The sequence below is a fragment of the Brevundimonas sp. 357 genome (genome assembly GCF_003938605.1).
In the GTDB taxonomy this organism is placed as follows: Bacteria; Pseudomonadota; Alphaproteobacteria; order Caulobacterales; family Caulobacteraceae; genus Brevundimonas.
Genome location: NZ_RHWX01000015.1, coordinates 1 through 56,666, shown reverse-complemented (window position 1 = coordinate 56,666; position 56,666 = coordinate 1). Strand labels below are relative to the sequence as shown.

49 protein-coding genes and 1 tRNA gene (1 of these 50 running past the window's edge) are annotated in these 56,666 nt (G+C 67.2%); 23 read left to right on the top strand and 27 right to left on the bottom strand.

The genetic code is table 11. From position 1 onward, the window contains the following. A protein-coding gene (locus EGK63_RS13445; protein WP_087139155.1) for an HPr family phosphocarrier protein crosses the window boundary here: on the top strand, nt 1-209 show its 3' portion. Its footprint begins 79 nt before the window's first position; only the last 209 of its 288 coding nucleotides appear in the window; its start codon lies off the left edge, out of view; its stop codon occupies nt 207-209. Here EGK63_RS13445 and mnhG read toward each other — a convergent pair. The 6 genes from mnhG to EGK63_RS13415 are packed head-to-tail and all read right to left on the bottom strand — an operon-like array spanning nt 169 to nt 6,271. Beyond that, complete coding sequence (mnhG, locus tag EGK63_RS13440; RefSeq protein WP_125901914.1) at nt 169-603, bottom strand: monovalent cation/H(+) antiporter subunit G; 435 nt, start codon at nt 601-603, stop codon at nt 169-171. The two genes, EGK63_RS13445 and mnhG, sit on opposite strands and share 41 nt — an antisense overlap. Then, nucleotides 600-881, bottom strand: a complete 282-nt coding sequence (locus EGK63_RS13435; RefSeq protein WP_125901913.1) for a K+/H+ antiporter subunit F — start codon at nt 879-881, stop codon at nt 600-602. The genes mnhG and EGK63_RS13435 overlap by 4 nt, the downstream gene beginning before the upstream one ends. Further along, nucleotides 878-1,375 (bottom strand): Na+/H+ antiporter subunit E, encoded by a 498-nt coding sequence (locus EGK63_RS13430; RefSeq protein ID WP_125901912.1) that lies wholly within the window; start codon nt 1,373-1,375, stop codon nt 878-880. Before EGK63_RS13430 ends, EGK63_RS13435 begins: the two co-directional genes overlap by 4 nt. Then, nucleotides 1,372-2,967, bottom strand: a complete 1,596-nt coding sequence (locus EGK63_RS13425; RefSeq protein ID WP_125901911.1) for a monovalent cation/H+ antiporter subunit D — start codon at nt 2,965-2,967, stop codon at nt 1,372-1,374. The genes EGK63_RS13430 and EGK63_RS13425 overlap by 4 nt, the downstream gene beginning before the upstream one ends. Beyond that, a complete protein-coding gene (locus tag EGK63_RS13420) occupies nt 2,964-3,308 on the bottom strand; it encodes a Na+/H+ antiporter subunit C (protein ID WP_087139160.1) in 345 nt (114 codons plus the stop codon). Before EGK63_RS13420 ends, EGK63_RS13425 begins: the two co-directional genes overlap by 4 nt. After that, complete coding sequence (locus tag EGK63_RS13415) at nt 3,305-6,271, bottom strand: monovalent cation/H+ antiporter subunit A (RefSeq protein WP_125901910.1); 2,967 nt, start codon at nt 6,269-6,271, stop codon at nt 3,305-3,307. The genes EGK63_RS13420 and EGK63_RS13415 overlap by 4 nt, the downstream gene beginning before the upstream one ends. A gap of 215 nt (nt 6,272-6,486) precedes the next feature. Here EGK63_RS13415 and EGK63_RS13410 point away from each other — a divergent pair, with 215 nt between their 5' ends. Continuing rightward, nucleotides 6,487-8,778 carry a TonB-dependent hemoglobin/transferrin/lactoferrin family receptor gene (locus EGK63_RS13410; protein ID WP_125901909.1) on the top strand — a complete coding sequence of 764 codons (2,292 nt, stop codon included), beginning with the start codon at nt 6,487-6,489 and terminating at the stop codon, nt 8,776-8,778. Between the two features lie 8 nt (nt 8,779-8,786). Beyond that, entirely contained in the window at nt 8,787-9,815 is a 1,029-nt protein-coding gene (locus EGK63_RS13405; protein WP_243637694.1) for a DUF6607 family protein, read from the top strand. Nucleotides 9,816-9,864: 49 nt separating this feature from the next. Here the strand turns inward: EGK63_RS13405 and hemA are convergent, their stop codons facing one another. Continuing rightward, a complete protein-coding gene (gene hemA / locus EGK63_RS13400) occupies nt 9,865-11,112 on the bottom strand; it encodes a 5-aminolevulinate synthase (RefSeq protein ID WP_125901908.1) in 1,248 nt (415 codons plus the stop codon). A 115-nt stretch (nt 11,113-11,227) separates the two neighbouring features. Between hemA and EGK63_RS13395 the strand changes: the two genes are divergently transcribed. The 4 genes from EGK63_RS13395 to EGK63_RS13380 all read left to right on the top strand — a co-directional run bounded on the left by EGK63_RS13395 (nt 11,228) and on the right by EGK63_RS13380 (nt 15,928). Next, on the top strand, nt 11,228-12,718 hold the full coding sequence (locus EGK63_RS13395; RefSeq protein ID WP_125901907.1) for a PLP-dependent aminotransferase family protein: 1,491 nt from the start codon (nt 11,228-11,230) through the stop codon (nt 12,716-12,718). Nucleotides 12,719-12,834: 116 nt separating this feature from the next. Next, the gene (gene alr, locus EGK63_RS13390) at nt 12,835-13,971 is read left to right on the top strand and encodes an alanine racemase (RefSeq protein ID WP_243637693.1); all 1,137 of its coding nucleotides are present in this window, start codon (nt 12,835-12,837) and stop codon (nt 13,969-13,971) included. Next, a complete protein-coding gene (locus tag EGK63_RS13385; RefSeq protein ID WP_125901905.1) occupies nt 13,968-14,729 on the top strand; it encodes a YggS family pyridoxal phosphate-dependent enzyme in 762 nt (253 codons plus the stop codon). Before alr ends, EGK63_RS13385 begins: the two co-directional genes overlap by 4 nt. A gap of 41 nt (nt 14,730-14,770) precedes the next feature. Continuing rightward, nucleotides 14,771-15,928 (top strand): DegT/DnrJ/EryC1/StrS aminotransferase family protein, encoded by a 1,158-nt coding sequence (locus EGK63_RS13380; RefSeq protein WP_125901904.1) that lies wholly within the window; start codon nt 14,771-14,773, stop codon nt 15,926-15,928. Nucleotides 15,929-15,934: 6 nt separating this feature from the next. Here EGK63_RS13380 and pdxY read toward each other — a convergent pair whose 3' ends face one another. From pdxY to EGK63_RS13365, 3 genes are all read right to left on the bottom strand, one after another. Then, complete coding sequence (pdxY, locus tag EGK63_RS13375) at nt 15,935-16,735, bottom strand: pyridoxal kinase (RefSeq protein ID WP_125901903.1); 801 nt, start codon at nt 16,733-16,735, stop codon at nt 15,935-15,937. A gap of 17 nt (nt 16,736-16,752) precedes the next feature. Beyond that, nucleotides 16,753-18,021: a serine hydroxymethyltransferase gene (gene glyA, locus EGK63_RS13370; RefSeq protein WP_125901902.1), complete on the bottom strand. Its 1,269-nt coding sequence runs from the start codon at nt 18,019-18,021 to the stop codon at nt 16,753-16,755. Between the two features lie 114 nt (nt 18,022-18,135). Further along, nucleotides 18,136-18,372 carry a thioredoxin gene (locus tag EGK63_RS13365; RefSeq protein ID WP_125901901.1) on the bottom strand — a complete coding sequence of 79 codons (237 nt, stop codon included), beginning with the start codon at nt 18,370-18,372 and terminating at the stop codon, nt 18,136-18,138. 117 nt (nt 18,373-18,489) lie between these two features. Between EGK63_RS13365 and EGK63_RS13360 the strand changes: the two genes are divergently transcribed. The 3 genes from EGK63_RS13360 (at nt 18,490) to EGK63_RS13350 (ending at nt 20,587) form a co-directional block, all read left to right on the top strand. Continuing rightward, nucleotides 18,490-19,929, top strand: a complete 1,440-nt coding sequence (locus EGK63_RS13360) for a PLP-dependent aminotransferase family protein (protein ID WP_125901900.1) — start codon at nt 18,490-18,492, stop codon at nt 19,927-19,929. Nucleotides 19,930-19,992: 63 nt separating this feature from the next. After that, nucleotides 19,993-20,066, top strand: a tRNA-Cys gene (locus tag EGK63_RS13355). Nucleotides 20,067-20,098: 32 nt separating this feature from the next. Then, nucleotides 20,099-20,587 carry a redoxin domain-containing protein gene (locus tag EGK63_RS13350; protein WP_125901899.1) on the top strand — a complete coding sequence of 163 codons (489 nt, stop codon included), beginning with the start codon at nt 20,099-20,101 and terminating at the stop codon, nt 20,585-20,587. Here EGK63_RS13350 and EGK63_RS13345 read toward each other — a convergent pair. Beyond that, complete coding sequence (locus tag EGK63_RS13345; protein ID WP_125901898.1) at nt 20,563-21,012, bottom strand: Rrf2 family transcriptional regulator; 450 nt, start codon at nt 21,010-21,012, stop codon at nt 20,563-20,565. The genes EGK63_RS13350 and EGK63_RS13345 overlap by 25 nt on opposite strands. Before the next feature lie 124 nt (nt 21,013-21,136). Between EGK63_RS13345 and EGK63_RS13340 the strand changes: the two genes are divergently transcribed. After that, complete coding sequence (locus EGK63_RS13340) at nt 21,137-21,457, top strand: DUF1971 domain-containing protein (protein WP_125901897.1); 321 nt, start codon at nt 21,137-21,139, stop codon at nt 21,455-21,457. A gap of 54 nt (nt 21,458-21,511) precedes the next feature. Then, entirely contained in the window at nt 21,512-22,714 is a 1,203-nt protein-coding gene (gene hmpA / locus EGK63_RS13335) for an NO-inducible flavohemoprotein (protein ID WP_125901896.1), read from the top strand. Between the two features lie 66 nt (nt 22,715-22,780). Here hmpA and EGK63_RS13330 read toward each other — a convergent pair whose 3' ends face one another. The 9 genes from EGK63_RS13330 to EGK63_RS13290 form a co-directional block, all read right to left on the bottom strand. Beyond that, nucleotides 22,781-24,460, bottom strand: a complete 1,680-nt coding sequence (locus EGK63_RS13330) for an alkaline phosphatase (protein WP_125901895.1) — start codon at nt 24,458-24,460, stop codon at nt 22,781-22,783. A gap of 11 nt (nt 24,461-24,471) precedes the next feature. Further along, nucleotides 24,472-27,030, bottom strand: coding sequence for a TonB-dependent receptor (locus EGK63_RS13325; RefSeq protein ID WP_125901894.1), 2,559 nt, complete (start codon nt 27,028-27,030; stop codon nt 24,472-24,474). 114 nt (nt 27,031-27,144) lie between these two features. Further along, entirely contained in the window at nt 27,145-27,753 is a 609-nt protein-coding gene (locus EGK63_RS13320) for a cation transporter (protein ID WP_125901893.1), read from the bottom strand. After that, nucleotides 27,750-30,971 (bottom strand): efflux RND transporter permease subunit, encoded by a 3,222-nt coding sequence (locus tag EGK63_RS13315; protein ID WP_125901892.1) that lies wholly within the window; start codon nt 30,969-30,971, stop codon nt 27,750-27,752. Before EGK63_RS13315 ends, EGK63_RS13320 begins: the two co-directional genes overlap by 4 nt. 12 nt (nt 30,972-30,983) lie before the next feature. Continuing rightward, nucleotides 30,984-32,156, bottom strand: coding sequence for an efflux RND transporter periplasmic adaptor subunit (locus EGK63_RS13310; RefSeq protein WP_125901891.1), 1,173 nt, complete (start codon nt 32,154-32,156; stop codon nt 30,984-30,986). Then, the gene (locus tag EGK63_RS13305; protein ID WP_125901890.1) at nt 32,156-33,409 is read right to left on the bottom strand and encodes a TolC family protein; all 1,254 of its coding nucleotides are present in this window, start codon (nt 33,407-33,409) and stop codon (nt 32,156-32,158) included. The genes EGK63_RS13310 and EGK63_RS13305 overlap by 1 nt, the downstream gene beginning before the upstream one ends. A 57-nt stretch (nt 33,410-33,466) precedes the next feature. Then, complete coding sequence (locus tag EGK63_RS13300) at nt 33,467-33,808, bottom strand: hypothetical protein (protein ID WP_125901889.1); 342 nt, start codon at nt 33,806-33,808, stop codon at nt 33,467-33,469. A gap of 546 nt (nt 33,809-34,354) precedes the next feature. After that, nucleotides 34,355-35,710 carry an ATP-binding protein gene (locus tag EGK63_RS13295; RefSeq protein ID WP_125901888.1) on the bottom strand — a complete coding sequence of 452 codons (1,356 nt, stop codon included), beginning with the start codon at nt 35,708-35,710 and terminating at the stop codon, nt 34,355-34,357. Next, nucleotides 35,707-36,414 (bottom strand): response regulator, encoded by a 708-nt coding sequence (locus EGK63_RS13290; protein ID WP_125901887.1) that lies wholly within the window; start codon nt 36,412-36,414, stop codon nt 35,707-35,709. The genes EGK63_RS13295 and EGK63_RS13290 overlap by 4 nt, the downstream gene beginning before the upstream one ends. A 138-nt stretch (nt 36,415-36,552) precedes the next feature. Between EGK63_RS13290 and EGK63_RS16545 the strand changes: the two genes are divergently transcribed. The 6 genes from EGK63_RS16545 (at nt 36,553) to EGK63_RS13265 (ending at nt 42,492) form a co-directional block, all read left to right on the top strand. Continuing rightward, on the top strand, nt 36,553-36,693 hold the full coding sequence (locus tag EGK63_RS16545; protein WP_165906614.1) for a hypothetical protein: 141 nt from the start codon (nt 36,553-36,555) through the stop codon (nt 36,691-36,693). Nucleotides 36,694-36,760: 67 nt separating this feature from the next. Further along, nucleotides 36,761-37,144 carry a hypothetical protein gene (locus EGK63_RS13285; RefSeq protein WP_125901886.1) on the top strand — a complete coding sequence of 128 codons (384 nt, stop codon included), beginning with the start codon at nt 36,761-36,763 and terminating at the stop codon, nt 37,142-37,144. A gap of 2 nt (nt 37,145-37,146) precedes the next feature. Further along, nucleotides 37,147-38,130, top strand: a complete 984-nt coding sequence (locus EGK63_RS13280) for a hypothetical protein (RefSeq protein WP_125901885.1) — start codon at nt 37,147-37,149, stop codon at nt 38,128-38,130. Further along, complete coding sequence (locus EGK63_RS13275) at nt 38,109-39,425, top strand: efflux RND transporter periplasmic adaptor subunit (RefSeq protein WP_125901884.1); 1,317 nt, start codon at nt 38,109-38,111, stop codon at nt 39,423-39,425. The genes EGK63_RS13280 and EGK63_RS13275 overlap by 22 nt, the downstream gene beginning before the upstream one ends. Further along, the gene (locus EGK63_RS13270) at nt 39,422-40,108 is read left to right on the top strand and encodes an ABC transporter ATP-binding protein (protein WP_207896388.1); all 687 of its coding nucleotides are present in this window, start codon (nt 39,422-39,424) and stop codon (nt 40,106-40,108) included. The genes EGK63_RS13275 and EGK63_RS13270 overlap by 4 nt, the downstream gene beginning before the upstream one ends. 2 nt (nt 40,109-40,110) lie before the next feature. Beyond that, on the top strand, nt 40,111-42,492 hold the full coding sequence (locus tag EGK63_RS13265; RefSeq protein ID WP_125901883.1) for an ABC transporter permease: 2,382 nt from the start codon (nt 40,111-40,113) through the stop codon (nt 42,490-42,492). Between the two features lie 108 nt (nt 42,493-42,600). Here EGK63_RS13265 and EGK63_RS13260 read toward each other — a convergent pair whose 3' ends face one another. Further along, complete coding sequence (locus EGK63_RS13260; protein ID WP_125901882.1) at nt 42,601-43,383, bottom strand: MerR family transcriptional regulator; 783 nt, start codon at nt 43,381-43,383, stop codon at nt 42,601-42,603. 168 nt (nt 43,384-43,551) lie between these two features. Here EGK63_RS13260 and EGK63_RS13255 point away from each other — a divergent pair, with 168 nt between their 5' ends. Further along, nucleotides 43,552-43,824 carry a glutaredoxin family protein gene (locus EGK63_RS13255; protein ID WP_125901881.1) on the top strand — a complete coding sequence of 91 codons (273 nt, stop codon included), beginning with the start codon at nt 43,552-43,554 and terminating at the stop codon, nt 43,822-43,824. 5 nt (nt 43,825-43,829) lie between these two features. Next, entirely contained in the window at nt 43,830-44,837 is a 1,008-nt protein-coding gene (locus EGK63_RS13250; RefSeq protein WP_207896387.1) for a 2Fe-2S iron-sulfur cluster-binding protein, read from the top strand. A gap of 94 nt (nt 44,838-44,931) precedes the next feature. On the opposite strand, the gene EGK63_RS13245 is transcribed toward EGK63_RS13250, so the two are convergent. Continuing rightward, entirely contained in the window at nt 44,932-45,126 is a 195-nt protein-coding gene (locus EGK63_RS13245; protein ID WP_125901879.1) for a heavy-metal-associated domain-containing protein, read from the bottom strand. A gap of 159 nt (nt 45,127-45,285) precedes the next feature. On the opposite strand from EGK63_RS13245, the gene EGK63_RS13240 reads away from it, so the two are divergent. From EGK63_RS13240 to EGK63_RS13230, 3 genes are all read left to right on the top strand, one after another. Beyond that, the gene (locus EGK63_RS13240) at nt 45,286-47,775 is read left to right on the top strand and encodes a heavy metal translocating P-type ATPase (protein WP_125901878.1); all 2,490 of its coding nucleotides are present in this window, start codon (nt 45,286-45,288) and stop codon (nt 47,773-47,775) included. Nucleotides 47,776-47,830: 55 nt separating this feature from the next. After that, nucleotides 47,831-48,274: a Cu(I)-responsive transcriptional regulator gene (gene cueR / locus EGK63_RS13235; protein WP_125901877.1), complete on the top strand. Its 444-nt coding sequence runs from the start codon at nt 47,831-47,833 to the stop codon at nt 48,272-48,274. Between the two features lie 67 nt (nt 48,275-48,341). Further along, nucleotides 48,342-48,641, top strand: a complete 300-nt coding sequence (locus tag EGK63_RS13230) for a DUF305 domain-containing protein (RefSeq protein WP_125901876.1) — start codon at nt 48,342-48,344, stop codon at nt 48,639-48,641. A gap of 63 nt (nt 48,642-48,704) precedes the next feature. Here EGK63_RS13230 and EGK63_RS13225 read toward each other — a convergent pair whose 3' ends face one another. From EGK63_RS13225 to EGK63_RS13205, 5 genes are all read right to left on the bottom strand, one after another. Further along, a complete protein-coding gene (locus EGK63_RS13225) occupies nt 48,705-50,195 on the bottom strand; it encodes an efflux transporter outer membrane subunit (protein WP_125901875.1) in 1,491 nt (496 codons plus the stop codon). 81 nt (nt 50,196-50,276) lie between these two features. Continuing rightward, a complete protein-coding gene (locus EGK63_RS13220) occupies nt 50,277-53,450 on the bottom strand; it encodes an efflux RND transporter permease subunit (protein ID WP_125901874.1) in 3,174 nt (1,057 codons plus the stop codon). After that, a complete protein-coding gene (locus EGK63_RS13215) occupies nt 53,447-54,628 on the bottom strand; it encodes an efflux RND transporter periplasmic adaptor subunit (protein WP_125901873.1) in 1,182 nt (393 codons plus the stop codon). Before EGK63_RS13215 ends, EGK63_RS13220 begins: the two co-directional genes overlap by 4 nt. A gap of 238 nt (nt 54,629-54,866) precedes the next feature. Further along, on the bottom strand, nt 54,867-55,280 hold the full coding sequence (locus tag EGK63_RS13210) for a DoxX family protein (RefSeq protein WP_125901872.1): 414 nt from the start codon (nt 55,278-55,280) through the stop codon (nt 54,867-54,869). Next, entirely contained in the window at nt 55,277-56,461 is a 1,185-nt protein-coding gene (locus EGK63_RS13205) for an MFS transporter (protein WP_207896386.1), read from the bottom strand. The genes EGK63_RS13210 and EGK63_RS13205 overlap by 4 nt, the downstream gene beginning before the upstream one ends. Nucleotides 56,462-56,666: the final 205 nt, after the last annotated feature.

The window sequence follows — 56,666 nt, the reverse complement described above, 5'->3', positions numbered from 1 at the left end:
AGTTCGTCAAGCTGGCCTCCGAGTTCGAATCCGAGATCCAGGTGACGCGCGACGGCGTGACCGTGGACGCCCGCTCGATCATGGGCCTGCTGATGCTGGGCGCCGGGATCGGCTGCGGCGTCGAGGTGAAGGCCGAGGGGCCGGACGCCGCCGAGGCCGTCGCCGCCCTTACCGACCTTGTGGCGCGTCGCTTCGACGAGGATCAATAGCCGCCAGGTCCGGCGGCGTGCGGACCACCCCGTCGCACTCGCCCTCCAGCGGCACCCGCACCCCGTCGCCGGAGCGATCCGTTCGGTCGCGGAACAGGGCCGCGCGCGCCAGGATGATCAGCGTCACCGGCGTCGTCACCGTGAAGAAGACCGCCACCAGCAGCTCGACCGGCATAAACCGCCCCTCGGCCGCGGTGAAATAGACCACCGATCCGCCCAGGATCAGGAACATGCCCAACGTCGCCCCCAGCGTCGGAGCGTGAACCCGCTCGTAGAAGGTCTTGAGCCGCACCAGGCCTAATGCGCCGATGAAGGTCAGGCCGGAACCGGCCAGCACCAGCCCCGCCGCCAGCAGCGCCGCCCAGGCCGGGACGTTTGCGGGAAAGCCGCTCATTCGATCACCTCGCCGCGCATCAGGAATTTGGCCAGGGCGACCGAAGAGGTGAAGCCCAGCATGCCGATAATGACGGCCGCGTAGAAATACAGGTGGCTGCCCGTCCGCACCCCGAAGGCGACGACCAGCAGCATCCCGGCCTGATAGACGGTGTCCAGCCCCAGGATGCGGTCCTGGGCGCGCGGCCCCTTGGCGATGCGCCAGACCCCGATCAGGGCCGTCCCGGCCAGGAACAGCTGCGCCACAACCAGCGCCCAGTAGAAGACGGCGCCGCTCATTCAAAGATCTCCATCAGGCGGCGCTCATAACGGTTCTTGATGCGGTCAGCCCAGTCGTCCTCATCACGAAGGTCCAAAATGTGCAGCAACAGGACGCCCGTGGCGTCCTCATACTCGACCCAGATGGTGCCCGGCGTGCTGGTGATGACCACCGCCAGCACCGCCAGGCCGTAGCGGTCGCGCATCTCCAGCGGAATGTGGACGAAGCCCGAGACGCGGCTGTCGCGCGAGGCGTTCTGCCCCAGAACGACCAGGGCCACCTCCCAGTTCGACCGGATGATGTCGCGCGCGACCACCAGGCCGAAACTCAGCAGGGTCAGCGGTTTTCTGACGCGAACCGGCTCGACCTCCAGGGCGCGCATGATGTGGGGCGCGGCCAGGGCCATCAGCAGAGCCAGAGCCAGGGACGGCGGCGCGGCCGATCCACTGAGCAGCACCGAGGCCCCGAACAGGGCCAGCGACAGGATGGGGTGAGGCAGGACCGCCCGGATCATGAGCCGCCTCCCAGCACCGCGCGGACATAGGCGTCGGGCCGCACCAGCCAGTCGGCCGTGTGGTCGGCATAGGCGAAGCCCGCCTCGCCGAAGATCGCCAGGAAGATGCAGGCCGCCAGCAGGCCCGCGATGGCCACGCCCTCGGCGGCGCCGACCACGACCGCCGGCTCGGCGTCGTCGTCCCGCGCCCACAGGGCCGCCATGCCCAGGCGCGTCAGCCCGATCAGGGCGCCCAGCGACGCCAGGGACAAGGCCGCGATCACCGTGTAGCCCGCCCAGCCGCCGACGCCCGACAGGGCGTCCATCATCGCCAGCTTGCCGATGAAGCCCGCCAGCGGCGGCAGGCCCGCGATCATCAGGGTCGAGATCAGGAAGGCGCCGCCCAGGGCCGCCACCGCCGCCGGAATGACCAGACCGGGCTCGTTGCGCTCCTCGTCGTCAAAGGGATCGATGTACTCGTCCTCGAAGACGGCGCGGCCCGAGCGCGCGCCGGGATCCTGCCCCCGGTTCAGCACCTCGGCCAGCATGAACAGGGCGCCGCAGGCCAGGGTCGAGCCGACCAGGTAGAAGACCGCCCCGCCCAGGACGTCGGTGTTGCCGATGCCGACGGCCGCCAACACAGTGCCCGACGAGACGATGACGGCGTAGGCGGCGGCGATCGACAGATCGCGCGCGGCGATCATCCCGGCGGTGCCGAAGCCGATGGTCGCCAGGCCGCCCAACAGAATCCACAATTGGCCGAACCCGGCCGAGGCGCCGCTGTCCGGCGCGAACAGCAGGAAGCTGAGGCGGATGATCACATAGGCGCCGACCTTGGACAGGATGGCGAAGACCGCGGCGGCCGGGGCGCTGGCCGCCGAATAGGTGGTGGTCAGCCAGAAGCCCAGCGGCCACATGGCGCATTTGGTCAGGAAGGCCACGCCCAGGACGGCCGCGCCGACGTGGAACAGGCCCCGGTCCGCCTCGGCGATCTGGGGGATGCGCACGGCCAGATCGGCCATGTTGAGGGTGCCGGTGACGCCGTAGATCAGGCTGACCCCGATCAGGAACAGCATGGAGGCCGTCAGGTTGACGGCGATATAGGCCAGGCCCGCCCGGATACGCGCCTCGCCCGACCCATGCAGCGCCAGACCGTAGGAGGCCGCCAGCATGATCTCGAAGAAGACGAAGAGGTTGAACAGGTCGCCCGTCAGGAAGGCCCCGTTGACCCCCATGACCAGCAACAGGAACAGGGCGTGGAAACGCGGCCCCGCCCGGTCCCATCGCGCCAGGGCGAAGATCATGGAGCAGGCGCCCAGGACGCTGGTCAGGGCCACCATCAAGGTCGACAGACGGTCGGCCACCAGGACGATGCCGAACGGCGCCGGCCAGTCGCCCAGTTGATAGACGCGAGCCGTGTCGCCCCCGCCCGTCGCCCCGGTCGCGCTCTCGTGCAGCAGGGCCAGGGCCATGGCCAGGATGGCCGCCATGGCGAACAGGCTGAGGCCGCCCTTCAGGAGGCGGCGGCGCTCGTCGAACAGCAGCATGGCCGCGGCGATGACCATGGGCAGAACGATCGGCCCGATGATCAGATGTTCCTGCCAGTCGGTCATTCGGACGCCTCCTGGCCGTCGACATGGTCGCTGCCGGTCTCGCCGCGCGAGGCCAGCAGCACCACCAGGAACAGAGCCGTCAGGGCGAAGCTGATGACGATGGCCGTCAGCACCAGGGCCTGGGGCGTCGGGTCGGCGTAGAGGGCCGGATCTTCCGCGCCCTTGCTGGTGATCGGCGGCGCGGCCGAGCGCAGCCGCCCCATGGAGAAGATGAACAGGTTGACCGCATAGGAGACCAGCGACAGGCCGATGATGACCTGGAAGGTGCGCGGACGCAGCATCAGCCACACGCCCGAACCGGTCAGGACGCCGATGGCCAGGGCCAGGACGATCTGGGTCATTGCGCCCCTCCCTTCTGCTCGGCCTCTGCCTCGGCTTCCGCTTCGGCCTCGGCTTCCTCGATGCGCGCGCGGCGCAGCGACTGGTGGGCCAGGGCGACCAGCACCAGCACCGTGGCGCCCACCACCAGCACCACCACGCCCAGGTCGAACAGGACGGCGCTGGCCAGCGGCACGCGGCCCAGCAGCGGCAGATCGGCGTACTGGAAATAGGTGGTCAGGAAGGGCTGATCGAATATCCAGCCCACCGCCCCGCTGAGCGCGGCCAGCAGCAGGCCGACGCCGATCCAGATGATCGGGCGAATTTCCAGCCGCTCCTCCACCCAGCGGGCGCCGGACGACATATATTGCAGGATGAAGGCGATCGACAGCGCCACCCCTGCCGCGAAGCCGCCGCCGGGCAGGTCATGCCCGCGCAGGAAGAGGTGCACGGCCAGCAGGATGATGAAGGGGAACAGCCAGCGCATCACCACGCCGGGGATCATCATGGTGTCGCTGAGGGTGTCGCCCTCGGTGCGGCCTTCGCGGGCACGGTCCGAGGCGTCCTGCACCCGCTTCTGCATCGGCTGGGACAGGCTGTCGCTGGCCGGACGGAAGCGACGCAGCAGGGCCAGCACCGTCAGGCCGACGACGCCCAGTACGGTGATCTCGCCGAAGGTGTCGAAGGCGCGGAAGTCGACCAGGATGACGTTGACGACGTTGCGGCCGCCCGCCTCCTCATAGGCCTTCTCGACGAAGAAGCGCGACACGCCCTCGACCGGCGGGCGCACCATGACGGCCCAGGCGATCAGGGCCACGCCCGCCCCGGCGCAGACGGCGATCCCCCGGTCGAGACGACGACGCCAGCGGGCGCGGCGCTGCTCGGACTCGGGCACATGGATCTCGGCCAGGCGCTTGGGCAGCCAGCGCAGGCCCAGCAGCAGCAGCACCGTCGTCACCACCTCGACCACCAGCTGGGTCAGGGCCAGATCGGGCGCCGACAGCCAGACGAAGGTCAGGCAGCTGGCCAGACCCGCCCCGCCCATCAGGATGACGGCGGCCAAGCGGTGATACTTGGCCTGCCAGGCGGCGGCCAGGGCGCAGGCCCCGCCCGCCAGCCACAGGGCGGCGAAGGCCAGGTTGTGCGCCTGGGGAACGCGGAACTCGGGCCAGGTCAGCACAAAGCCGCCCGCCGCCGCCACGGCCGCCGACAGCAGGGCCGTCAACAGGATCAGGCGCAGCTGCGGCTGCAGGCGCCGCGCGCCCAGATGACGCACGATCCACTGCGACAGGTCCATCAGAATGACCTGGGATCGCTCGAACAGATAGCCGCCGTTCAGCCGCTTCATGCCCCAGGGGCCGCCGCGCGGATTGGCGTTCAACGCCTTGCCGAACACGACATAGAGGCCGATCCCGCCCGCCATGGCGATGACGCTGAGCAGCAGCGGCAGGTTGAAGCCGTGCCACAGGGCCAGGCTGTATTGGGGCAGGTCAAAGCCCAGCATGGTCACGGCTGCGCTGCGCAGGAAGGGGCCGACGGTGATTGCGGGGAAGATCCCGACCAGCAGACACAGGGCCACCAGCACCTCGACCGGGCGCCGCATCCAGGCCGGCGGCTCGTGCGGGACGCGGTCCAGCTCGGTCGGCGGCGGGCCGAAGAAGGTGCTGTGAATGAAGCGCAGCGAATAGAGGACGCTGAAGGCGCTCGCCAGGGTCGCCAGCACCGGCAGGGCCTGGTTCAGCGCCGAGGTCTGGGTGCTGGCCAGGGCCTCGGCCAGGAACATCTCCTTGGACAGGAAGCCGTTCAGCAGCGGCACGCCCGCCATGGCGGCGGCGGCGACCATGGCCAGGGTGGCGGTGATCGGCATGAAGCGGATCAAGCCGCTGAGCTTGCGCATGTCGCGCGAGCCGGCCTCGTGGTCGATGATGCCCGCCGCCATGAACAGGGAGGCCTTGAAGGTGGCGTGGTTGATGGTGTGGAAGATGGCGGCGATGGCGCCCAGGTCCGACCCCAGGCCCAGCAGCAGACAGATCAGGCCCAGGTGGCTGATGGTCGAATAGGCCAGCAGGCCCTTCAGGTCGTGCTGGAAGATGGCGCACCAGGCGCCGACCAACAGGGTCGTCAGGCCCAGGCCCCCGACCACGAAATACCACATCTCGGTCTCGCCGAAGACGGGCCAGAACCGCATCAGCAGGAAGACGCCCGCCTTCACCATGGTGGCCGAGTGCAGATAGGCGCTGACCGGCGTCGGCGCCGCCATGGCACGCGGCAGCCAGATGTGGAACGGGAACTGGGCGCTCTTGGTCAGGGCGCCGATCAGGATCAGGCCCAGGGCGACCGGGTACAGCGGGCTGGCCAGGATGACGTCGCGCGCGCCGATGACGGCGTCCAGCTCATAGCTGCCGACGATGCGCCCGATCAGGATCATGCCGACCAGCAGGGCCACCCCGCCCGTCGCCGTGATCGACAGGGCCATGCGCGCGCCCTCGCGCGCCGAGGCGTTCTGGTGCCAGTAGCCGATCAGCAGGAAGGAGAAGAGGCTGGTCAGCTCCCAGAAGACGACCAGCTGGATCAGATTGCCCGACAGCACCACGCCCTGCATGGCGCCCATGAAGGCCAGCAGGAAGGAGAAGAAGCGCGGCACCGGATCCTTCGGCGACATGTAGTAGCGCGCATACAGCACCACGAGCGCGCCGATCCCCAGGATCAGGGCGCTGAACAGCCAGGACAGGCCGTCCAGGCGAATGGTCAGATTGACCCCCAGAGACGGCAGCCATGCCAGGGTCAGCTTCAGCACCTCGCCGTCCTGGAACCTGGGCCAGAGCACCGCCAGACAGCCGACGCTGATCAGGGCGATGATCCACGACAGGATGGCCGCAGCGGTGCGCGCATGGCGCGGTAGCCCCGAGGCGATCATGGCCCCGATGAAGGGCAGGACGAGAATGACGAGCAGAAGAAAGCTGGCGGGCACGGGCGTGTCGATCATCTCCGAAAAAATTTTGGGACGGCGTCCGAAAGGCTGCGGATCGCGCCTTCTCGTTCTACCAGAGTTTTTCCTAAGGGAAATGACGCGCTTGCGTCAAAGCGACGAGTTGGCGCGATTGTGACCGTAGCGGGAACGATTGAAGCGTCAAAAGACTAAGATTGATTCTGATAATCGTTCGCATTAAAGCAGGCCCAGTTTCAACCGGGGTCTCGCCGATGCGCTCGCTACTCATGATTTCCGTCGGGCTGACCGCCCTCGCCGCCGCTGTTCCCGCCATCGCCGCGCCCGCCGTCGAAGACAATGCGATCGACCTGAACGAGCCCGTGCGCGTGGCCCCGGTCACCGTCGTCGGCACCCGCACCGAGCGCCGCGTCGACGAAGTGCCCGCCAGCATCAGCGTCATCACCGCCAAGGATATCGAGACCAACCTCGTCACCGACATCAAGGATCTGATCCGGTTCGAACCGGGCGTCAGCGTCCCGACCAGCCCCGCCCGCTTTTCGGCCGCCCTGTCGGGCGCCGGGCGCGACGGCAATTCCGGCTTCACCATTCGCGGCATGGGCGGCAACCGCGTGCTGATCGTGCAGGACGGCGTGCGCGTGCCGGACGGCTTCGCCTTCGGCGCCCAGTCGGTCGGTCGCGGCGGCTATAACGACCTGGATCTGGTCAAGTCGGTCGAGATCCTGCGCGGCCCGGCCTCGGCCCTCTATGGTTCGGACGGCATCGCCGGCGCCGTCAGCTTCACCTCGAAAGACCCGGCCGACTTCATCGAGGCGGGCCGCAACTTCGGCGCCCGCGCGCGCGTCGGCTACAACTCGGCCGATGAAGGCTGGACCGAGGGCCTGGCCCTGGCCGGGCGCAGCGGCGCCTTCTCGGGCCTGCTGGCCTACACCCGTCGTGACGCTCAAGAGACCGAAAACATGGCCGAGACGGGCGGCGTCGGCGCGGCCCGCACCCAGCCCAACCCGCAGGATTTCGCCTCCAACGCGGTGCTGGCCAAGCTGGTCTGGGACGTGAACCCGGACCACGTCGTGCGCCTGACCTATGACCACTTCGACCAGGACATGAGCGGCGACGCCCTGAGCACCCGCGGCTCCAGCACCATGGCCATGCCCGGCCGCACCACCGTCACCACCGTCAATCAGGTTCTGGCCGAGGACGAGACCCAGCGCGACCGCGTCAGCCTGGACTGGCGCTTCAGCGACTTCCTGGGCCTGGACAAGGGTTCGGTCGCCGGCTTCTGGCAGGAGGCGACGACCCGCCAGTTCACCTTTGAAGACCGCGACATCACCACCATCGTCGGCGCCGCCCCGCCGGCGACCGTCTCGGGCGACCGCACCCGCGACGTGACCTTCGACAACGCCGTCTGGGGCCTGGCGGCGCAGGGGTCCAAGAGCTTCGGCGGCGAGGCGGTCCGCCATCGCGTCACCTTCGGCGCCGACTGGTCGCGCACGACCCAGGAAGGCGTCCGCGACGGCACCGCGCCGCCGACCGGCGAAACCTTCCCGACCCGCCCCTTCCCCAAGACCGAGTTCGACCTGGCGGGCCTGTTCATTCAGGACGAGATCGACCTGTTGGGCGGCCGCCTCAGCATCATCCCGGCCCTGCGCTACGACTGGTATGAGCTGACGCCCAAGAAGGACGCCCTCTTCCCCGCCGCCGCCGAGAAGCAGAGCGACGGCCATCTGTCGCCCAAGATCGGCGTCATCTACTGGGCCGACGACCACTTCGGCGTCTTCGCCAACTACGCCCAGGGCTTCAAGGCGCCCTCGCCGATGCAGGTGAACAACTTCTTCGCCAACCCGGTGTTCGGCTATGAGTCCATCCCCAACCCGGACCTGAAGCCCGAGACGAGCGAGAGCATCGAGGGCGGCTTCCGCTTCCGCAACCTGGACCTCTTCGGCGGGAACCTGTCGCTGCAGACGACGGCCTTCCGCACGGAATACGACGACTTCATCAACCAGGTGGTGGTGCGCGGCACGGGTCGTCCCGGCGTCGATCCGCTGATCTATCAGTACGTCAACCTGACCACGGTGAAGATCTGGGGTCTGGAAGCGCGCGGCGACATCCATTGGGACAACGGCTTCTCGACCATCGTCGCCGCCTCCTTCGCCGACGGCGAACAGGAGACGCAGGACGAGCGCGGCGCCCTGACCAGCGTCGATCCGATCAAGCTGGTCGGCGGCCTGAACTACGCCGCGCCCTCGGGCGTCTGGGGCGGGAGCGCCACCGTCACCTGGTCGGACAAGAAATCGAACCATGAGTGCGGCGGCGGCCTGTGCTGGCCGGGCGACTCCTTCACCCTGCTGGACGTCACCGCCTATTGGAACGTGGCTGAGCGGGCCACCCTGCGCGCCGGCGTCTTCAACGTCTTCGACGAGAAATACGCCTGGTGGAGCGACGTACGCGGCCTGAGCCGCCCCGCCGTCGGCGCCAGTCCCGCAACGCTGGACGCCTTCACCCAGCCGGGCCGCAACGTCGGCGTCTCCCTGAGCGTCCGCCTGTGAACCCGACCATGACCCAGAAGCGCAAGCTTAAGCCCCGCACCCCGCAAGCAAATGGAACCCCCATGCGCGCCATCCTGATCGCCGCCGCCCTGCTGACCGGCGCGCCCGCCGCCCAGGCCATGCCCGCCGCCCTCGCGGCCCAAACTCAGACCCAAGCCCCCGCCAGCGCCTTTGAACGCGATCGTCAGGCCATCCTGGCTCAGGTCGGCGACTATCGCGTGCGCTTCGACATGCGCGAGACCGTCAGCCTGCAGGCGGACTATCAGCCGTTGGAACCCAAGCGGTCCGGCGGCACCGAGATCGTGCGCGTCGTCTATGACCAAGGCGACCGCATCAGCCTGCAGCACATCCTGGTCATGCGCCACGAGGGTCAGACCGTCCTGGTCAAGCACTGGCGTCAGGACTGGGTCTATCAACCCGAAACCGTGCTGACCTACGCCGGCCCGAACCAGTGGACCCTGACCCCCGTGTCGGCTGAAGCGCGTCGCGGCGCCTGGTCCCAGACAGTGTGGCAGACGGACGACTCGCCGCGTTACGGCGGTGTCGGCCGCTGGACCTACGACAACGGCATGACCGTCTGGACGTCCGGTCCGACCTGGCGTCCGCTGGCCCGGCGCGACGCCGTGCGCAACCCGGTCTATGACCGCTACCTCGGAACTAACCGGCACGTCATACGGCCCGGCGGCTGGGTCCACATTCAGGACAACGTAAAGATGACCGGCCGCAATGGCGGCGAGCCACTGGTCGTGGTTCAGGAAGACGTGGTCAACACCTATGACGCCTCGACCGCCTTCGACCCCAAGCTAGGCGACGACTACTGGGCCGCCACTCAAGACTATTGGGGCGAGGTTCGCACCGCCTGGGACGCCGTCATAGCTCGCGACAACGGCGTTCATGTCCAGGAGGTCGCCGACACAGGCGCCGCCACCAGCGCCTCGCTGATGGAGATGGCCGATAAGATTCACGCCGGCGAACTGACCACCCCGGCCGCCATCGAGCAAGCCCGCGCCCTGATCAACCGGGCGACCCGGCGCTGATCGTCTCGCCCCTCGCCGCCTGCACGCGACGAGGGGCGTCGTTACCACGTCAGGCGTGCGCCATACTCGCACCCGCCCGTCGCGAGAACCGGCGCCAGTCGGGGTTATCGGCCCAGACGGCGGCCAGAGCCTCCAGCAGATGATCCTCGTCGTCGTCGCTGTGCAGCGGCGTCGGCGTGACGCGCAGCCGCTCGGTTCCGCGCGGCACCGTGGGGAAGTTGACCGGCTGGATATAGACGCCGTGCTCATCCATCAGGGCGTCCGTCACCGCCCGCGCCGTGGCCGCGTCGCCGATCATCACCGGCAGGATATGGCTGGGGCTGGGCAGGACCGGCAGGCCCAGCCGCTGCATCCCCGCCTTGATCGAGGCGGCGCGCGCGGCGAGCGCCCGGCGCGGCGCGCCGTCGGCCTTCAGATGACGCAGGGCCGCCCGCACCCCGGCCACGACCGAGGGCGGCAGGGCCGTGCTGAAGATGAAGCCCGGCGCGTGGCTGCGCACGAAATCGACCGCCGCCGCATCGCCCGCCACATAGCCGCCCATGGCGCCGAACCCCTTGCTGAGGGTGCCCTGGATCATGCTGATGCGGTGCGACTGGCCGTCGCGTTCGGCCACGCCCGCGCCGCGCGCGCCGTACAGGCCCACGGCGTGCACCTCGTCCAGATAGGTGAAGGCGCCGTGCTTTTCGGCCACGTCGCAGAGGGCGGCGATGGAGGCGAAGTCGCCGTCCATCGAATAGCAGCTCTCGAAACAGACCAGCTTGGGCCGATAGCGGCAGACCCCGCTCATCAGCCGATCCAGATCGCGCCAGTCGTTGTGGGCGAAGATGTGCTTCTCCACGCCCGAGCGCCGCATGCCCTCGATCATGGAGGCGTGGTTCAGGGCGTCAGAAAAGATCACCGCCCCCGGCAGGCGCGACGCCAGCGTCGACAGGGCCGCGTCATTGGCCGCATAGCCCGAGGTGAACAGCAGCGCCGCCTCCTTGCTGTGCAGATCGGCCAGATCGCGCTCCAGAAGGACGTGTTCGTGGCTGGTGCCCGAGATGTTGCGCGTCCCGCCGGCGCCCGCGCCATAGGTGCGGATCGCGGCCTGCGCCGCCTCGACCACCTCGGGGTGGACGCCCATCGACAGATAGTCGTTCGAGCACCAGATGGTGATGGTCCGCCCGCGCCGATGATCGCGCGCATAGGGGGTGTCAGGGGCCAACCGCTCCAGATCGGCGAAGACGCGATAGCGGCCCTCCTGCTTCAGATCGTCCAGATCGCGGCTGAAGAAGTCGGCGAAATCGAAAGCGCCCATGACATCACATCCCATCACAGGACGGGCGGCGACATTGCCATCCCGCCGGGGGCGTGACACCTAACGCCGCATTGGCCGGATCATTCCGGCCACTTTGGAAAGAAGACGCAGACCATTGCTGAAGCGCGCCCAGCTGGAATCCGTCCAGGCCTTCATGGACCACCCGGCCCAGTCCGGCCTGCCCCTGCACGCCCGCATCCAGCGCGCCGTGCGTCAGTTGATCGTCGAGCGCTCGCTGACGGCGGGGCGGCCCCTGCCGTCATCGCGGACGCTGGCCCGGTCGCTGGGCGTGTCGCGCGACACGGTCGAGACGGCCTATGCCCAACTTCACGCCGAGGGCTTCATCGAGCGGCGCGTCGGCAGCGGCAGCTTCGTCTGCGAGCTGACCGAACTGGGCCTGAAGCGCGGGGTGCTGCGCCCGGCGGGCCGCCGCCCGGCCCTGCAACCGGCGACGGCGCCGACCCTGAGCAAGCGCGGGCAGGCGATGGCCGACAGCGGAGGTCTGCGCGATCCTTACGCTCCGCTGGCCTTTTCACCCGGCGTGCCGGAGACGCGGCTGTTTCCCTTCGCTCAATGGGACCGGCTGCACCGCCTGACCCTGCGCGAGGAGGGCGCCGCCGCCCTGCACCACGGCGACCCGCAGGGCCATCCGCGCCTGCGCCGCGCCATCGCCGGCTATGTGAACCTTGAACGCGGGGCGCGGGCCGATCCCGACCAGATCCTGATCCTGACCAGTTCGCAGCAGGCCCTGTCCCTGTGCGCGCGGGTGCTGGCCGATCCCGGCGACGGCGTCTTCATCGAAGACCCGGCCTATCAGGGCGCCGCCAAGGCGCTGGACGCGGCGGTGCTGAAACGCCTGCCCGTGGCGGTCGATGCGCAGGGGCTGCGCACCGACGACCTGCTGGCCCGACGCGAGGACGGACGGGCGGTTTTCGTCACCCCTTCGCACCAGTTTCCGACCGGACGCACGCTGTCGCTGGACCGGCGGCTGGCCCTGATCCAGTGGGCGGCCGAGCATGACGCCTGGATTCTGGAAGACGATTACGACAGCGAGTTCCACTACGCCGGGCGGCCGACCGCCTGCGTTCAGGGCTTGGACCCGCATGACCGGACCCTGTATCTGGGCACCTTCACCAAGTCGCTGTTTCCGGGTCTGAGGCTGGCCTATCTGATCCTGCCGCGCCCGCTGGTCGAGCCGATGGTGGCGGCGCGCAGCCTGATGGACGGCTTCACCGCCTCGGTGGCCCAGCTGACGCTGGCGCGCTTCATCGAGGACGGTCGGTTCGGCGCCTATGTCCGCGCCATGCGCGGCGTCTATGCGGAACGGCTGGACGCGCTGGAGGCGGCGGTGACGGCGCGCCTGCCTCACGTCGTCACGCCCGACCGGCCCGCCGGGGGCCTCCAGATGCCCTGCTTCCTGAAGGACGGCTTCGACGAGGCCGAGACGGTGCGCGCGGCCCGGCGCGTCGGCGTCCACCTGACCGGCCTGACGCCCCTGCACGACGCAGGCGCGGGCCGCCCCGGCTGGTTGATGGGCTTCGCCGCCTCGACCCCGGCCGAGATCGACGCCGCCGTCGATCGGCTGGCGAAGCTGTTCCCCGCGTGATCGACGCTTACAAAGCGGTCTGACGATCTGCGCCGACGTGGCGGGGAATGGCCGGGACAGCGCCGTCTAGGGTGCGGAGGTCGGCGGTCAGCCGACGCCGTGAGAGTTCCCGTCCCTTGCCTGCCCTCGCCCTGTTCCCGACCGATCAGCCGGGCCGCCGATCCGACCACGGCGGCGGCCGGATTCGCGTTTCCCTTGGCGCCGTCGCCGCCAACTATCGCGCCATGCGGGACAGGATCGCCCCCGCCGCCTGCGCCGCCGTGGTCAAGGCCGACGCCTATGGTCTGGGCGCGGCCCGCATCGCGCCCGCCCTCTATGACGCCGGATGCCGGGCCTTCTTCGTCGCCCATCTGTTCGAGGCGGTGGAGCTGCGCCGCGTCCTGCCCGCCGACGCCGAACTATTCGTGCTGAACGGCCTGGCGCCGGGCGCCGAATACGCCGCCCTGGCCGCCGGGGCGATCCCGGTGCTGAACAGCCGCGAGCAGATGGAGGGCTGGGCGCGTCTGGGCCGGGCCGTCGGGCGGCCGCTGGCGGCGGCGATCCAGTTCGACACCGGCATGTCGCGGCTGGGCCTGCCGCTAGAGGACGCCGCATGGGCCTTTGACCCGGAGGGCCCGATCCGCTGGATCGAACCGCGCCTGATCCTCAGCCACCTGGCCGTCGCCGACACCCCCGGCCACGCGGGCAATGCGCGCCAGCGACAGGCTTTCGAGCGCATATTGGCCCACGCGCCGCAGGGCGTTGAGCGCTCGCTGGCCAACTCGGCCGGGTGCTGGCTGGGCGAAGACTATCACTATGACCTGTGCCGGGTCGGGGCCGCCCTGTTCGGACTGGACGCCTCGCCCTCAGCCAAGGCCATGCAGCCGGTGGTCGAGGTGACGGGCCGCGTCATCCAGACCCGCGACGTGCCTGCGGGCGCGGGCGTCGGCTACGGCTGGGCCGTCACGGCGGCGAAGGGCATGCGTCTGGCGACCATCGGCGTGGGCTATGCCGACGGCTGGCCGCGTCAGTTGTCGGCCACCGGCGCCGCCGCGTTCGAGGGGCGGTTGCTGCCCTTCGCCGGGCGCATCTCGATGGACAGTCTGGTGGTGGATATCAGCGCCCTGCGGCCCGATGCGCTGAAACCGGGCGATCAGGTGGAGCTGCTCGGCCCCAATCGGACGCCGGAACAACTGGCGCTGGAAGGCGCGACCATCGACTATGAAGTCATCGCGCGGCTGGGCCGTCGCCTGTGTCGGGAGTATGTTTCGTGACCCTTTCACTTGAAAACCTCGAACGCTTCGGGCCTGACCCGCGCGAGCGGTTCGCCGCCAATCTGGCGCTGGTTCATCGCCGCATCGCCGCCGCCTGCGAACAGGTCGGGCGGCCGATCGACAGCGTGCGCCTGTTGCCCATCACCAAGACGGTGCCGGCCGAGATTCTGCGACTAGCCTGGGCGGCGGGCGTCACCGACTTCGGCGAGAACAAGCTGCAGGAGGCCCGCGACAAGGCCGAGGCCATGGCCGACCTGTCGATGCGCTGGCACGTCGTCGGCCATCTGCAGTCGAACAAGGTCAAATACCTGACCCGTCTGGCCGACGAGTTTCATGCGCTGGACAGCCTCAAGCTGGCCGAGGTGCTGAACAAGCGGCTGGAGACCGACGGGCGCGACATGAAGGTCTATGTCCAGGTCAACACCTCGGGCGAGGAGAGCAAGTTCGGCCTGCGTCCCGACGATGCGTTGGACTTCATCGAACGGCTGGAAGCCTTTCCCCGGCTGAAGCCGCAGGGGCTGATGACGCTGGCCGTGTTCAGCGACGATCCCGACCGGGTGCGGCCCTGCTTCACCCTGCTGCGGTCCCTGCGCGACAGGGCCGAGCGCATCGACGCGCGCATCACCGGCCTGTCGATGGGCATGACCGGCGACTACGAACTGGCGGTGCGCGAAGGCGCGACCGTGGTGCGGGTCGGTCAGGCCATCTTCGGCCCGCGCCCGACGCCGAACGCCCACTACTGGCCCGGTCTGGCCTGAGCCAGTTGGCCTGATTTTCCTCCCCTCCCCGGAGTAACCGCGTGTCCATTCCCTTCATCGATCTTCTCAGCCAGCGCCGCCGCATCGGCGCGAACATCGACGCCGCCTTGATGGAGGTCGCGGCCAGCGGCCAGTACATCATGGGCCCGGCGGTCGGCGCCTTTGAACAGGCCCTGTGCGACTTCGGTCAGGCGCCCCACGCCCTGTCCTGTTCCAATGGAACGGATGCGCTGGTGCTGCTGATGATGGCGTGGGGCGTGGGGCCGGGAGACGCCGTCTTCTGCCCCGCCTTCACCTTCGCCGCCACGGCCGAAGTGGTGGCGCTGGCGGGCGCCACGCCGGTCTTCGTCGACATCCGCCCCGACACCTGGACGATCGACCCCGACCACCTGCGCGCCGCCGTCGAGGCGGTCGAGCGCGAAGGCGTGCTGACGCCCCGCGCCGTCATCGCCGTGGACCTGTTCGGCCAGCCTGCGGACTATCCTGCTCTGTCACAAATCACCCAGAAACACGGGCTGAAGCTGATCGCGGATTCGGCGCAGGGGTTCGGCTGCACCCTGAACGGCCAACACCCGATCCACTGGGTCGACGCCACCACGCTGAGCTTTTTCCCGGCCAAGCCGCTGGGCGCCTATGGCGACGGCGGGGCGGTGCTGATGAAGGATGAGGCGCTGATGGATCACCTCGTTTCCCTGCGCGTCCACGGACAGGCGACGGCGGCGGATGCAGCGGCGCAGGGCTTTGCGCACGACCCCAAATATCTGAACCCGCGCCTGGGCATGAACGGACGGCTGGACACGTTGCAGGCCGCCGTCCTGCTGGAGAAGTTGAAGATCTTCCCGGACGAGATCGAACGCCGCAACCACATCGCCGACCGCTATGTGCAGGGGCTGGCCGGTCGTGTGGCGGCGACGCCGGTCGTCATTTCCGGCGGCCGCTCGGTCTGGGCGCAATTTACCGTCGAGCATGACGACCGCGACGCCCTTGCCGCCCATCTGAAGGCTGAGGGCGTGCCGACCGCCGTCTATTATCCGATCCCCCTGCACCGCCAGCCCGCCTATCGCCAGCACCCGGTCGGCCCCGGCGGTCTGGCCGTGACCGAGGCCAAGGCCGAACGGGTCGTCAGCCTGCCGATGAGCGCCTATCTGGACGAGGCCGTGCAGGACCGGGTGATCGCCGCCGTCGCCGGCTTCGGCTGAGGGCTTTCAGTCCTCGGTCAGGCGCATCTCGAAAGCGCCCGCCGCCTGGGTCCGCAGCAGAACGGTCTGGACCCCGGCGGTGGCGCGGGCGGCGGCCTCGGCCAGTCCCTCGCCGCGCATCAGCCAGCCGGTCAGGTATGCGGTGAACAGGTCGCCGGTGCCGCTGGGCCGGATCGGGATGCGAGGGATGGAGGTGCGATGGGCGACGCCGCCGTCGACCGCCACCGTCTCGACCTCGCCCGGCGCCGTGTCGGCCAGGACGCAGCCCGTCACCACCGTCCGCCCGGTTCCCCGCGCGTTCAGGATGCGCGTCGCCTCGATCACCCCCTCGACCGTATCGGGCCGTTCGCCGACCAGTCGGCCCAGCTCGAACTGGTTAGGGGTGATGATGTCGGCCATCGGCGTCAGCTCGTCGCGGAACTGTTCGATCAGGCCATCGGCGACGAAGACGCCCAGATCATCGTCGCCGATCACCGGGTCGCAGATGTGCAGCAGGGCGGGGTTCTGCGCCTTCCAGCGCCGCAGGAAACCCGCCGTCGCCGCCGCATTGGCGGCCGAACCCATATAGCCCGTGACCACCGCTCCGGCCGTCATCGGCAGGTCGCGCTCCTCGACCCCCAGCAACAGGTCGGCGACCAATTCCGTCTCCAGAATCCGGCCGCGCATGGTCGGATAGTGCGGGTGATTGGACAGCAGGGTGGTCGGCACCGCCGCCACCTCCAGCCCCATGGCCTGCATCGGCTGGACCGCCGCGCTGTTGCCGACGTGGCCGTAGACGACCTGGCTTTGAATCGAGATGACCCGCACGCGCGTTCGGAACCTCCTTAAGCGGGCGTCAGCGCCGGTCCGGCGATCGGATAGGCCCGCGTCAGTTCTCTTCCCTGCGCCTTCACCGCCGCGCTGTCGAGATCGCCGTCGCGCAGACCCTTGAGGATGGTCAGGATCATGCCGCCGACCGTGCGGAAAGCCTCGGCGTCGAACCCGCGCGAGGTCGAGGACGGCGAGCCCAGCCGCAGCCCCGACGTCACCATCGGCGAGGCCGTGTCATAGGGGACCGAGTTCTTGTTGGCGATCAGGCCATGATCCTCCAGCGCCTCGACCGCCGCCTTGCCGGTCAGGCCGAAGGGGCGCAAGTCCACCAGCACCAGATGGCAGTCCGTACCGCCCGACACGAGGCGCAGACCCCCGTCCGCCAGCGTCTGGCCCAGCACGCGCGCGTTCTCGATCACCGCCTTTGAATATTCGACAAAGTCCGGCTGAAGCGCCTCGTGGAAGGCCGCCGCCTTGCCCGCGATGACGTGCATCAGCGGTCCCCCTTGCGTGCCGGGGAAGACCGCCTTGTCGATGCGCCGCGCCAACTCGGGATCGTTGCACAGGATCAGGCCGCCGCGCGGTCCGCGCAGGGTCTTGTGCGTGGTCGAGGTGGTGACATGGGCGTGCGGCGTCGGATTGGGATAGAGGCCCGCCGCGATCAGCCCGGCGTAGTGGGCCACGTCGGCCACCAGATAGGCGCCGACCTGATCCGCGATCTGGCGCATCCGGGCAAAGTCGATGCGGCGCGGATAGGCCGAGCCGCCCGCATAGATCAGGCGCGGCCGATCCTGAAGAACGCGCTGTTCCATGTCGTCATAGTCGATCAGGTCGTCGTCTTCGCGCACCCGATAGGCGCTGACCTCGAACCACTGGCCCGACAGGCTGACCGGCGAGCCGTGCGTCAGGTGGCCGCCGCAGGCCAGGTCCAGCCCCATGATGCGGTCGCCCGGCTTGATCAGGGCGAACAGCACGGCCAGGTTGGCGTTGACGCCCGAGTGCGGCTGGACGTTGGCGTAGGCCGTGTCGAACAGGGTGCAGGCGCGCTCGATGGCCAGCTTCTCGGCGATGTCGACCGCCTCGCACCCGCCATAGTAGCGGCGGCCCGGATAGCCCTCGGCGTATTTGTTGGTCAGGACGGAGCCCTGCGCCTGACGCACGGCGGCGCTGACGATGTTCTCGGACGCGATCAGCTCGATGCTGTCCTGCTGGCGCTGGCGCTCCAGCATCAGGGCTTGGGCCAGTTGCGGGTCCAGAGCCCGCGTCGCCAGTTCGGAAGTCATGCCGTCTCCGTCAGTCAGATAAAAAAGGGGCGGGTCGGGCCGATCTGAGGAGGAGGGACGCCGACCCGCCAAGCGGCCTTCGCCTCGGGGGAGAGGGCGAGGGCCGAACGTCGTTCAACGCAGGGCGGACAGGTCCGCGCCGTGGTTGATGTGATAGACGGCGCCGTCGATGACGAAGGCGGGCACCGACTTGACGCCCGCGGCCTCAGCCTCATCCAGGCGGCCCGGCGCCTCGCCCAGATGGACGACCTCGACGGCGTAGTCAGCCGGGTTCAGCGCCCCGGCGAAACGCTGCTCCGCATCGACGCAGACGGTGCATCCGGCATGATAGAAAACAGCTTTGCGGGCCATGACGCCTATCCCTTCGCTCTGTCCGACAGCGGTGTTGCTGTGCGGGATCGAGCGTGGGATACCCATCTGACGGCCTGCCGCTAAGAGCCGCTTTATTCAAAATGGATAGGCCGGTTTATGGGGCGAAGCGCCATCGTCATCGAGTTGATCGACAACCCGGCCCAGCCGATCTTCATCAACCTGGCCGCCTCCATCATCCGCGAGATCGAGCGCGGGCGGCTGAAGCCGGGCGACCGCCTGCCGGGCACGCGCGCCCTGGCGGCGACGCTAAGCCTGCACCGGAACACGATCGATGCTGCCTATCAGGAGCTGATCCTGCAGGGCTGGCTGGCGGCCGAGGCGTCGCGCGGCACCTATGTCGCGCGCGATCTGCCTGACCTGGGCGTCCGCGGCTGGAACAAAAGCGAGGCGGCGCCGATTTCGCCGTTGCGGCCGAGCGCGACGCCTGCGCCCCTGCGCTTTTCGGACGGCGCGCCGGACGCCCGACTGATGCCCGGCGCGGAACTGGCGCGCGCCTTTCGCCGGGCGGTGTCGGCGGCGGGCCTGCGCATGCTGACCGGCTATGGCGATCCGCGCGGCGCGCCGCCGCTGCGCGCCTCCCTGGCCCGCTATCTGACGGCCGAGCGCGGCCTGACGGCGGGCGCCGACGACGTGCTGGTGACGCGAGGCAGCCAGATGGCCCTGTTCCTGGCGGCGGGCGCCGTGCTGGAGCCAGGTCAGGCGATCGCGGTCGAGGATCCCGGCTATCCGCTGGCCTGGCAGGCCTTCCGCGCGGCGGGCGCCCGCGTGGTCGGCGCCCCCGTCGACGGCCAGGGTCTGGACGTCGACCGGCTGGAGGCCCTGCTGGCGCGCGACCCGGAGATCCGCGCCGTCTATGTCACGCCGCACCATCAGTATCCGACCACGGTGACGCTGGGGGCCGGGCGGCGGCTGCGGCTGCTGGATCTGGCCCGCCGCCATGGCCTGACGTTGATCGAGGACGACTACGACCACGAATACCGCTTCGAGGGCCGCCCCGTGCTGCCGCTGGCCTCCCGCGCCCAGGCGGAGAACCGGGTGGTGCACATCGGCTCGGTCTCCAAGCTGCTGGCTCCGGCCCTGCGCATCGGCTACGCGACCGGGCCCCGGCCGATCCTGGCGCGCATGGCGCGGCTGCGCGAAGCCGTGGACAGGCAGGGCGACGTGCCGCTGGAACACGCCCTGGCCAAGCTGATCGACGAAGGCGACCTGGGCCGTCACGCGCGCAAGGCGCGCCGCATCTATGAACAGCGCCGCGACCTGCTCGCAACCGAAATCGCCCAGGCACTGGGCGACGCGGCGACGTTCGAACGCCCCGCTGGAGGCCTGGCCCTGTGGCTGAAGGTGAACGCTTCCATCGACGCCGCCGCCTGGGCCGCGGCCGCGGAAAAGGCGGGCCTGATGCTCACCCACGGCGGCCAGTTGCAATTGGACCCGGCGCAAAGGCTGAACGCCTTCCGCCTGGGCTTCGCCAGCCTGGATGACGATGAATTGCGACGCGCGGTAAAGCGGCTGACCGCGACGAAACCGGCCCCTTGAAGACGTGCAAACCGGCCGAGGCCAAGTCGGTCGTCGCCTGCTATCGAAGCTCGACACGCCGAAGGCCGGATGGCGGAGCGGTCACGCGACGGAGTGCATATCCGTCCAGCCTGGTTCGATTCCAGGTCCGGCCTCCATCGGCGCGCTGATATCGACAAAGAGACCGCCCATGCCTCGTCCCGCACCGCCGATCGAAGCCGCCGAATGGCTGAACGCCCCGGAGCCGGTGCGCCTGACGGACCTGGCCGGCAAGGTGGTCTGCATCGTCTTTCTGCAACGCCTGTGCCCCGGGTGTTCGCACTATGCGTTGCCTCAGGCCCGCCGCGTCGCCGAAACCTTTACCTCGGGCGAGGTCGTGGTGCTCGGCGTGCACAGCGTGTTCGAACATCACGAGCAACAGTCGGATCGCGCGGGCCTGGCTCGATGGCTGACGGACAACGGCTGCCGTTTTCCCGTCGCCGTCGATGCGCCGTCCGAAACGACGACCGCGCCGCGAACCATGACCGCCTATAACCTACAGGGCACGCCCAGTCTGGTGCTGGTCGATCGGCAGGGGAGGATGCGCACCCGCCGTTTCGGTCCGGTCTCGGACATGCAACTGGGCGCCGAGATCATGGCCTTGCTGCTGGAGCGTCAGCTGGCGTTCGCCGCTTCCTGAGCCGCCGGCGCGGCGGCGAACAGGCCCGCCATGTCGATCCGGCGGCTGAGCAGATTCTCCAGGGTGTAGCCGTCCAGAACCTTCATGAAGGCGGCCAGGGCCTGATGCAGGGCGCCCGTCAGGCCGCAGGCCGGGGCGATGACGCAACTGCCGCAATCGACCAGATCAAAGCCGTCCTCGGTATGGCGCACCACGGCGCCGACGTTGATCTGATCCGGCGGACGCGCCAGCCGCACCCCGCCGAACCGCCCGCGCACGCTGACCAGATAACCCGCGCTCACCAGGTCGCTGACCACCTTCATCAGATGGTTCTGCGAGATGCCGTAGGCCTGGGCGATCTCGGCGATCGAGCACAGCCGATCCTGGCGCGCCCCCAGATAGAGCAGCACCCGCATGGCGTAGTCGGTGTAGCGCGTCAGGCGCATTCAGCCTCTCAGGAGCCTCGACAATCAGCGCGTCATCGCGCCGCAGAAAATTATATGCATCCTCGTTGCATGTTTCAAACGCGAGCTATAGATGCATTATCAATGCATCAATGGAGCGAAGGCGATGAACGGCCGCTCGCATAGCCAGCAACCACAGCCGACGGGCGGCGCTTCGCCGCCCGCGCCCTATCGCTCCACACCTGTGTTCGACGCCGCCACCCTGCCCCCCGCCCTGCGGTCCGAACACAGCCTCAAGGCCGGAACCTGGGGCCTGATTCAGGTGCTGGAGGGCGAGGTTCGCCTGACCTATAGCGACCCGCACATGTCCACCGTCCTGAAGCCCGGAACGCCGGGCCGCATCGGACCGCAGCAGGTTCATTTCGTCGAGCCTCTGGGGCCGATGAAGACGCGCGTCGACTTCTACGACCGGCCGCCCGACGGCTAGGGCGCAGCCTTCTCCTTCCTCCCCTTCCACATCGCAACGCCTAGGAGTTTCCTGATGGCTCAAGCCCTCAGCGAGCGCACGATCGCGCTTGTCAAAGCCACTGTTCCCGCGCTCGAGGCCCACGGCCTCGACATCGTCCGCGAGATGTATTCGCGGATGTTCCAGAACCCCGAGATCCGCGACCTGTTCAACCAGTCGCACCACGGCGACGCCGGATCGCAACCGCGCGCCCTGACCAGCGCCATCCTGGCCTACGCCGCCAACATCGATAACCTGGGCGCCCTGGCGGCCGCGGTCGAGCGCATCGCCCAGAAGCACGTCGGCCTGCAGATCCTGCCCGAACACTATCCGCACGTCGGAAACGCCCTGCTGGGCGCCATCGCCCATGTGCTGGGCGAGGCCGCGACCGAGGAGATCATGACCGCCTGGGGCGAGGCCTACTGGTTCCTGGCCAACATCCTGATCACCCGCGAGGCGGCCATCTATGAAGACCTGGCGGCGGCCCACGGCGGCTGGAACGGCTGGCGCGCCTTCGAGGTGGTCGAGGTGCGGCCCGAAAGCTCGGTCATCACCTCCTTCGTGCTCAAGCCCAAGGACGGCGGCCCGGTTCTGCGTCATCGGCCCGGCCAGTATCTGACCTTCTGGTTCGATGTCCCCGGCCATCCGCCGATCAAGCGCAACTACTCCATCTCCTGCGCTCCGAACGACGTGACCTATCGCATCTCGGTCAAGCGCGAGGACAAGGGTCTGGCCTCGGGCTGGCTGCACGACAACGCCCGCGTCGGCATGGTGCTGAAGGTCGGGGCTCCGGCGGGCGACTTCTTCCTGCCCGAGACGCCGCCGCGCCCGGTCGTCCTGCTGTCCGGCGGGGTCGGCCTGACGCCGATGGTGTCGATGCTGGAGGCCCTGGTCGCCGAGAAGGCGGACACCGAGGTCCACTATGTCCACGGCGCCTATGACGCCGGGGCCCACGCCATGGGGCCGCACATCCGCGCCCTGACGGCGGCCCATCCGCGCGCGCGCAGCACCGTCTTCTATGAGGCGCCCGCCAATGACGGCGACGGCCATGACCATGCGGGGCGCATCTCCGGCGCCTGGCTGAGCCAGCAGACGCCGATCCAGGAGGCCGACTACTATCTGTGCGGCCCGCGTCCCTTCCTGCGCGCCCTGGTGTCGGACCTGCGCGACGCCGGCGTCCCGGCCGACCGCATCCACTATGAGTTCTTCGGCCCGGCCGACGAAATTCTCGCCGCCTGAGGCTGTGATCCGGTCCGCGCCGCACGGCGGGGCGGACCGGAGCCAGGCCAGAAAAGAAGCTGGCGCTCAGACGCCCGTGATCGCTCCATCGGCGCGGTTCACGCCAACCCGCTTCAATGTCGTGACCTCGAACGGCTTGGCGAAGATGGTCGAGACCTGCATCAGGGCCGCCTCGGCCCGATCCTCGGTCAGGGTCAGCAGGATGAAGCCCTTGGCCGACTGGTCGCAGAAGCGCACTTCGTCATTGGCCTGCATCAGCGCCGCGCCCAGGGAGAAGCCGCCGACGGCGTCGCCGATCGAGGGGCTGGAGACTGCGCTGGTCCCGAACTCGACCGCCCGGCGCGCGCCGCTCGCGTCCTTCAGCTCATTGACCCAGAAGGCGTGGCTGTCGCCCGCCAGGACGATGGGCTGCACCCCCGCCTCCGCGAAGGCGGCGTAGAGCCGCTCGCGACCGGCCGGATAGCCGTCCCAGGCGTCGAGGTTGAACGGCAGGCCCATCTTGAACAGGAACAGGGCCTGTTCGAACTGGTCGCGATAGGCTTCGGGGATCTGGGCCATCAGCCCCTGAACCTGAGCCTCGGTCAGGGTGCGCGACACGTCGGGACCGGCCACGCGCGCCATGACGACCTGATTGCCCAGCACCTGCCACGGACGGCCCTTGGCCTTGGAGGCGATCAGTTCGCGCTTCAGCCAGTCGCGCTGTTGCGGTCCCATCAGATCGCGGGCGGGGTCGTTCAGCTTGGCGCGGAAGGCGTCCAGGTCCAGCACCGGCTCGCCGTCCGGCCCGTCCTTGGCGGTCAGATCCTTGTCATAGGCCAGCGGTTCGGTGCGGCCGGTCAGGCGGGTCTCGACCATCAGCAGGCTGGCCAGATCGCCGAAGTGGAAGCTGCGGTGAATCGCCTCCTTCAGCGCGCCGGGCGCGGCTTCGCGGATCGGCATCCACTCATAATAGGCCTTCAGCGCCGCCGCCTTGCGCAGAGCGAAGTCGCCTTCGGTCTCGGGCTGGTGGTTCTCGGCGCCGTGCAGCCAGGCGTCGTTGGCCGTCTCGTGGTCGTCCCAGACGCAGATGAAGGGCGCGCGGGCGTGGGCGGCCTGAAGGTCGGCGTCGCGCTTGTACTGGGCGTGGCGCAGCCGATAGTCGGCCAGGGAGACGATCTCGTGCGCCGGCTCGGGCACGCGGCCCAGCTTCGGCCCCGTCGCCATGCCATAGGCGTCGGAATCCGCCCCGTATTCGTAGATGTAGTCGCCCAGGTGGACCACGGCGTCGAGGGTCGGCAGGGCGGCGATCGCCTCATAGGCGTTGAACAGGCCGCCGGGGTGCAGCTGGCACGACACCACCGCCAGATTGACCGGCGCCGCGCCCTCCGCCGCCAGGGTGCGGGTGCGGCCCGCAGGCGAGCGCGTCTCGCCCACGGCGAAGTCGTAACGATAGTCGCGGTCGGGGCGCAGGCCCGCCGCGTCGACCTTGACCGTATAATCGCGCTCAGGCCCCGTCTCGAACCGGCCCGAAGCGACGACCCGTTCGCCCTGCCCGTCCAGCACGCGCCAGGCGCCCGAGACCGGCCCGGCCTGGCCGTCCGCCGGGGTGACGCGCGTCCACAGGATCACCCGGTCGGTCGCCGGATCGCCCGAGGCCACGCCGTGGGCGAAGGCGACAGCGACGCCTTCGCCCGTCGGAACCGTGGCGCAGCCCGCCGCCGCGCCCGCGCCGAACAGGCCCAGAAGGCCGCGACGGTTCATGGTCATGGCTCTGTTCCTCAGTAGCGCAGGGTGAAGGCGACGCCGTAGCTGGCGCCCCGTCCGGCGATGAAGGTCGGCAGGCCCAGCGCATCGCCGGTGTTGCCCGCGTCCTTGATGTATTCCTCGTCCAGGAGGTTGTCGCCGAAGGCCTCGACGCCCCAGTTCCCCGACGACGGGGCGTAGCGCACCCGCAGGTTCAGCAGGCCGTAACCGTCCTGATATTCGTCCTGCACCGTGTCGGCGACGAAGTTGCCGGTCTGCAGCTCCGGGCGGTCGTTGTCGTCATCGAAGAAGACCTTGGACTGCCAGGTGTAGGTCGGCTGGACCTCGATGGTCCCGGTCTCGACCGGCAGACGCCACGTCGCGCCGATCGAGGCCATGTGGTCCGGCGACAGGCGGAAGCGGTTGCCGTCGCGCGCGCCCCCGTCAAAGCGCGAGTGGTTGTAGCCGTAGGTGCCGAACAGATCGAAGGTCGACGTCGCCGCGAAGGCGACCTGGCCCTCAAACCCATAGGCGTTGGCCTTGCCCGCATTGACGGTGACGAAGCGGGCGCCGTCCTGCTCGGTCGTCTGGAAGTTGTCGTAGGCGTAGTGGAACACCGCCCCGTCCAGCCGCAGGCGGCGATCCATCAGCGCCGTCTTGTAGCCGACCTCGAAGCTGTCGACGGTTTCGGCGGGGATCACCTCGAAGGTCGGGGCGCCCAGCGGAACGGACGGGCCGCGCACTTCCAGCACCTCGGGGCGACGGCCGCGCGCATAGTTGGCGTACAGGCTGGCGTCGTCCGACAGGGCGTAGCGCGCCGTCAGACGCCAGGTGAAGCCGTCGTCCTCGTGATCCGCCTGGATCAGGTCGCCGTTATTGGCGGTCGGCTGGGCGGTGACGCCGAACAGCGGCAGGCCCGAAGCCACGGGCAGATTGGCCGCGCCCGGCGTGGCCAGGCCCGTCAGGATGGCCGTGATCTGCTGCTGCAGCCGCTGGGCGCCGGCCAGATCGCCGGCCTGGGCCAGGCGTTGCGCCTGCACGCCGAGCGTCTGCACCGCCACCAGGCCGCCGGCGATGGAGCGGCCGTTCAGCACCGCCGCGGAATAGCCCGTCGTCTTGTCGTCGCGCGTCCAGCGCACCCCGCCCGAGAACTCCAGACGATCGGTCGCCTTGAAGGTCAGGTCGCCGAACAGGTCATAGGAGGTCAGGTCGGCCCGGTTGGTCGCCGTCTCGATATGGGCGGGCTTCAGATTGCCGACGATGCCGGGGATCAGCGGATGCGCTGCGGCGGGCAGCATGGACTGCAGGATGCCGCCCATCAGCAACGGCGTCGGCGCGGCGTAGAACATCTTCAGCCGCTGATCGCCCAGCGGCGTCGCCAGTTGCAGCAGGGCCAGGCGCTCATCAAACTGGGTCGGCATCCGCTGGAAGCCTTCCTCGCTGAAATAGCCCGCGCCGACGAAGCCAGAGAAGCGGCCGCCGTTGTCAAAGTTCAGGCGGAACTCCTGGCTCCACTGCTCGCCATAGGCGTGCTCGGCCGCCGTCAGCAGCGGCAGCGACGTGCCGTCCGGATCGAACACCTCGGTCGAGTCGAACTGGCGATAGGCCGTGGTCGAGTTCAGCGTCAGCGACGGCGACAGATCCCACTTCACCAGGCCCGTCACGCCCCAGACCTCGCGATCCAGACCCAGGCCGACGCCGCCGTCGAAATCGGCTCCAGGCGTCAAGGCCGCGCCGTCCCACGGCGCACGCCCGCCCAGGGAGGCGCCCGTCCTCGGGTCGAACGGATCATAGGCGATCGACTTGAACGAAGTCCCGCTGGCCGAATCCGTCTGATAGTTGGCGATCAGATCGGCGCGCAGATTGTCGGTCGGCGCCCAGGCGCCCGACAGGCGCAGCGCCTTGGTCTCGATCGAATTATAGTCCTCGCCGCCCAGCAGGTTCTCGACCGTGCCGCCGCGCGTCTTCATCCGCGCCGCCAGGCGCAGGGCGCCGGTCTCGCCGACGGGCGCGTTCACGAAACCCTCGACCGCACGATAGTCCAGATCGCCCGCCTCGATGCGGGCGCCGGCGTCGAACTGGCCCGGACGGGCGCGGTTCTGCACCAGATTGACCGCGCCGATCAGGGCGCCGCGGCCATAGAGGGTCGACTGCGGCCCCTTGGCCACCTCGACCCGCTCCATGTCGAACAGTTCGACATAGGAGCCGCGCGACTTGGAGATCGACACCCCGTCCTGGAACACCGACACGCGCGGCTCGGCGGTGGCGGCGCCCGAGTCCGAGGTGATGCCGCGCATCACGAAGCCCGGATTGTTCGGCGATTGGTTCTGCACCAGGAAGCCCGGCACGAAGGCCGACAGCTGGTCGAACTCCTGCACGCCCAGGTTTTCCAGGAAGTCGCCGCTGTAGGCCGTCAGGGCGAAGGGCACCTCGATCGGATCCTGGGCGCGCAGCTGGGCTGTCACCACGATGTCGTCCACGGCGGTCGTCGTCTCGCCCGACGAAACGCTCTGGGCATGGGCGGCGCCCGCCGCCATCAGGCCCGCGACGGCGACGCCCGCCAAAAATCCACGCTTGAGGCTGATCGGCTTCATGGTCTTACCCCCTGAGAAAGCAGGGCAGACCTAAAGACGCTGAATGTCGCGGGCGCGACGCCGCCGTCACGGCCCAATGAAGCTGCGACGGCGGATGCGCGAAATTCACTCGCCCTACGGCGTATCTTCCAACGGTTCGGACACGTCCTCGGCGGCGGCGTCGCGCAGGATGTCGATCCCGCCCTTCACCGCGATGGCCGCCACGATCAGCCCGACCACCAGGTCCGGCCACGCCTGGTTCAGCGCCATGACCAGACCCCCGGCGACCAGGATGCCGCCGTTCGAAGCGAAGTCGTTGAAGCTGAAGGTCTCGGCCGCGCGCATGTTGACGTCGTCGCTGCCCTGACGCCGGATCAGCATCAGGCAGATCAGGTTCACCACCGCCGCGATGACGGCCAGGCCCATCATGGTCCAGCCGACCGGCTCGGTCCCGACGATCCAGCGCCGCCCGACGTCGACCAGCACCCCGGCCGCGAAGATGAGCAGCATGATCCCCGACAGCCGGGCGGCGCCGCGCTTCCACGCCATCGCCCGCCCGACCGCCAGGAAGCTGATCAGATAGACGATGGCGTCCGAGCCGTTGTCGGCGGCGTTGGCCAGCAGGGCGCTGGACTCGGCGAACAGGCCGCCGAGTCCGAGCACGACGAACAGTAGGGCGTTCAACACCAGCACGATCAGCAGGGTGCGGCGCTGAAGCCCCTCTCCATGATGCGATCCGCTCATTCTTCCACGCCTTCCGCCTTGCGGTGTTTGACGGCCTTGGCCGCGAAGGTCGGCAACACCAGCAACGTCAGGGCGGTCGCCGTCAACAGGCCGCCGATGACCACGGTGGCCAAGGGTTTCTGCACCTCGGCCCCGGCCCCGGTGGCGATGGCCATGGGGATGAAGCCGACGATGGCGACCAGAGCCGTGGTCAGCACCGCCCTCAGACGGCTGAAGGCGCCGAGCAAGGCCGCGTCACGCGGCGTCTGCCCCGCCTGCAACCGCTCGCGGATGGCCTGCATCAGCACCAGACCGTTCAGGGTCGCCACGCCCGACACGGCGATGAAGCCGACCGCCGCCGAGACCGAGAAGGGCATCCCCCTCAGCAACAGCGACAGCGCCCCACCGACCAGGGCCAACGGCACGCAGGCGAACACCAGCCCCGCCTCCGCGAAGGAGCCCAACGCCATGAACAGCAGGATGCCGATCAGGACGAAGACCACGGGGATGACCAGGCCCAGCCGCTGCTCGGCCCGCTTCAGGTTCTCGAACTGCCCGCCCCATTTGAGCGAATAGCCCGCGGGCAGTTGGACCTGCTGGTCCACCTGCTTCTGGGCGTCGGCGACGAAGCCGCCCAGATCGCGGCCGCGCACGTTGGCCTGAACCACCATGCGGCGGCTGCCGTCGTTGCGGCTGATCTGGTTCTGGCCCTCCTTCACCTGAATGCGGGCGACCGAAGACAGGGGGATGGTCACGCCGCTCGCCGTGGTGACGGGCAGGGCGTTCAGGGCGGCGGGATCATTACGCTCCGCGTCCGACAGGCGGACCACCACGTCGAAGCGGCGGTCGCCCTCGAAGATCTGACCCGCCTCGGCGCCGCCGATGGCGGCTGAGACAGCCTCGGACACATCCGCCGCCGACAGGCCGTAGTTGGCGGCGGCGAAGCGGTCGACGCTGACCGTCAGGGTCGGCAGGCCGGACGCCTGCTCTACCCGCACGTCGGCCGAGCCGGGCGTGTCGCGCAGGGCGTTGGCCACCTGATCCGCCGTCGCCTGGAGCTTGGCGAAGTCGTCGCCATAGACCATGACCGCCAGATCGGTGCGGACCCCCGAGATCAGTTCGTTGAAGCGCAGTTCGATCGGCTGGCTGAACTCGAAGGCGTTGCCCAACTGGGTCGACGCGGCCTTCTCGATACGGGCGATCAGCTCTTCCTTCGGCAGGCGCGGATCGGGCCATTCCTTGCGTTTTTTCAGCACGATGACGGCGTCTGAGATGTTCGGCGGCATGGGGTCCACCGCCGCCTCGGCCGTGCCGGTGCGCGAAAAGACGGTCTTCACCTCAGGCTGGGCCTTAATGGCCCGCTCCAGCGCCATCTGCATGGCGAGGGACTGCTCCAGCGAGGCCGAGGGCACGCGCAGCGCCTGCATGGCGATGTCGCCTTCGTCCAGCGTCGGGATGAACTCGCGCCCCAGCAGGGTGAAGGCCAGGGCGCCGACCAGCAGGGCCCCGAACGCCGAGGCCAGCACCGTCTTGGGATGCGCAACGGCGGCGCGGATGGCCGGTTCGATCCAGCGGCGCGCGCGGCGCAGCAGGAAGGTCTCGTGCTCCTCCGCCTCGCCGTTCTCATCGACGTGGACGGTCTTGGGCTCCTTGACCAGCAGGGCCGTCATGGCCGGGACGAAGGTGAAGGAGAAGATGAAGGCGCCGACCAGGGCCAGCATGACCGTGGCGCCCATGGGGATGAAGGTCTTGCCCTCGACCCCTTCCAGCATCAGCAGGGGGGTGAAGACCAGCAGGATGATCAGCTGGCCGAAGGCGGCGGGCTTGACCATCTGACGCGCGGCGTCGGCGGCGACGCCCAGCCGCTCGTGGCGGGTCAGGGCGCGGCCCAGATCGGCGCGCTTCTGGCCCAGCCGCAGCAGGGTGTTCTCGACCACCACCACGGCGCCGTCGACCAGAAGACCGAAGTCCAAGGCGCCGAGGCTCATCAGGTTTCCGCTGATGCCGAAGCGGTTCATGCCGATGACCGCGAACAGGAAGCTGATCGGGATCATCAGGGCCGTGATCGTCGCCGCGCGGATGTTCCCCAGCAGCAGGAACAGCACGACGATGACCAGCAGCGCCCCCTCGGTCAGGTTCTTGGCCACCGTCTTGATGGTGGAGTTGACCAGGGCGCTGCGGTTCAGCACCGGCTCGGCCACGATGTCGGGCGGCAGGCTGGCGCTGATCTGCTCCAGCCGTTCGGCGGAAGCCTGGGCCACGGTGCGGCTGTTCTCGCCCGCCAGCATCAGGGCGGTGCCGATGACCGCCTCATGGCCGTCGCGGCTAGCCCCGCCCAGACGCGGCGCCTGGCCGATCTCGACAGTCGCCACATCAACGACCCGCACGACCAGACCGTTGCGGTTGACCACAGGCGCCTGGGCCAGATCCTCGACGGTCTGGGCCAGGGCGTCGGTGCGCACGGTCAGGGCCTCGCCCGCGCGCTGGATATAGCCCGCGCCGGCTTGGGTGTTAGCGCGATCCAGCGCCTGGATCAGATCATTCAGGCTGAGGCCATAGCCGGCCAGTCGCGCCGGATCGGGGCGAACGGCGTATTCCTTCACATAGCCGCCGTTGACGTCGACGCCCGCCAGACCGGGGGCGGTCCGCATCCGGGGCGCGATGATCCAGTCCTGAACGGTGCGCAGATAGGTGGCGCGCGTCTGGGGCGTGTCCAGCCGCTCGCCCTCGGGCGTCAGATAGGCGCCGTCGGGTTGCCAGCCGGGTCGGCCTGCGCGCGCTGTCTTGGCGTCGAAAGGCTTGAGATCGACCGTCCACATCAGGACTTCGCCCAGGCCGGTGGTGATGGGCGACAGGGCCGGTTCGACGCCCTCTGGCAGGTTCTCGCGCGCCTGGGCCATCCGCTCGGCCACCTGCTGGCGGGCGAAGTAGATGTCGGTGGCGTCGCTGAAGATGACCGTCACCTGGCTGAAACCGTTGCGGGTCAGGGAGCGGGTGCTCTGGATTCCCGGAATGCCCGCCATCGCTGTTTCCAGCGGGTAGGTAACCTGACGCTCCATCTGTTCGGGGGCCAGGGCCGGGGCCACGGTGTTGATCTGCACCTGGCGGTTGGTGATGTCCGGCACGGCGTCGATCGGCAGCTTGGTCAGCTGGAACAGGCCCCAGGCCGCGACCAGGGTCGTGGCCAGAACGATGAACCAGCGGAAGCGGACGGACGCCTCGATGATCGCTTTGAACATGATCGCCCTCCCTTAGTGGCCGTGCTCGGCTTCGCCCTTGGCCAGTTCGGCCTTGAGCAGGAAGGCGTTGGTCGCCGCGACTTTTTCGCTCCCGGTCAGGCCGCGCAGGATCTCGGTGGAGCCTCCGGCCTGACGACCCGCCAGCACGGGCTGGGCGCGGAAGCCGCCGTCCGCCTGGACGAAGACCACCGTGGCGCCGTCGACCGTCTGCACCGCCTCGGACGGCACGGTCAGGGCGCTGCCGGACTGGCCCTCGGTGACGACCGCGCCGGTGATGGGCGATCCGGCGGGCGGCAGGCGGCCGCCTTCGGACCGGGCGCGGATCACGGTCGCGCCGCTGTCCTGCAATCCGGCGTCGGCGGCGACGCCCGTGACCAGGGCGTTGAACTCGCCCTGCGGACCGGTGACGCGAACATGGGAGCCGAGGCGCACCTGGGCCGCCAGCTGCGGCGGGGCGTTGAAGACCAGCTCGACCCGCGCCGGATTGGTCACTTCGGCCACGACCGCGCCCTGGGCGACGAAGCCGCCGGGGCCGACCTGGACGTTGGTCACGACACCCGAGATGGGGCTGACGACGCTCATTCGGCCCGAGGCGTTGGGCGAGCCCGCCGCCGCCGCCCGCGCCCGCGCGGCGCGGGCCAGAGCCTCGGCGCTGGCGGCCTGAGCCTGCGAGGCTTCGACTTCCTGACGCGCGACGACGCCTTGATCGGCCAGGTTGCGGTTGCGCTGATGCGCCTGACGCGCGGCGGTCGCGGCGGCCGAGGCCGCGTCGATCTCGGCGCGCAGGGCGGCGCCGTCGCCGCTGACCAGGCTGACCAGGGGCTGGCCCGCGCGTACCGCCTGCCCCGGCGCCACCAGCACCCGCTCGACCGTGCCGCCGACCACGGCGCCGACAGCGGCGCGCGCGTCGACCATGGCCTCGACCCGGCCGGACAGGCGCGTCTCGCCGCCCCCGCCGCGCGAGACGGCGACGACCGAGATGCCCGCCGCCTGAAGCTGTTCGGCGGTCAGTTCGACCACGCCCTCGGGCGCTTCGGCGGCTTCGCCTTCCGCCTCGGTCTCCGCCTTCTCGGCGACGGGCGGATCGGATCGGCTAAGCGTCAGGGCCAGCATCCCGCCGCCGAGCAGGACGACGGCGGCGGCGCCCGCGATCAGGACTTTCTTGTTCGATGACAGCTTACGCATCAGCGGCTTCCTTCAAAGGGGGCGCGGCCTTCCAGGCGCGCCAGATCGATTTCGGCGCGGACGCGCGCCATGCGGGCGTCGACGGCGGCGGATCGGGCGTTGATCAGGGCCGCGCGTCCGGTGCGCAGCTCCAGTTGCGAGATGCGCCCGGCCTCGGCGCCGATGCGCGACAGGCGATAGGCCTCCTCGGCCGAGGTCACGCCGGCATCGGCGGCCGACACCCGGCTGGCCGAAGACGCCAGACGCGCTCTGGCAGCGGCTCGGTCGGCTCCGGCGTCCTGGCGCGCCTGCATCACCCGCGCCTCGGCGGCCCGGTGCTCGGCGCGCGCGGCGTCGATGTTGCCCCGGTTCCGGTCGAACAGCGGCAAGGGCAGGCTGAGGCCGAAGGTCATGGCCGTCTGATCGTTCTCGCCGAAGCGGGTCACGCCGACGCTGGCGGTGACGTCAGGGCGGCCGTTGATGCGCTCGACATCGATGCGGCGCTCGGCCGCCGTGGCCTCGGCCTCGGCCACCCGCACCGTCGGCGCGTCACGTTCAGACCGCGCGGACGGCGTTGTCGGCGCATCCAGCAGCCCGGCCTCGATCGAGGTGACGGGCGTCGGCAGCATGGCGACGGCGCTCAGGCGGGCGAAGGCGGCGTCGCGCTCGGCCTTGGCTTCATCGAGGCTCGCGCGGGCGGCGGCGGCCTCGCTTTCGGCCTGGATGCCGCGCAGCAGGGGTTCGCGCCCTTCCTCGACCAGAGCCAGGGCCGCGCGGGCGTCGGCCACGGCCAGGGTCAGCGCTTCCTCGGCCAGGGCGGCGCGGCGCTGGGCCGCCTCGGCCTCGGCGTAGATCAGGGCCAATCGCCCGGCCGTGTCGACCACGGTCAGGTCGCGGCGCAACGCCGCCGCACCGGCATCGGCGCGGGCGGCGTTCACCCTTGCGGGGCGGCGGCCCCACAGCTCCAGATTCTGGCTGAACGCCAGGCTGAGATCGCCCGCGCTGAGACCGGAATAGGGACCGGACCCGATCACGTTCTCGAGGTCGATGGACAGGTTGGGATTGGGCCGGACGCGGGCCTGACGGACTCGCGCCTCGGCGGCGTCGCTCAGGGCGTCCGCTTCGACGGCGGCCGGCGTCTGGCCGAGTTGCTTCAGCAGAACGGCGTAGGACGGCGCCGGATCAGCCCAGACGGGGCCGGCGAGGAGGGCCGCAAGCGCGGCCAGCGCCCAACCGGCCGCAGAGCGCGGCGGCAGGCGAAATGGGGGATGCATGGTTTACTTTCCCAGAAAATCTGACACGAGACGCGCGACAGGGCGCGCGGAATCCCGTCAGGTTCTGGGCGGTCGCTTCAGGCCATCGAGCGAGACGGACGCCAACGTCTGGTCAGGCTCGAGCAAACGACGCAGACCGCCGAAATCGGCCGCCGTCTCGACAGAAACGTCCGTCGGCGCCTTCACGCCATGATGGCAATGGCCGTGACTGCAGGCTCCGTGCGCAGCGCCAGCGTCGTCCTGATGCGTATCGCCCGTCTCCACAACCGCGACGACATGAGACGGATCAAACTCGACTGCGCACGTCGCCGCATCCGCCACCGGCGCCAAGACGCACAGGGACAGGAGCATCGCGACGAACGCGAGAAACCATCGAGATCGGGCGAACCGACGAGCCATTCAGCCCATCTAGCATCCGCCAACCCAATTACAATGTTACGGAGTAACAATACATCAAAAATCACCAAAACGATAAGTTATAACACGTCAGCAAACACATGTTGTCGAAATCAACAAGTATCTGAAATCCAATTCACGCCGCCAACTCTCATTCAAGTACGTCGGAAGCAAAAACATGCGCAGCGCTCGACTTCCCAAAAGAAAATGCGCCCAAACCAGACAGCCTGTCATTGCCCCGAGCGTTGATCCCGCCGAACCGCACAAGGTCGCCCGGCCGCGCACGACGACATCATCTTCGAGCTAAGATCGTTACGGCCCTGCCAAACAAGGCGGTCCGCGTTACGCCTTCATGTCGGCACGAGGGTGACGTGACGCCCGCGCGTAACCTTCACACGCGCGACGAGGCCAATGACGCAATTCGCATGAAACCCTCAAACGACCGATGCGCCCTCGTCCCGACGCCGATTGCCGATATGGCATTCGCAACCGACCTGCCGTTCCTTCAATGCCGCAGGTCGCAACCGCTATCGCCTATATCGAAGCGCTTCATCCGCGGCCAAGAGGCAGATGGATCGAGACAATGAGACCATGCGGCTTCGCATTTGATAAGGAAATCCACCCGCCGTGCCGCTCCACCACCGCTTTGGCCAAGGCTAAACCCAGCCCGACGCCGCCTGTCTCGGCGCTCCTTGATCGTTCGATCCGAACAAAGGGCTCCAGCACATCAGTGAGTTGATCGTCCGGCATCCCCGGCCCTGCATCCCGGACGACCAGGCGCGCTTGCGCGCCGGTCTGATCAAGATGGACATGAACGGGGCCGGGCCCGCCAAATTTTGCTGCGTTGGAAAACACATTGTCCAGCAGGCGAGAGAGATCGAGGGGATCTCCTGAAAAGATCAGAACCTCGGGCGAGTGCACGACAATCGTACAGTTCGGCTGACGATCGGCCGCCTGCCGCACAAGCCCCGCCAGATCCAGCGTCTCGAAGCTCTTTGAGGCCGGCCGCGCTGCGAACTGCAGCAACTGGTCGATCATCGCCTGCATCCTAAGAATCTCCGGCCCCATCACCCGCTTCAGGCCAGGACCGGCGCCCTCCAGTCTCAACTTCAAACTGGTCAACGGCGTCCGCAGGTCATGGGCAATGGCGAAGAGCATCTGGGTCCGCTGCTCAAGATTGGCGTTCAGACGCTCCTGCATGGCGCGCAGGGCCGTTGCAGCGGTCCGGATTTCGGTCGGGCCCCCGATAGGCAAGGACGGCGCATTGGGTCCGGAATCGATCGCCTCAGCCGCTGCGGCGAGTTTGCGCAGAGGGCGGGTGAAGATACGCGCCAACCAGAGCGTGGGGATCGCCAGGATGGTCGCCGCCGCCAGGAAGGCCAGACCGAGCTTCATATGCCAGACTGAAAGATAGGACGACGTCGGCGCAACGACGACCCACTCTGAACCACGCCTCACGGCCGCCTGGAACGGCGGGAATGTGATGTCGCTTGTCGCAACGAGTTCGGCGACCGAGGGCGGAGGGGCGCCGGCCATCAGGGTTCCTGGCGGAAGATTGAGGATAGTGAGATTTGTGCCGGAGCCTCGGCTTTCGTTGGACTTCATCGTCACCCGTACATCGGCAAGGTCCAGATCAAGGGCATGGGCCAGACCCTCAGCGATGATCGGCGCGGGCTGCGCAGTGGTCTGCGGCGCGACCGCAGGCATGGACATCGTCCGGATCGCCAACTCTGCGCCTCCCTGTCCGGTCTTCACCGCCTGGGCGACATCCCGCACCCGCATGGAGGCCTGTGGAGGCGGGGGCATGATGACTGTTACGAACAGTCCGACGCCCAGGGTCGTCAGTACGCAGACAAGCGCCAACCCGAAAACCTGACCCGTAATCGAACGCAGCCAGACGATCACAAGCCTTCCCGTTCAGGCTTCAGGCGGTAGCCTTCACCTCGAATGGTCTCGATTAGCGGCGTCACGCCATGATCGCCGAGCAACCGCCTTAACCGGCTGACAGCAAGATCAATAGAGCGATCAAAGACATCAGCCTCGCCTCCCCGCGTCAATGTGATCAATTGGTCGCGGCTTAACAAGCGGCCGGGGCGATCCAGAAACACCTTCAACAGCGCGCCCTGTCCCGACGACAGAACAACGCTACTGTCATCGGGGCGCGTCAGACGACGGCTATCCCCGTCATACCGCCAGCCGAGATAGAGGCGTGTCCGCGACATCGCGCTGATCGCATCTGAGGATGGACGGCGCAGCAGAGCACGAACCCTCGCCAGCAATTCCCGGGGTTCAAACGGCTTGGGAAGATAGTCCAGCGCCCCAAGTTCCAGCCCCACCACCCGATCAGCGGAATCACCCAGAGCGCTGAGCATGAGAATGGGGATGCCGCGATTACTGAGACGGCGGCAGATCGACAGCCCGTCCTCGCCTGGCATCATCACATCCAGGACAACCAGATTCACCGGCTCGGACGCCAGGTGTTGGTCCATCTGCACTCCGTCAGCGGCGACGCCGACACGGAAACCGAAGCCGGAAAGATAATCGGATATCCCCGAGCGGATGCCGGCATCGTCATCGACGACGAGAATTCTCGCGTCACTAAACGTCATCCTATCTTGTCCCCCGTGAATGTATCGCGATTGTGTCCATCGACCCGCAAGGCATTACGGATCAGACAACCTCAAGATACACACTTGCGACAACTTTCTCCCGCCGAAGTTGGTTCGGCCATCCGGGAGGAAAACACCATGAAAACGCTTCGCACCATCGCCGCCATCACCGCCCTAGCCGGCGCTTGCTTCAGTTTCGCCGCCCCTTCCATGGCGGAAATCCGTAACGGAGAAGTCGTGCGGATCATCGTCTATCCGGACGGCACCACCGTCTATTGATGAGACGGCGCGCCGACGATGTCGGCGTGCCACATCACCCCAATCCGTAAATCTGGAGCCTTGCGACATGTTCGCCTCGATCATCGCTTCCGTCGCTCTTGCTCTCGCAACACCGCCCAACTTCCAGGATGCATCGCGGGACATCTCAGCCAAGCATGAGCAAGCGCCTCTTGCCGGCCGCTGGACGGGCGTCATGGGGCTGGGCGACACTGAGCATCCCATCAATCTATGGTTCGACCCTGACGAACGCGCAGGCCGTTTTCAAATCATCGGTCTCACCTCGGACCGAAATCCGATCCAGAGCGTGACGCGCCGCGGCGATATCGTGACCTTCACCTTGCCATCAAACCCGGTTCACGAATTTCGGGGCACGATCAACGGCGCACGTCTAACCGGAACCGTGCGCATCGGCGGATCAAGCAATCGCTTTTCTGTCCAGCGCGTCCGCTAAGCATGAACCGAAGCCTCGGCATGGTGTCTCTTGCGGCCGCAATACTGGTGAGCGCCCCCGCGACGCCGGCCGAGCCGACAAGCCGGCTCGCTCCCATTCCCTCTCCCGTGTCGATAGATCTCGACGACGCCGTCTGGTTCTCGACGGGGGAAGATTATCTTGTCACCCCAACTGCGATCGATGCTGATGAGATCGCGCAAGCCATGATCACTGCGCGCCATTGTTTCAGCCGGCGCTTCAATGCGGCGGCCCCGCCCGGCGCGGTCATGACCACCGGCGCGGTAGGGCTGTTCGAAGCCCTCCCTGAAGATCGGCGCGGCTGGGTGCTGCCCTGGAATTTCGATCGATCCGGGGCGTCGCGCGAGGCCGGGAGTCATGAGCAGTCCAAAGCCGAAGCCGCATCTTCGATCCAACATGAGTTGGGCCATCTGTTCCTACTGCACGCTCTGCTTCCAAACGTGAACAAGCCTCAGTACGGCGGCGACGCGCCCGATTGGTTGGATGAAGCCGCCGGCGTCGCTCTGGAATCCCCTTCATCTCGCGCAGATCGCCGTCGACGCTTCGCCGCGCTCGTCGACGACGGGCGGTTGACCCCGTTCAGCACCTTCGTTTCGCAAGCCCACCCCGTGTTCGCCAGCCAGCGACTGCAGGCCGAGGTGGCGAGCGCCCGAGCCGCATCTCCTGATCAACCGATCGTGTTGGAGTTCACTCTGGCTGAGCTTGGCCTCACATCGACGTCGGCTGACGATTTCTACGCACAGACGAGCGCCGTTATCGATTTCCTGGACAGCCTGGAAAAACCCGACGCTCTGGGCTTGATCGCCAGAGACATCCAACAAAGCGGCGCTCCCCTCGGGTGGATCGCTCGACTGGGCGCCGATGTCGGCATGGCGACCTCGGAGGACTGGGACAGACGCTTCGAGGCGTGGTCCAGCGACGCCGACGACGCTCCCTCCCCGAATGATTGCCGAAGCAGCCCGTTATGAGTCTACCCTTTCCCACCTCGCCAATCTCCGGGATGGATGAGCCCCTCTCAGGGCGTGAGAAGCGTTGGCGACGCTGGCGGCGTTTATCCATCTTCGCCGTTCCCAGCGCTGTCCTGCTAGCGGCGCTTGTCTATCTGTCCCTCCAGCGCGCCGGCGATCTCTCCGTATCCGCCGCCAGCGTGCGCACAGCCGAGGTTGAAACCCGCCAGATCACCGAGGCGGCCGCTTTCGTCGGCCGCGTCGTGCCCATGGATTTGGTTCAACTCACAGCCCCAGAGACCGGTCGCATCGCCACAATCCACCTCCGATCCGGCGATACGGTCCAAGCGGGCGCCCCGATCGTTACCCTGTCCAATCCGGAACGTGAGCTGGCCATCAGCGACCGATTGGCGCGGATACAGGCGGAGATGTTCACGACCTCCACGGCGCAGACCGGCCTGTCAGATGCCGGGAACCAGGATCGGCGCGCCTATCTCGAAGCCGCCCACCTGCGTGACGAGGCTGCGGAACGGCTGAGACGTCAGGAAGTCCTGCTGGAGCGTGATCTGGTCAACGAGGCCTACGTCGCGCCCCAGCGAGAGCAATTGCAGTTCCGCACACGGGTAGCCGAGGAGCTGCGCGCGGTAATGGAGCGCAACGGCCCCTCGCGACGCAGCCAGGAATCGGCCGCCAGCGCCTATCTCGCCCAGCTACGGGAAAATCAGGCGGCGACCCTTGGGCAACTGGACGGCTTCGTTGTGCGCGCGCCCGTCGCCGGACGCGTGCTCGGCCTGGACCTCCAGACTGGCGAAGCCGTCTCGGCGGGCGATCCGCTCGCCCAGGTCGATCCGGGCAAAGGAGTTCTCATCGTAGCCCAGCTCGACGCCTTCTACGTTTCACGAGTTCGCAAAGGTCAACCAGGATCGATCGAGATCAGCGGTCGGGCCGTGCCTCTTGAGGTGGCCCATGTCTCGCCGGACATTCGAGACGGCGGCTTTCGTGTCGAACTGGCGCTACGCGAGAACGTCCAGCTGAACCCTGGCCAATCCCTGCAAGGACGCATTGATCTCGCGGCGTCCGGCGCCTTTCCCAGCATACCGGCCGGGCCCTTCCTCGAGCAGACGTCGGGTTCATGGATATTTGTCATCGACGCCGATGGGCGCACCGCCCGACGTCGCAACATTCGCACAGGCATCCGCGCGCCCGACCGCGTGGCCGTCATCTCCGGCCTGAAGACCGGCGAGCGGGTCATCATATCTAGCTACCGCGACTTCGGCGACGCCAAGGTCATTGACCTGACGGGAGAAACGCCATGAGCGAATTGATCCGTTTCGAAAAGGTCTCGAAGACCTATACATCTACCGACATTCGCACCCATGCGCTTCGCGATGTCGACTTCAGCATTTCGGCTGGCGAGTTCGTTTCCGTGTCTGGCCCTTCCGGCTGTGGAAAATCGACCCTCATGAACCTGCTGGGACTGCTGGACTTCCCCGACAGCGGCACGGTCACAGCGTTCGGCTCGACCTTCACCCATCATGACGAAGCCCAGTTGACTCGACTGCGACGCGGCAACATCGGCTTCATATTCCAAGCCTTCAACCTAATCGAAGACCTCACCATTCTCCAGAACGTCGAAATGCCGCTCCACTATGTGGACCGATCAGCGGGCGACCGACGCTCACGCGCGACAGACCTGCTCGAGCAAGTCGGCCTCGGCGGTCGCTTGTCTCACCACCCCTCTCAGCTATCGGGCGGCCAACAGCAGCGCGTCGCTATCGCCCGCGCCCTCGCGCCCAAACCGAAACTGATTGTGGCAGATGAACCGACCGGCAATCTCGACAGTCAGAACAGCCTCGCCATCATGGAGTTGCTCGAGCAACTCACCGACACCGGGGCCGGTGTAGTGATCGTCACTCACGCCCCAGAGCTGGCCGAGCGGGCTCAGCGGCGCATCAGCATGAAAGACGGTCAGGTCATCGGCCTGGATAGGCGTCCCTAGAAATGAGAAGCCCCTCGCCGCTTCGCCTGCTTACACTCGCGGCCCTGGCCGTAGCCTTCACCGCCTTCAGCCTTGTGGCCGCCGCCGTCCAGCACGAGCGTCGATACAACGCAAGTTTCGACCCCGCGAACGAAGTGTATCAGATTTACACCCGTGTCGGTCGAAGCGGTCAGGACGCCGTCGCCATGGCCTCCGGGCTTTCAGACCTGGCCCCTGCCCTGACCGCGAGCGAACAGCGCCTGGCGGTCGCTCGGGTTGCTCGCGACAACGACCCACGTCCGATCGAAATCGACGGGAAGACCTACTGGGTCGCCATCACCGAAGCAGATCCGAGCATCGTCGATGTCTTTAATCTGGGCGAAGACGCCTCCGCGTTCCAGCGCGCCCTCGCCCGCCCGGATGGGCTGATCATAACCCGCAGCCTCGCGAGAGAGCTGTTTGGCGCCGATCACCCAGGCCAGACAGTGATGATCGGCAGCCAGGGCTATTCGGTCGTCGCCGTCATTGACGATCTCGACCGCAACTCCAGCTTCTCGAGTGATCGCGCTTTCATCTCGAGCAGGGGAGCGGCCAGCTCCCTGCGGTTGTCCGACGCCGTCACTGCCGGCCTGACCTTTTCGATCGGCGGGGCGACGACTTTCGTCCGGGCGAGCGACCCCGATCAGATTCCACGGATCGCCGCCATCGCCAATCGCCACGCCACGGCCGCCATCGGCCGCTTCGTCGCCGCCAACCCTGGCGCCGGCGGCGTCGGCCTGCAGGTGTCGCATCACCTTGTACCCCTTCGGGATCTTGAACAGGCGGTCGCCCTGGGCGCCAATCCCGACGGCTCGCGGCTGGACCAAGGATCACTCTTCCTGCTGGTCGCCGTCGCCCTGGTGATCGTACTGGTCGCCAGCCTCAATGCAGCCAGCCTCAACCTGTCGCAAACCCTGGTTGGCGCCCCGGCCATCGCCGTACGCCGCGCATTCGGAGCGGGTCGGTCCCACATCGCCAGGGGCGTCATCGGACAGGCCGTGATCTCGGGTTTGGCCGCAGGCCTGATCGGTCTGGCGGCCGCCTTTCTGCTTTCCGACGCCTTCGGAACCCTGATCAATCGTCCTTTGCCGCGCTGGCCCGACCTGACAACGCTGGCGGCGGTGCTGGCGGCGGGCTGCGGATCCGGGCTGATCGCAGGCGGATACGCCGCCTGGATCACGACACGCATGCGGCCCCGCGAAGTTCTGGGCGCACGCGACGTCAGTCTGCCCGGAATGAAATGGATCCGCTCCTCTCTCGTCGCGACCCAGATCGCCGGTAGCGCGGCCACGCTGATCTTCGCGGTCGCCGTCAGCTTGCAACTGGCTCATCTTGCAAGCGCCACACTCGGTTTCACTCCCGACGGTCTCAGCGCCTATCGGCTTCCCGAAACGCTTGCAGCCGAAGACCCTCGTCGAAACTCTCTGCTCGCTCAGTCCCGCGCCGTCTTGGGCGCATCACACGTAGCCTTCGCCGGCGTTCTGCCGACGGAAGGAGCAGTATCGCAGCGGATCGTCATTATGGATGGCCGGTCGGTCGAAATCGCCACCGCCAGTTGGCTTCCCAATTCTCTGGAAATGCTGGGAGCCTCGCTGATCGCCGGCGCTCCCCCGAAAAACCTGGAAGACGCCCAAGCCGGCCGGGACGCACGCAACCAATCTGCGGCCATCAGCGAAACCACGGCGCGACGCCTCGGTTTCCAGGCGCCCTCAGATGCGATCGGCGCCCTTTTGTCCACCGACCGCCCTGGCGTCACCTGGAGCGTGTCGGCGGTTGTGGCCGACCTGCCCATGGGGCGCATTCGAGGCGGAAACGCCGCGGTCGCCTTTGTGCACGACGGGGGGCCTGCAGGTTTTCTGATCGCGCCGACGGAGGCTGTTCAAGTCTTGGACCCCATCATCTCCACAGCCTTCCCAAGCGCCCCCGTGGACCGCATCTCCCTGCGCGATCAGGTCAGTATCGCCTTCGCCGATCTCATTCGACTCCGGGGGCTGATCCTAGCCTTCGCCGCCGTGCTCACCGCGACAGCGGCGGTAGGCGTGCTGGCCATGACCCTCGATCGGGCGAGGCAGATGCGCAAGGAAGCGGCTGTGCGGCGCGCATTCGGCGCTCAGACCTCGGACATTGGCCGGTTACTCGCGCGCCGCATCCTCATGCCCGTCGGCGCAGGGTTTATCCTTGGAGCGGCTGCAGGCGTCATCGGCACGCAATGGTGGCTGTCCGCCTATCCCGACAAAGTCAGTTTCGCGCCGCCATCGATTCTGGCGGCGACGGCCGTCCTGAGCCTTGTCTCAGTCCTTGCAGCGGTCACCGAAATCTGGCGATTGTCCGTGGCTCGACCGGTGAACGCCCTCCGCGACGACTAACCCCCACCTGACGCTCCGACTTCTGAGACGCCACAGCGGAACACCGCCATATCGCCAGCGATCAGGAAAGCAGGTCACGGCTCGAGCCCGCCATAGCCGTCGGCCAGTTCATCCATGACCTGGATGAGGTCGTCGCCGCGTCCGATAGCCGCGACGCGCCAAGACATGCTCGCGTTCAGCCCAGCTTCGCATCGCAGTGCATATATAATCCGCAAAGCCTGGCTCTACGGCTTCGTATCTCAGCTTGAAGTCCGGGTGCTCATAGTTGTCGGCCAGCGCGGCGTACATGCCGGGCGAAAGCGCTCGCCCCCAACTTGAAGCGACCCAAGCATGGTGACGCCCTATCCAGGGGTCCAGCGACGGAGCCTGGGGCGACGCGCCGCGTCGCAGGGCGTCCGCCAAGCCTTCTTCGATTGCGGCCAGTTCCCGCATATGGGCTTCGCGCTCGTCGCGGGTCATGTCCTTGGCCCGCTTGCGGCTATGGGCGATCAGCGCCTCGGTTTCGGGCCCGTACTTGTCCGTCAGCCAAGCCTCATACTCAGCCTGCTTTTCGGGCGAAACAAATCCCGCATACAGATTCGCGTCCTTCATGGCGCGTTCTCCTTTGAGTCGAGAGATCGTGCGGTCGATCGTTCTCACCATTTCGGCATAGCGCGCGGCCTGTTCTTGCAGCCTGTTTGTCTGCTTCCGCAAAGCTTCCAGACTATCAAAACCAGACGCATCCAGAATGGCCCCCACCACAGCCGACGGGATTCCCAGCTCGCGATGAATGAGGATCTGCTGCAATCGCAGAAGCTCGTCTTCGCTGTAGTAGCGATAGCCGTTCGCCCCGATGAAGGCGGGTTTCAGCAGACCGATCGCGTCATAGTGGTGCAGGGCGCGCACCGACACGGGCTTTCAGCCAAAGACGCCAGTCCGCACGATCCGAATCCTGAAGCAGAGGATAGTTCACGCAATCCTCCGGCGCCTCGATCGGTGGAAGCCCCCCACGATCTTCGCGGCTTGACCTTGTCAGCGCTGGAAGTCGCACGCTGGACCTACCGACACCTCGAAGGCTTGATGATGACCGCCAGCACCCCCGTTTTGATTTACACCACCCCCACCTGCCCGGACTGCCACGCCCTCAAACGGTGGCTTGCAGAACAGGGCGTCGAATACGAAGAGCGTGATCTGACCGACCCGCGGATCGCCGATGAGGCCAAGGCGCGAACAGGAGTGCGGGTGGCGCCGATCACCATCGTCGGCGACGCGATCTTCTACGGAACGTTCCAAAGCCAGAAGCCGGGCCTGATGCAGGCGCTCGGACTCACGCAAGTCCGACAAGACGGATGAGCGTCATGCGCGTTCATATCCGCCAGGCCAGGACGACGGTGGAGGTTACGGAAGGTCAGACCCTTCTGGAGGCTGCGATCGCTGCGGGCGTCGCCTACCCTCACGGGTGCCGGTCGGGCCGCTGCGGAGCCTGCAAGTCGCGGCTGATCGAAGGCGATGTCGAATTGCTTCCTCACACCCGGTTCGCCCTGTCCGATGACGAAAAAGCCGATGGGTTGATCCTGGCCTGCCGGGCCCTGCCCCGCACCGAAGCGGCCGTGGCCTGGCTGGGCGACGCCGCCGCCGTAGAGCCTGCGTACGACGTAAGCGGAACCGTCACCGAACTGAACGACCTGACCCACGACATCAAGCGGATTCGAATCTCGCTCGACGCGAGAGGGCCGCTGTTCTTCGAAGCCGGACAATACGCTCACGTCCGCTTCGAGGGCGCGCCCGGCCGCAGCTACTCAATGGCCAATACGCCAGGGCAGGACAGTTTGGAGTTTCATATCCGGCGCGTGCCGGGAGGCATGACCTCAGGCCATGTTCACGAAGCCTTGAGGGTCGGCGACAAGGCCCGTTTGGACCTGCCGCTGGGTTCCTCCTTCCTGCGCCAACACCATCCAGGGCCCATCCTGTGCATCGCCGGCGGGTCTGGCCTAGCGCCGATCCAGTCGATCGTGGAAACGGCTCTCGCCCAGGGAATGAAGCAGCCGATTCACGTCTACTTCGGCGCCCGCGCCGAGCGCGACCTCTATCGGATCGAACATTTCCAGACTCTCGCACGGAGCCGCCCGAGCCTCGCCTTCACGCCCGTGCTGTCCGACAGTCCAGCGGCGGCCTATCGCTCTGGCCTGGTGACCCAGGCGGTGGCGCAAGACCTGTCCGACCTCAAGGGATGGACGGCCTATGTCGCGGGTCCGCCGTCCATGGTCGACGCCGCGATGGCGGCCGCCTTCGCCGCCGGCCTGCACCGCGACGACATGCACGCCGATGCCTTCTTCACCCCCAGCCAATCGGTCGTGGCCGAATGAGCCTGGGCTGAAACCCCGCGCGTTGATGCGAAAAGCCGGGCTGCAAAAGCGGCAGCCCGGCGATGTCAGTTTACGCGGAATGACTTGTGCCGACCTAGATCACGGTCGCCGGATAGCCCGCTTCCTCAAGCACGTTCTGAATGGCGTCAACCGCCGCCGTCGTCTGGATCTTGACGGTGCGAGCCACCGAATCCGCCGCGACATCGGCCTGCGGATCGACCGAATGAATGGCCCGCGTCACCGACTTGGCGCAACCGCCGCAAGTCATGCTCTCGATTTTGAGTTCCATGAGATTCCTCCTTGGTTTGGGTCTCATGTCCTCCGAAGTGGGGTCTCCAACCCTGGCAGGGTCAACAGACCCCGGCGGAGAAAAACAACATTGACCTTCCCATGGCTGGAAGCCTCAGCCTGACCGCAACTTGAACTCGAAACGAGAAAGGAAGCGGCCATGAACGCCCCTGTTCGAACAATAGACCTCGTGGGAGCGACGACCCTGCCGATCGAGGGCATGACCTGCGCCTCCTGCGTCGGACGCATCGAGCGCGCCTTGCAGGCCGTCCCCGGCGTGACGACCGTCTCGGTCAATCTGGCGACAGAACGCGCCAGCATCACGACGAACTCGCCTGTCGACCGCAGCCGGTTGGTCGCCGCTGTCGAAAGCGCAGGCTACACCGTTCCCACCAGCAGCTCCGGCGTCACGGAGCTGTCGATCGAAGGCATGACCTGCGCCTCCTGCGTGGGACGCATCGAGCGCGCCTTGGCGGCCGTTCCTGGCGTGACGAAAGCCGCCGTCAACCTGGCGACCGAGCGCGCCTCGATCCAGGGGAACGCCGAATCTTCCGCCCTGATCGCCGCCGTCAAGGACGCCGGTTATGAGGCGAAGCTGATCGAAACGTCCTCCGGCGGCGCAGACGAAAATGATGAACGGGCTGAAAAGAAGGAAGCCGAGCGCCGTGAACTGACGCGGGACTTCTCCATTGCTGCGGCGCTCACCCTGCCGGTCTTTCTGCTGGAGATGGGATCCCACCTGATCCCCGGCGTTCATGGGCTGATCGAATCCACGATCGGGATGCAGATGAACTGGTACATCCAGTTCATCCTGACGACGCTTGTCCTCTTCATTCCGGGCATACGTTTCTACAAGAAGGGCCTTCCGGCGCTCTGGCGCTTGACGCCGGACATGAACTCCCTGGTGGCGGTCGGCTCGCTGGCGGCCTACGGCTATTCGCTGGTCGCGACCTTCGCGCCTCGCATCCTGCCCCCTGGAACGGTCAACGTCTATTTCGAGGCCGCCGCCGTCATCGTCACCCTGATCCTGTTGGGGCGCTTGCTTGAAGCGCGCGCCAAGGGCCGAACGTCGGAAGCGATCAAGCGCCTGGCCGGCCTTCAGGCCAAGACCGCGCGCGTCCGTCGCGACGGCGAGACCGTTGATCTGCCGATCGCCTCGGTCGCCGCCGGCGACGTCATCGAGGTTCGCCCCGGCGAGCGCCTGCCCGTCGACGGCGAGGTGATCGAAGGCTCCAGCTACATTGATGAATCGATGATCACCGGCGAACCGATCCCGGTCTCCAAGTCGCCGGGCAGCGAGGTCGTCGGCGGCACCGTCAACCAAAAGGGCGCCATCGCCTATCGCGCCACAGCGGTTGGCGGCGACACTGTGCTGTCGCAGATCATCCGCATGGTCGAGGAGGCGCAGGGCTCCAAGCTGCCGATCCAGGCCCTGGTTGACCGGGTCACCATGTGGTTCGTGCCGGCGGTCTTCGTCGTCGCGGCGCTGACTTTCGCCGCCTGGCTCTCGTTCGGCCCCTCGCCCGCCCTGACCTTCGCCCTGGTCAACGCCGTCGCCGTTTTGATCATCGCCTGCCCCTGCGCCATGGGTCTGGCGACGCCGACCTCCATCATGGTGGGCACCGGCCGGGGCGCAGAACTGGGCGTCCTGTTCCGTAAGGGCGAGGCGCTGCAACTCCTGAAAGACGCCAAGGTCGTGGCCCTGGACAAGACCGGCACCCTGACCGAAGGCAAGCCGTCGTTGACCGATCTGGAACTCGCCTCCGGCTTCGATCGGGCTCAGGTGCTGCGCCTCGTCGCCGCCGTCGAAACGCGTTCGGAACATCCGATCGCCAGCGCCATCGTGGAAGCAGCCAAGGCTGAAGGCCTGTCCCTGCCGGTGGTGACGGACTTCGAATCCGTCACAGGTTTCGGCGTTAAGGCCATGGCCGAAGGCGTCCGCGTGGAGATCGGCGCGGACCGCTACATGATCGAACTGGGCCATGATGTGACGGCCTTTGCCGCCGTCTCCGAACGGTTGGGAGATGAAGGCAAATCGCCCCTCTACGCCGCGATCGACGGACGGCTGGCCGCCATCATCGCCGTGGCGGATCCGATCAAGTCGGCGACGCCCGCCGCGATCAAGGCTCTGCACGCGCTTGGCCTCAAGGTGGCGATGATCACGGGCGATAACGCCCGCACGGCCGAAGCCATCGCCGCCCGCCTGGGCATTGATGAGGTGGTGGCCGAGGTTCTGCCGGACGGCAAGGTCGATGCGGTCCGCCGCTTGCGATCCAAACACGGCAAGGTCGCATTCGTCGGCGACGGCATCAACGACGCCCCGGCCCTGGCCGAGGCCGATGTGGGCCTCGCCATCGGCACCGGCACCGACATCGCCATCGAAGCGGCCGACGTGGTCCTCATGTCCGGCAGTCTCCAAGGCGTGCCGAACGCCATCGCCCTGTCCAAGGCGACGATCGGCAACATCCGGCAGAACCTGTTCTGGGCCTTCGCCTACAACACCGCCTTGATCCCGGTCGCGGCGGGTCTGCTCTACCCGGCCTACGGCGTGCTGCTCTCACCCGTGTTCGCCGCAGGCGCCATGGCCCTTTCAAGCGTCTTCGTCCTGGGCAATGCGCTGCGGCTGCGCGCGTTCAAGGCCCCTCACTGACAACACCACGGCGGCCGACGCCACGTCGGCCGCCTACCTTCCTGGGAGGAAATCGATGAACATTGGCAAGACTTCGAGAGAATCCGGCGTGTCGGCCAAGATGATCCGCTACTATGAGCAAATCGGCCTCATCCCCGCCGTCGATCGAAGACCGTCTGGCTATCGCGACTATTCGGACGATGACGTCCATATGCTGCGCTTCATCCGACGCGCCCGCGACCTGGGCTTCTCGGTCGCCGAGATCGGCGACCTGCTGAGTCTCTGGCGCAATGAGAGCCGGCAGAGCGCCGAGGTCAAACAGATGGCTCAAGGTCACATCAACGGTCTTCAGAAGAAAATCAAAGACCTGAAGGAGATGGCCCATTCTCTCACCATGCTGGTCAATGCCTGTCATGGCGACCACCGGCCGCACTGCCCTATCCTGCAAAGCCTCGAGAAGGGCAAAGCGGGCGAGGATCGTTCCATACTGCCCCGCCGCGGCGCCGTGGCGCGTCCCTAGACGCTTGACCTGACGAGCGTTGGAAGCGGCTTCCTGACCTGCTCGATCCTCAGCAGGAGATTACGTCATGGACCATTCCGACCACGCGCCGGGACAGAGCGCCGCCCAGAACGACCCGGTGATCGCCGCCTATCTGGCGGCGAACAGCCGAATGCACGCCGACATGACGATCATGTTCACCGGCGACGCAGACACGGACTTCATGCGCGGCATGATCCCCCACCACCAGGGCGCCATCGACATGGCCAAGGTGGTTCTCGAGCATGGCTCCGATCCCGAGGTGAACGCGCTGGCCCGCGCTGTAATCTCCGCCCAGGAGTCTGAGATCGCGATGATGAAGGTCTGGCTGGCCAAGCGCGGAGCCTAGCTCCGCAGCCTTCGCCATCCAGTCGGCCGGGAGGCGCGCCGCACCACGGCGCGCCTCCTTCATTCATGCCGCGTGTTCGACCCAGCCGCCGCCCAGCGCCTTGTACAGGTTCGTCAGATTGCTCTGCCGCGTCAGGCGCGCACGGATCAGGGCCTGCTGCGCGCCATAGAGCGTTCTTTGGGCTTCAAGAACGAAGAGATAGCTGTCCTCGCCCTCACGATAGCGCTGCTCGGCCATGCGATAGGCCGTTTCGCTGGCCGCGACGCGCAGCCCCTCCGCGCGGATCTGGTCGTTCAGGGTCGCCTGTCCCGCGAGACCGTCCGCGACATCGCGGAACGCCGCCTGGATCGTCCGCTCATAGCGGGCGACCTCTATCTGCTCCATCAGACGCGCGCGTTCGAGATTGGCTCGGAGAGCCCCGCCGCGGAAAATAGGCGCCGTGATCTGAGGCGTGAAGCTCCAAGCCCGCGCGCCAGACGAAAAGAGATCATCCAGATCATTGCTGGCCGTGCCTATAGATCCTGTCAGGCTGACCGTGGGGAAGAAGGCCGCTCTCGCCGCTCCGATGTGGGCGTTCGCCGCCATCAGCGCCTGCTCAGCCGCGCGCACGTCCGGACGCCGCAGCAGCAACTCCGACGGCAACCCCGGCGGCAAGTCGGCGATGGCCCAGTCATCCGAGAACCCCGCGTCCAGATCGAGCGCCGCATTCTGCTCCGGCGTAAGCGGACCGCCGGCCAACAGCGCAAGGGCGTTCCGATCGCGCGCGACCTGCCGCGCATAAGCCTCACGCTCCGCTTCCGCCCCGCGTAACTCGGCCTCGGCCTGGCGCACCTCGATCAGGCTGGCCTCGCCGACGGCGACGCGCTCGCTCATGAGGGCGTGGGACTGCCGCCGGGTCTCGACTGTTTCCTCCGCCAATCTCAACAAGGCCTGATCGGCGCGGAAGGTCAGATAGGCGTTGGCCGTCTCGGCGATGAGGGCAAGCTCAGCCGAGTTGCGCGTTTCTTTCTGAGCCAGATAAGACGCGAGGGCCTGATCATTCAGGCTGCGGATCCGGCCCCATAGATCAAGCTCCCAAGCGGCAACCGTCGCCGACATCTGGTGAGCGCGCGCGATTTCTGACGTTCCGGACGCAGTCAAAGGCCCCGGCGTGCGTTGAGAGGCGGACGACGCGACGCCGTCCAGTTGCGGCGCCGACTCGGCGCGTTGAATGCGATAAATCGCGCGCGCCGCCTCTACGTTCAGCGCGGCGATACGTATGTCTCGATTGTTCTGGAGCGCATCCTCGATCAGGTCATGCAGGATCGGATCCCGAAAGAACTCTCGCCAACCGATGCCCGCCACGGTTGCGCCAGAAGACGCCGGCTGGGCCTGGGCGTAGACGCCTTCGGTTGGAAAGGCGCTTTCAACAGGCGGGGCGGGGCGCTGATAGGCGGGCGAAAAGGCGCATCCCCCGAGGAGGGCGATACCCGCCAGGGCGGCGCCATGAAACAACCTCGGGGTACGAAAGCGGGCTCGGCTTCGCAGCGGAGCGGACGGAAGAACAGCAAACATGGCGATCCTCTGAAAATAAGGCTGGGATCGCCCCATCCGCCGTGAACTCGACGACGGATGGGGCGTAGGAAGGGACGAATCTCAGTCCGAGATCGTCGGCATCGTCGCCTTCGGCCTTGGCTTGCCTCTCAGGGCGAAACGGCGAACGGCGACGTAGAAAACAGGCGTCAGGATCAGGCCGAACAAGGTCACCCCGATCATGCCTGCGAAGACAGCGACACCCATGGCCTGGCGCATCTCGGCCCCGGCGCCGGACGCCAACACCAGGGGAACGACCCCCGCGATGAAGGCGAGCGACGTCATCAGGATGGGCCGTAGACGAAGGCGCGCCGCTTCCAGCACGGCGTTGAGCGGATCGACGCCGTCTTCTTCCCTGGCCCGTGCGAACTCCACGATCAGGATCGCATTCTTGGCCGCCAGACCGACCAGGACGACAAAGCCGATCTGAGTGAAGATGTTGTTGTCGCCGCCGGAAACCCAGACCCCTACGATCGCGGAGAGCAGGGCCAGCGGCGCGATCAGCAAGACCGCAAAAGGCAAGGACCAGCTATTGTATTGAGCGGCCAGAATGAGGAAGGCCAGCAGGACCGCCAAGGGGAAGACGAGCAGCGCTGTATTCCCGCCCTGCTTCTCCTGGAACGTCAGGTCCGTCCACTCATAGATCATGCCCGGCGGCAGGGTCTCCTCCAGAATCCGTTCGATAGCCGCAGTAGCCTGGCCGGACGAGTATCCCGGCGCCGGACCGCCGCTGATGTCCGCCGAGGGATAGCCGTTGTAGTGCATCACCCGATCAGGGCCTGAAGTGCGGGTCACATTGACCAGGGCGGAAAGCGGAATCATCTCTCCGGCGGCGTTGCGCACTTTCAACTGACCGATGTCTTCGACCTGTTGGCGGAACGGCGCGTCCGCCTGGACCATGACCCGATAGGTCCGCCCAAATCGATTGAAATCATTCACATAGATCGAGCCCAGATTGATCTGCATCGTTTCAAAGACAGCGGACAGCGCCACACCGTGGGCCTTCGCCTTTACGCGATCGACGTCAACCTGAACTTGCGGAGCGTTATTCTGGAAACTGGCCAGCATGCCGACCAACTCCGGCGCCTGCATCGCCTTGGCCATAACCTGCGCCTGTACCTGGGCGAGGGCCTCATAACCCAAGCCCGCGCGATCCTCGATCTGCAGCTTGAAGCCGCCAAAGGCGCCCAGACCCGGCACCGGCGGCGGCGGAAACACGCCGACGAAACCGTCTGGAATCTGGCTGAACCGCCCCATCAGCCGATCAGCGATGGCGTTCGCCGAGAGGTCGGCCGACGTCCGCTCGCCGAAGTCATCCAGCATGATGAACATCAATGCGGCATTGGGCAGATTGACCCCGCCGTTGGGCGACAGGCCGGGGAAGGCCACCACGCTTTCGACGCCGGGCTCCGCCATGGCGATATCCGACATCCGCTTGACCACGCTCTCCGTGCGATCGAGCGAGGCGCCGGTCGGCAATTGGGCGACGCCTACCAGGTAGTATTTGTCCTGCATCGGCATGAAACCCGCAGGGGTCTGATGGAAGCCCAGCCAGGTCAGGCCGAGGAAGCCCAGGTAGAGCAGCCCCACCACGCTGCTGAAGCGGATCGCCCGACGCACGGAGCCGACATAACGCTCCGATGAGCGGTCGAAAAACCGATTGAAATGCAAGAAGAAACGACCAAAGACGCGGTCGAGCAACCGCGTCAGCCAGTCGCGCCGCGTCTCGCCATGATGAGGACGCAGCAAAACAGCCGCCAGCGCCGGCGACAGCGTCAGAGAGTTAATCGCCGAAAGGATCGTGGAAATGGCAATCGTCAGAGCGAACTGGCGATAGAACTCGCCCTGAAGGCCTGACAAGAAGGCCGAGGGCACGAAAACCGCCGACAACACGGCGGTGATAGCCAGGATCGGCCCCGTCACCTCGTCCATCGCCGCGCGCGCAGCCGCCTTGGGCGACTTGCCCAGACCAAGGTGACGCTCGACGTTCTCCACCACCACGATGGCGTCGTCGACGACAATGCCGATCGACAGCACGAGGCCGAACAGAGAGAGGGTGTTCAGCGAGAAGCCGAAGAGATGCATGACGGCCAGCGTTCCCACCAAGGAGATCGGAACAGCCACCAGAGGAATGATGGACGCGCGCCAGCTCTGCAAGAAAAGCACCACCACCAGGACGACCAGTAGAGTGGCCTCAAGCAGGGTCACGGCCACGGACTTCAATGAAGCGCGTACGAAGATCGTAGGATCGTAGGCGATCTCATACGTCAGGCCTTCAGGGAAGTCGGCCTTGAGCCGCTCCATGGTCGCACGGACGGCCTTGGAGCCGTCGAGGGCGTTGGCGCCGGGGCTCTGCAGAATCTGCATGGCCACCGCCGGGCGCCCGTTCAGGAAGCTGCGCATGGTGTAGGCGTCAGCCCCCAGTTCGATGCGCGCCACATCCTTCAACTTGACGACCTGCCCCTCGAGGCCGGCCTTGACGACGATGTCGCCGAACTGTTCGACCGTCGTCAGTCGCCCCAGCGCATTGACTGAAATCTGATAGGCCGACCGAGCGTCCGGCTGTTGCCCCACCGAGCCGGAAGCGACCTGGACGTTCTGCTCGCGGATCGCGGCGACGACATCGCTGGCGGTAAGGTCCAATGCGGCGAGTTTGGCCGGCTCCAGCCACACTCGCATGGCGTATTCGCCTTCCCCGCTGATAAGAACATTGGCCACGCCCGGCAGCCGCGCCAGTTCATCGCGAACATTGAGCGCCGCATAGTTCGACACATGAAGCGGGGAATAGCGCGCATCAGTCGCGCGCATATGGACCACCATCAGCACGTCAGGCGACGTCTTGTCGGTGATCACGCCCATCTGCTGCACTTCGGGCGGCAGTCTGGGCAACGCTCGCGCCACGCGGTTCTGCACCTGAATCTGCGCCAGGTCCGGATCCGTCCCCTGCTTAAAGGAGATGCTGATCGACATCCGGCCGTCGCTCGACGCTTGCGAGCTCATGTAGAGCATGTTCTCGACGCCGTTGATGGCCTGCTCCAAAGGCGCCGCCACCGTCTCGGCGACGACATCGGGGCTGGCCCCTGGATAGGCGGCCGTCACCTGGATCATGGGCGGCGTCACGGCCGGATACTCGCTTAGGGGCAGGCGCAGGAACGCCAGTCCTCCCGCTATCAGCATCAGGACCGACAACACGACCGCAAAGATCGGGCGATCAATGAAGAAGCGGGGGAAGGTCATCGCCCGGCCTCCGCGGCCGCGGGCGCCTGCTGAGGTTGGGGCTGCATCGTCGTGCGCTGGGGCGTGACCTGCATGCCCGGCCGCACAAGGCCTTTCAGGATGATGACCTCACCCGCCTTCAGGCCGCTTTCGACCACACGGAGGCCATCAGCCATTCCGCCGAGCTTGACCGGACGATACTCGACCTTGTTGCCCGCCCCCAGCGTCAGGACATAGGTCTGCCCCTGGTCCGTGCCGACCGCCTGATCGTCAATGAGAACAGCCTGACGCGGAGCGGCGGTGTCCAGCCGAACGCGCGCGAACAGACCCGGCGCCAACAGGCCGCCTGGGTTGGCGATCACCGCGCGAGCGCGCACCGTGCCGGTGCCGCGATTCACCTGAGCTCCGATGAAATCCAGCTCGCCTTCGTGGGGATGGCCTTCTTCATTCATCAGACCGATGCGTACGGGCAGTCTGTTCGTCGGACGGCCATTTCCGTCCGGGCGGGCCCTGGCGATGAAGTCCAGATAGGCCGCCTCATCGATGTCGAAATAGACCTGCAGCGGATCGATGGAGACGATCGTCGTCAACACCGTCACGCCCGCAGCGATCACATTGCCCCTGGTGACGGCGATGCGATCCACACGCCCGCTGATGGGCGCCGTCACGCGCGCATAGGACAGGTTCAATCGCGCCGCCGCAGACGCCGCATGGGCGGCTTGAACCTGCGCCTGTCGCTCACGGTGAGCGGACTGAGCGGTCTCCAGCGCACGCGCGGAAATGGCCCCGTTGGGCGCCAGACGCTCGGCGCGCGCCAGATCCGCCTCCGCCTGCGTCAGTTGGACCTCAGCCTGACGCGCCTGAGCCTCTGCTGCGTCCAGCAGAACCTGAAGCGGTCGTGGGTCGAGTTGGAACAACAACTGCCCCTGCCGCACGAGCCCCCCTTCGGGGACGCTCACGCTTTGGATGGTGCCGCCCGCCTTGGGACGCAGTTCGACCGTTTCCGGGGCCGCCAGATAGCCGGTGAACTCCGCCGTCGGCGCGATCTCTCGGCCCACGGCTTGGGCCACAGGCGCCGCCGGCGCAACAGAAGCGGCGACTGCGCTTTCCGCCGGAGCCTGCTGCACCGCGTAGATCAGGCCGCCGCCCGCCAACAGGCCGCCTGTGACGACCACCGCCGCCTTCTTGGATATTCGCATTAATTCCTATCCCGAGGAGGGCCGCGAACCGGCCCCATGCCGGAGGCGGTCGCCTGCCGATCAACGGGTGGTGCTTGCTACAAGCCTTGTAAGGTCAAGCCGTTCGAACGCCTGTTTCAAGCGGCGTCGAGAGAGGTCTGCGGGCGGTGTCAGACGCGTGGCGAAACCGACGAGGCACGCCGGCGCGCGCCTCGTCGGCTTTGAAGAAACGTCCCCCGCTCACCCGGTCTGCCCGGGCTTAGATCGGCTTCCCTCCGGCGGACGTTTCACGCGAGCGCTGAGCAAAGACGATGGCGGTCATGACCCCCAGCGCCAGATTAATCAGCGCATGGCTCCACTCGAAACTCATGGCGTGAATGATGAACATCATCGCCTCGAGCGTCAGCATCGCCATCGTCGCCAGAACCAGCAACGGACGCCCGAACGCCCAGGAGATCAGGGGCGACAGGACCGCCGCCGCCAAGACCACCTCCACCACGCCGAGCAGGCGCACCGCCTGGGGCGCGAAGTGGACCGGCCAGGACAAGAGAATGATCAGCATATCCATAGGCTGGCTGAGCTTGGCGTAGCCAGCCGCGATGAAGAACATCGCCAGCCAGCCCTGGAGCGTCCAAAGCGCCATATGTCGATAGCTTGCGTGCAGGCCCTTCATGACCGTGTCGGCGCCCGAACGCCGTCAAGGGCCGCGCCTGTCTTTCGTCGGCGCCATGCGAACCAGGCCGTCCCCAGCCCCGCAACCGCCAAGATCGGCGCGGCGGCGACATTGACCACCGCCCAACCGTGCCCGACCTGCACCGCCCCTGCGGCCAGGGTCGCCAGCGCCGTCGCGCCGAAGACCATGAATTCATTAGCCGCCTGAGTCTTGGCGCGCTCGGCCGGCGCATAGGCTTCCGTCAACAGGGTGGTGCCGCCGATGTAGAGGAAATTCCACCCCGCTCCCAGAAGCAGCAGGGCGGCCTTGAACAGCAGCAGTCCTGGTCCGCTCAGGGCGATGCCAAGACTGATCGCCGACAGTCCGAGTCCCCCCATCAAAATCCATCTTACGCCGTAACGCGTCGCCAGCCCTCCCGTGATGAAGGACGGCGCGAACATGCCGATGAGATGCCAGCGTGTGACCTCGGCCGCCGCGTCCACCCCATGTCCCGCCGCCACCACCGCAAGCGGGGAGGCGGTCATGACAAAGCTCATCACGACATAGGCCGCTGCTGCGTTCAGAAGCGCGACCAGGAACACCGGCTGACGCATGATCGCCGCCAAGGTTCGAGCTGGCGCCTTTTTCTCGTTCTCCGTTGCGGACGGCGGAGCTCGCAAAAACCCCAGCAATGCGATTGAAATCAACGCGATCAAGGCTGACGCGGCATAGGCCCCCGCATACTCCGCCCCCGACACGAGGTGACGCGTGCGTGCAGCGATCTCGGGTCCGACCAGCGCGGCCGCAACGCCGCCTGCCAGCACCCATGCCACCGCCTTCGCACGAAAAGCCGCCCCCGCCATATCGGCGGCGGCGAAACGATAGTACATGGCCGAGGCTTGAAAAACGCCCATCAGCGCATTGCCGAGACAGAACAGAGCGAAATCGCCCGCGACCATGCCCCAGGCCGCCACGCCTGATCCTGTCGCTCCGATCAGCGCCCCGGCCTGAAAGCCAAGCCGGCGCCCGACCCTGGCCATCAGAAGCGATGTCGGAATGGCGGCGGCGGCCGTGACAACCGTGATCAAGGCCAACGGCAAGGTGGCGAGCCCCGGCGTCGGCGCCAGTTCGGCTCCCGCCAGACCGGAGAAGGTGAAGACAACAGAGACTGACGATAGATAGAGCGCCTGTGCCGCAGCCAACAGCAACGTCTGGCGACGCCCCCCGCTAGCCATCCGCTCGCCCCCGTTCGCCTTCACAGCCCGGCCTCAGCGGTGTCGGGCGACCATGCCTGCGCGATCGTGGTTTGAAAGAGAGTAGCGGACGCCATTGACGTGCCCCTGAGTTTTCATCCAGCGGCGACCAGAGTCCTTGGGTTAGTTGATCCGCCCCCGTTTTCTGGAGCAT

What these genes read in the sequence shown, in the direction of transcription:
- EGK63_RS13220 (WP_125901874.1), bottom strand. Translation starts at nt 53,450, where the DNA reads ATGACCTTCCCCCGCTTCTTCATTGATCGCCCGATCTTTGCGGTCGTG.
- EGK63_RS13305 (WP_125901890.1), bottom strand. Translation starts at nt 33,409, where the DNA reads ATGCATCCCCCATTTCGCCTGCCGCCGCGCTCTGCGGCCGGTTGGGCG.
- EGK63_RS13415 (WP_125901910.1), bottom strand. Translation starts at nt 6,271, where the DNA reads ATGATCGACACGCCCGTGCCCGCCAGCTTTCTTCTGCTCGTCATTCTC.
- EGK63_RS13410 (WP_125901909.1), top strand. Translation starts at nt 6,487, where the DNA reads ATGCGCTCGCTACTCATGATTTCCGTCGGGCTGACCGCCCTCGCCGCC.
- EGK63_RS13290 (WP_125901887.1), bottom strand. Translation starts at nt 36,414, where the DNA reads ATGACGTTTAGTGACGCGAGAATTCTCGTCGTCGATGACGATGCCGGC.
- EGK63_RS13270 (WP_207896388.1), top strand. Translation starts at nt 39,422, where the DNA reads ATGAGCGAATTGATCCGTTTCGAAAAGGTCTCGAAGACCTATACATCT.
- EGK63_RS13325 (WP_125901894.1), bottom strand. Translation starts at nt 27,030, where the DNA reads ATGAAGCCGATCAGCCTCAAGCGTGGATTTTTGGCGGGCGTCGCCGTC.
- EGK63_RS13225 (WP_125901875.1), bottom strand. Translation starts at nt 50,195, where the DNA reads ATGTTTGCTGTTCTTCCGTCCGCTCCGCTGCGAAGCCGAGCCCGCTTT.
- EGK63_RS13420 (WP_087139160.1), bottom strand. Translation starts at nt 3,308, where the DNA reads ATGACCCAGATCGTCCTGGCCCTGGCCATCGGCGTCCTGACCGGTTCG.
- EGK63_RS13430 (WP_125901912.1), bottom strand. Translation starts at nt 1,375, where the DNA reads ATGATCCGGGCGGTCCTGCCTCACCCCATCCTGTCGCTGGCCCTGTTC.
- EGK63_RS13405 (WP_243637694.1), top strand. Translation starts at nt 8,787, where the DNA reads ATGACCCAGAAGCGCAAGCTTAAGCCCCGCACCCCGCAAGCAAATGGA.
- EGK63_RS13435 (WP_125901913.1), bottom strand. Translation starts at nt 881, where the DNA reads ATGAGCGGCGCCGTCTTCTACTGGGCGCTGGTTGTGGCGCAGCTGTTC.
- EGK63_RS13230 (WP_125901876.1), top strand. Translation starts at nt 48,342, where the DNA reads ATGGACCATTCCGACCACGCGCCGGGACAGAGCGCCGCCCAGAACGAC.
- EGK63_RS13315 (WP_125901892.1), bottom strand. Translation starts at nt 30,971, where the DNA reads ATGTTCAAAGCGATCATCGAGGCGTCCGTCCGCTTCCGCTGGTTCATC.
- EGK63_RS13425 (WP_125901911.1), bottom strand. Translation starts at nt 2,967, where the DNA reads ATGACCGACTGGCAGGAACATCTGATCATCGGGCCGATCGTTCTGCCC.
- EGK63_RS13320 (WP_125901893.1), bottom strand. Translation starts at nt 27,753, where the DNA reads ATGAGCGGATCGCATCATGGAGAGGGGCTTCAGCGCCGCACCCTGCTG.
- EGK63_RS13300 (WP_125901889.1), bottom strand. Translation starts at nt 33,808, where the DNA reads ATGGCTCGTCGGTTCGCCCGATCTCGATGGTTTCTCGCGTTCGTCGCG.
- EGK63_RS13250 (WP_207896387.1), top strand. Translation starts at nt 43,830, where the DNA reads ATGCGCGTTCATATCCGCCAGGCCAGGACGACGGTGGAGGTTACGGAA.
- mnhG (WP_125901914.1), bottom strand. Translation starts at nt 603, where the DNA reads ATGAGCGGCTTTCCCGCAAACGTCCCGGCCTGGGCGGCGCTGCTGGCG.
- EGK63_RS13310 (WP_125901891.1), bottom strand. Translation starts at nt 32,156, where the DNA reads ATGCGTAAGCTGTCATCGAACAAGAAAGTCCTGATCGCGGGCGCCGCC.
- cueR (WP_125901877.1), top strand. Translation starts at nt 47,831, where the DNA reads ATGAACATTGGCAAGACTTCGAGAGAATCCGGCGTGTCGGCCAAGATG.
- EGK63_RS13340 (WP_125901897.1), top strand. Translation starts at nt 21,137, where the DNA reads ATGAACGGCCGCTCGCATAGCCAGCAACCACAGCCGACGGGCGGCGCT.
- EGK63_RS13345 (WP_125901898.1), bottom strand. Translation starts at nt 21,012, where the DNA reads ATGCGCCTGACGCGCTACACCGACTACGCCATGCGGGTGCTGCTCTAT.
- EGK63_RS13365 (WP_125901901.1), bottom strand. Translation starts at nt 18,372, where the DNA reads ATGGCCCGCAAAGCTGTTTTCTATCATGCCGGATGCACCGTCTGCGTC.
- EGK63_RS13255 (WP_125901881.1), top strand. Translation starts at nt 43,552, where the DNA reads ATGATGACCGCCAGCACCCCCGTTTTGATTTACACCACCCCCACCTGC.
- EGK63_RS13360 (WP_125901900.1), top strand. Translation starts at nt 18,490, where the DNA reads ATGGGGCGAAGCGCCATCGTCATCGAGTTGATCGACAACCCGGCCCAG.
- EGK63_RS13210 (WP_125901872.1), bottom strand. Translation starts at nt 55,280, where the DNA reads ATGAAGGGCCTGCACGCAAGCTATCGACATATGGCGCTTTGGACGCTC.
- EGK63_RS13350 (WP_125901899.1), top strand. Translation starts at nt 20,099, where the DNA reads ATGCCTCGTCCCGCACCGCCGATCGAAGCCGCCGAATGGCTGAACGCC.
- EGK63_RS13215 (WP_125901873.1), bottom strand. Translation starts at nt 54,628, where the DNA reads ATGCGAATATCCAAGAAGGCGGCGGTGGTCGTCACAGGCGGCCTGTTG.
- EGK63_RS13280 (WP_125901885.1), top strand. Translation starts at nt 37,147, where the DNA reads ATGAACCGAAGCCTCGGCATGGTGTCTCTTGCGGCCGCAATACTGGTG.
- EGK63_RS13240 (WP_125901878.1), top strand. Translation starts at nt 45,286, where the DNA reads ATGAACGCCCCTGTTCGAACAATAGACCTCGTGGGAGCGACGACCCTG.
- EGK63_RS13285 (WP_125901886.1), top strand. Translation starts at nt 36,761, where the DNA reads ATGTTCGCCTCGATCATCGCTTCCGTCGCTCTTGCTCTCGCAACACCG.
- EGK63_RS13265 (WP_125901883.1), top strand. Translation starts at nt 40,111, where the DNA reads ATGAGAAGCCCCTCGCCGCTTCGCCTGCTTACACTCGCGGCCCTGGCC.
- EGK63_RS13330 (WP_125901895.1), bottom strand. Translation starts at nt 24,460, where the DNA reads ATGACCATGAACCGTCGCGGCCTTCTGGGCCTGTTCGGCGCGGGCGCG.
- hemA (WP_125901908.1), bottom strand. Translation starts at nt 11,112, where the DNA reads ATGGGCGCTTTCGATTTCGCCGACTTCTTCAGCCGCGATCTGGACGAT.
- EGK63_RS16545 (WP_165906614.1), top strand. Translation starts at nt 36,553, where the DNA reads ATGAAAACGCTTCGCACCATCGCCGCCATCACCGCCCTAGCCGGCGCT.
- hmpA (WP_125901896.1), top strand. Translation starts at nt 21,512, where the DNA reads ATGGCTCAAGCCCTCAGCGAGCGCACGATCGCGCTTGTCAAAGCCACT.
- glyA (WP_125901902.1), bottom strand. Translation starts at nt 18,021, where the DNA reads ATGACTTCCGAACTGGCGACGCGGGCTCTGGACCCGCAACTGGCCCAA.
- EGK63_RS13245 (WP_125901879.1), bottom strand. Translation starts at nt 45,126, where the DNA reads ATGGAACTCAAAATCGAGAGCATGACTTGCGGCGGTTGCGCCAAGTCG.